Annotated in this window: 49 protein-coding genes and 3 pseudogenes (1 of these 52 only partly in view); 25 read left to right on the top strand and 27 right to left on the bottom strand. The window is 71.2% G+C overall.

Features of this window, described 5'->3' with window-relative positions; all coding sequences use genetic code 11:
• From ACFVWU_RS21750 to ACFVWU_RS21730, 5 genes are all read left to right on the top strand, one after another.
• A protein-coding gene (locus tag ACFVWU_RS21750) for an ABC transporter permease (protein WP_387623375.1) crosses the window boundary here: on the top strand, window positions 1–791 show its 3' portion. The gene continues 40 nt to the left of window position 1, outside the view; 791 of the gene's 831 nt are visible here — the last part of the coding sequence; the start codon falls outside the window, past its left edge; the stop codon is at window positions 789–791.
• An 80-nt stretch (window positions 792–871) separates the two neighbouring features.
• A complete protein-coding gene (gene ddaH / locus ACFVWU_RS21745) occupies window positions 872–1,723 on the top strand; it encodes a dimethylargininase (protein ID WP_387623372.1) in 852 nt (283 codons plus the stop codon).
• 74 nt (window positions 1,724–1,797) lie between these two features.
• Window positions 1,798–2,040: an MbtH family protein gene (locus ACFVWU_RS21740; protein ID WP_387623369.1), complete on the top strand. Its 243-nt coding sequence runs from the start codon at window positions 1,798–1,800 to the stop codon at window positions 2,038–2,040.
• Window positions 2,041–2,346: 306 nt separating this feature from the next.
• Window positions 2,347–3,252: a sterol desaturase family protein gene (locus tag ACFVWU_RS21735; protein ID WP_387623366.1), complete on the top strand. Its 906-nt coding sequence runs from the start codon at window positions 2,347–2,349 to the stop codon at window positions 3,250–3,252.
• A 77-nt stretch (window positions 3,253–3,329) separates the two neighbouring features.
• Window positions 3,330–3,824: a GDSL-type esterase/lipase family protein gene (locus ACFVWU_RS21730; protein WP_387623364.1), complete on the top strand. Its 495-nt coding sequence runs from the start codon at window positions 3,330–3,332 to the stop codon at window positions 3,822–3,824.
• Between the two features lie 51 nt (window positions 3,825–3,875).
• Here ACFVWU_RS21730 and ACFVWU_RS21725 read toward each other — a convergent pair whose 3' ends face one another.
• The 3 genes from ACFVWU_RS21725 to ACFVWU_RS21715 all read right to left on the bottom strand — a co-directional run bounded on the left by ACFVWU_RS21725 (window position 3,876) and on the right by ACFVWU_RS21715 (window position 7,842).
• The gene (locus ACFVWU_RS21725) at window positions 3,876–4,208 is read right to left on the bottom strand and encodes an alpha/beta hydrolase (protein WP_387623361.1); all 333 of its coding nucleotides are present in this window, start codon (window positions 4,206–4,208) and stop codon (window positions 3,876–3,878) included.
• A gap of 229 nt (window positions 4,209–4,437) precedes the next feature.
• Window positions 4,438–6,174 carry an amidase gene (locus ACFVWU_RS21720; RefSeq protein WP_387623359.1) on the bottom strand — a complete coding sequence of 579 codons (1,737 nt, stop codon included), beginning with the start codon at window positions 6,172–6,174 and terminating at the stop codon, window positions 4,438–4,440.
• 171 nt (window positions 6,175–6,345) lie between these two features.
• Entirely contained in the window at window positions 6,346–7,842 is a 1,497-nt protein-coding gene (locus tag ACFVWU_RS21715) for an APC family permease (RefSeq protein ID WP_387623357.1), read from the bottom strand.
• 97 nt (window positions 7,843–7,939) lie between these two features.
• Between ACFVWU_RS21715 and ACFVWU_RS21710 the strand changes: the two genes are divergently transcribed.
• From ACFVWU_RS21710 to ACFVWU_RS21695, 4 genes are all read left to right on the top strand, one after another.
• Window positions 7,940–8,569, top strand: a complete 630-nt coding sequence (locus ACFVWU_RS21710) for a TetR/AcrR family transcriptional regulator (RefSeq protein WP_387623354.1) — start codon at window positions 7,940–7,942, stop codon at window positions 8,567–8,569.
• A gap of 299 nt (window positions 8,570–8,868) precedes the next feature.
• Window positions 8,869–9,687, top strand: coding sequence for a hypothetical protein (locus ACFVWU_RS21705; RefSeq protein ID WP_387623351.1), 819 nt, complete (start codon window positions 8,869–8,871; stop codon window positions 9,685–9,687).
• A 17-nt stretch (window positions 9,688–9,704) separates the two neighbouring features.
• Complete coding sequence (locus ACFVWU_RS21700) at window positions 9,705–11,621, top strand: fumarate reductase/succinate dehydrogenase flavoprotein subunit (protein WP_387623348.1); 1,917 nt, start codon at window positions 9,705–9,707, stop codon at window positions 11,619–11,621.
• The gene (locus ACFVWU_RS21695; RefSeq protein WP_387623345.1) at window positions 11,618–12,379 is read left to right on the top strand and encodes a succinate dehydrogenase/fumarate reductase iron-sulfur subunit; all 762 of its coding nucleotides are present in this window, start codon (window positions 11,618–11,620) and stop codon (window positions 12,377–12,379) included. Before ACFVWU_RS21700 ends, ACFVWU_RS21695 begins: the two co-directional genes overlap by 4 nt.
• 89 nt (window positions 12,380–12,468) lie before the next feature.
• Here the strand turns inward: ACFVWU_RS21695 and ACFVWU_RS21690 are convergent, their stop codons facing one another.
• The 3 genes from ACFVWU_RS21690 to ACFVWU_RS21680 form a co-directional block, all read right to left on the bottom strand.
• Window positions 12,469–13,716 (bottom strand): ATP-grasp domain-containing protein, encoded by a 1,248-nt coding sequence (locus tag ACFVWU_RS21690; protein ID WP_387623343.1) that lies wholly within the window; start codon window positions 13,714–13,716, stop codon window positions 12,469–12,471.
• 11 nt (window positions 13,717–13,727) lie between these two features.
• Entirely contained in the window at window positions 13,728–14,903 is a 1,176-nt protein-coding gene (locus tag ACFVWU_RS21685) for a hypothetical protein (RefSeq protein WP_387623341.1), read from the bottom strand.
• Between the two features lie 110 nt (window positions 14,904–15,013).
• On the bottom strand, window positions 15,014–15,853 hold the full coding sequence (locus tag ACFVWU_RS21680; RefSeq protein WP_387623338.1) for an oxidoreductase: 840 nt from the start codon (window positions 15,851–15,853) through the stop codon (window positions 15,014–15,016).
• 113 nt (window positions 15,854–15,966) lie between these two features.
• On the opposite strand from ACFVWU_RS21680, the gene ACFVWU_RS21675 reads away from it, so the two are divergent.
• The 3 genes from ACFVWU_RS21675 to ACFVWU_RS21665 all read left to right on the top strand — a co-directional run bounded on the left by ACFVWU_RS21675 (window position 15,967) and on the right by ACFVWU_RS21665 (window position 19,831).
• Window positions 15,967–16,476, top strand: a complete 510-nt coding sequence (locus ACFVWU_RS21675; RefSeq protein ID WP_387623336.1) for a hypothetical protein — start codon at window positions 15,967–15,969, stop codon at window positions 16,474–16,476.
• Window positions 16,463–16,933 (top strand): hypothetical protein, encoded by a 471-nt coding sequence (locus ACFVWU_RS21670; protein ID WP_387623333.1) that lies wholly within the window; start codon window positions 16,463–16,465, stop codon window positions 16,931–16,933. Before ACFVWU_RS21675 ends, ACFVWU_RS21670 begins: the two co-directional genes overlap by 14 nt.
• Window positions 16,934–17,110: 177 nt before the next feature.
• Window positions 17,111–19,831, top strand: a complete 2,721-nt coding sequence (locus ACFVWU_RS21665; RefSeq protein ID WP_387623331.1) for an AAA family ATPase — start codon at window positions 17,111–17,113, stop codon at window positions 19,829–19,831.
• Window positions 19,832–20,067: 236 nt separating this feature from the next.
• Here ACFVWU_RS21665 and ACFVWU_RS21660 read toward each other — a convergent pair whose 3' ends face one another.
• Complete coding sequence (locus ACFVWU_RS21660) at window positions 20,068–20,901, bottom strand: alpha/beta fold hydrolase (protein WP_387623328.1); 834 nt, start codon at window positions 20,899–20,901, stop codon at window positions 20,068–20,070.
• A 214-nt stretch (window positions 20,902–21,115) separates the two neighbouring features.
• Here ACFVWU_RS21660 and ACFVWU_RS21655 point away from each other — a divergent pair, with 214 nt between their 5' ends.
• Both ACFVWU_RS21655 and ACFVWU_RS21650 read left to right on the top strand, forming a co-directional pair.
• Window positions 21,116–22,729, top strand: a complete 1,614-nt coding sequence (locus ACFVWU_RS21655; protein WP_387623326.1) for a tannase/feruloyl esterase family alpha/beta hydrolase — start codon at window positions 21,116–21,118, stop codon at window positions 22,727–22,729.
• Between the two features lie 67 nt (window positions 22,730–22,796).
• On the top strand, window positions 22,797–23,381 hold the full coding sequence (locus ACFVWU_RS21650; RefSeq protein WP_387623385.1) for a DUF308 domain-containing protein: 585 nt from the start codon (window positions 22,797–22,799) through the stop codon (window positions 23,379–23,381).
• Window positions 23,382–23,473: 92 nt separating this feature from the next.
• Here ACFVWU_RS21650 and ACFVWU_RS21645 read toward each other — a convergent pair whose 3' ends face one another.
• Window positions 23,474–23,674: a hypothetical protein gene (locus tag ACFVWU_RS21645; RefSeq protein WP_387623323.1), complete on the bottom strand. Its 201-nt coding sequence runs from the start codon at window positions 23,672–23,674 to the stop codon at window positions 23,474–23,476.
• 34 nt (window positions 23,675–23,708) lie between these two features.
• Window positions 23,709–24,776, bottom strand: a complete 1,068-nt coding sequence (locus ACFVWU_RS21640; RefSeq protein WP_387623320.1) for an alpha/beta fold hydrolase — start codon at window positions 24,774–24,776, stop codon at window positions 23,709–23,711.
• Window positions 24,777–25,007: 231 nt separating this feature from the next.
• Between ACFVWU_RS21640 and ACFVWU_RS21635 the strand changes: the two genes are divergently transcribed.
• Entirely contained in the window at window positions 25,008–25,823 is an 816-nt protein-coding gene (locus tag ACFVWU_RS21635; RefSeq protein WP_387623317.1) for an alpha/beta hydrolase, read from the top strand.
• Between the two features lie 9 nt (window positions 25,824–25,832).
• Here ACFVWU_RS21635 and ACFVWU_RS21630 read toward each other — a convergent pair whose 3' ends face one another.
• Together ACFVWU_RS21630 and ACFVWU_RS21625 are read right to left on the bottom strand one after the other, a co-directional pair.
• Window positions 25,833–28,640: an AAA family ATPase gene (locus tag ACFVWU_RS21630; RefSeq protein WP_387623315.1), complete on the bottom strand. Its 2,808-nt coding sequence runs from the start codon at window positions 28,638–28,640 to the stop codon at window positions 25,833–25,835.
• Window positions 28,641–28,687: 47 nt separating this feature from the next.
• Window positions 28,688–29,260 (bottom strand): AAA family ATPase, encoded by a 573-nt coding sequence (locus ACFVWU_RS21625; RefSeq protein WP_387623312.1) that lies wholly within the window; start codon window positions 29,258–29,260, stop codon window positions 28,688–28,690.
• Between the two features lie 618 nt (window positions 29,261–29,878).
• On the opposite strand from ACFVWU_RS21625, the pseudogene ACFVWU_RS21620 reads away from it, so the two are divergent.
• A pseudogene (locus ACFVWU_RS21620) lies at window positions 29,879–30,331 on the top strand (winged helix-turn-helix domain-containing protein); the annotation flags it as partial.
• A gap of 360 nt (window positions 30,332–30,691) precedes the next feature.
• Here ACFVWU_RS21620 and ACFVWU_RS21615 read toward each other — a convergent pair.
• The 7 genes from ACFVWU_RS21615 to ACFVWU_RS21585 form a co-directional block, all read right to left on the bottom strand.
• On the bottom strand, window positions 30,692–31,576 hold the full coding sequence (locus tag ACFVWU_RS21615) for a branched-chain amino acid aminotransferase (RefSeq protein WP_387623310.1): 885 nt from the start codon (window positions 31,574–31,576) through the stop codon (window positions 30,692–30,694).
• Window positions 31,573–32,856 carry an ATP-grasp domain-containing protein gene (locus ACFVWU_RS21610; RefSeq protein ID WP_387623308.1) on the bottom strand — a complete coding sequence of 428 codons (1,284 nt, stop codon included), beginning with the start codon at window positions 32,854–32,856 and terminating at the stop codon, window positions 31,573–31,575. Before ACFVWU_RS21610 ends, ACFVWU_RS21615 begins: the two co-directional genes overlap by 4 nt.
• 17 nt (window positions 32,857–32,873) lie before the next feature.
• Window positions 32,874–33,893, bottom strand: a complete 1,020-nt coding sequence (locus ACFVWU_RS21605; RefSeq protein ID WP_387623306.1) for a DMT family transporter — start codon at window positions 33,891–33,893, stop codon at window positions 32,874–32,876.
• Window positions 33,890–35,182 (bottom strand): DUF6421 family protein, encoded by a 1,293-nt coding sequence (locus ACFVWU_RS21600; protein ID WP_387623303.1) that lies wholly within the window; start codon window positions 35,180–35,182, stop codon window positions 33,890–33,892. Before ACFVWU_RS21600 ends, ACFVWU_RS21605 begins: the two co-directional genes overlap by 4 nt.
• Entirely contained in the window at window positions 35,179–35,757 is a 579-nt protein-coding gene (locus ACFVWU_RS21595) for a bacilysin biosynthesis protein BacA (RefSeq protein WP_387623301.1), read from the bottom strand. The genes ACFVWU_RS21600 and ACFVWU_RS21595 overlap by 4 nt, the downstream gene beginning before the upstream one ends.
• Window positions 35,758–36,208: 451 nt before the next feature.
• Window positions 36,209–36,379, bottom strand: a complete 171-nt coding sequence (locus ACFVWU_RS21590) for a hypothetical protein (RefSeq protein WP_387623298.1) — start codon at window positions 36,377–36,379, stop codon at window positions 36,209–36,211.
• A gap of 21 nt (window positions 36,380–36,400) precedes the next feature.
• The gene (locus ACFVWU_RS21585; protein WP_387623296.1) at window positions 36,401–36,640 is read right to left on the bottom strand and encodes a hypothetical protein; all 240 of its coding nucleotides are present in this window, start codon (window positions 36,638–36,640) and stop codon (window positions 36,401–36,403) included.
• Between ACFVWU_RS21585 and ACFVWU_RS21580 the strand changes: the two genes are divergently transcribed.
• Window positions 36,623–37,813 (top strand): hypothetical protein, encoded by a 1,191-nt coding sequence (locus ACFVWU_RS21580; RefSeq protein WP_387623293.1) that lies wholly within the window; start codon window positions 36,623–36,625, stop codon window positions 37,811–37,813. The genes ACFVWU_RS21585 and ACFVWU_RS21580 overlap by 18 nt on opposite strands.
• A 17-nt stretch (window positions 37,814–37,830) precedes the next feature.
• Window positions 37,831–38,073 carry a response regulator transcription factor gene (locus ACFVWU_RS21575; RefSeq protein WP_387623291.1) on the top strand — a complete coding sequence of 81 codons (243 nt, stop codon included), beginning with the start codon at window positions 37,831–37,833 and terminating at the stop codon, window positions 38,071–38,073.
• Between the two features lie 160 nt (window positions 38,074–38,233).
• Here the strand turns inward: ACFVWU_RS21575 and ACFVWU_RS21570 are convergent, their stop codons facing one another.
• Window positions 38,234–39,214: a hypothetical protein gene (locus ACFVWU_RS21570; RefSeq protein ID WP_387623288.1), complete on the bottom strand. Its 981-nt coding sequence runs from the start codon at window positions 39,212–39,214 to the stop codon at window positions 38,234–38,236.
• 726 nt (window positions 39,215–39,940) lie between these two features.
• On the opposite strand from ACFVWU_RS21570, the gene ACFVWU_RS21565 reads away from it, so the two are divergent.
• Complete coding sequence (locus ACFVWU_RS21565; RefSeq protein WP_387623285.1) at window positions 39,941–40,267, top strand: hypothetical protein; 327 nt, start codon at window positions 39,941–39,943, stop codon at window positions 40,265–40,267.
• Between the two features lie 1,518 nt (window positions 40,268–41,785).
• Here the strand turns inward: ACFVWU_RS21565 and ACFVWU_RS21560 are convergent.
• The 4 genes and pseudogenes from ACFVWU_RS21560 to ACFVWU_RS21545 all read right to left on the bottom strand — a co-directional run.
• Window positions 41,786–41,926, bottom strand: a pseudogene (locus tag ACFVWU_RS21560) (exodeoxyribonuclease III); the annotation flags it as partial.
• A gap of 161 nt (window positions 41,927–42,087) precedes the next feature.
• The gene (locus tag ACFVWU_RS21555; protein WP_387623282.1) at window positions 42,088–43,365 is read right to left on the bottom strand and encodes a M14 family zinc carboxypeptidase; all 1,278 of its coding nucleotides are present in this window, start codon (window positions 43,363–43,365) and stop codon (window positions 42,088–42,090) included.
• Between the two features lie 3 nt (window positions 43,366–43,368).
• Window positions 43,369–43,635, bottom strand: coding sequence for a hypothetical protein (locus tag ACFVWU_RS21550; protein ID WP_387623280.1), 267 nt, complete (start codon window positions 43,633–43,635; stop codon window positions 43,369–43,371).
• Between the two features lie 644 nt (window positions 43,636–44,279).
• A complete protein-coding gene (locus ACFVWU_RS21545; RefSeq protein WP_387623277.1) occupies window positions 44,280–44,426 on the bottom strand; it encodes a hypothetical protein in 147 nt (48 codons plus the stop codon).
• A 3-nt stretch (window positions 44,427–44,429) separates the two neighbouring features.
• Between ACFVWU_RS21545 and ACFVWU_RS21540 the strand changes: the two genes are divergently transcribed.
• The gene (locus ACFVWU_RS21540) at window positions 44,430–44,636 is read left to right on the top strand and encodes a hypothetical protein (protein WP_387623275.1); all 207 of its coding nucleotides are present in this window, start codon (window positions 44,430–44,432) and stop codon (window positions 44,634–44,636) included.
• Window positions 44,637–45,218: 582 nt separating this feature from the next.
• The gene (locus ACFVWU_RS21535; protein WP_387623272.1) at window positions 45,219–45,545 is read left to right on the top strand and encodes a recombinase family protein; all 327 of its coding nucleotides are present in this window, start codon (window positions 45,219–45,221) and stop codon (window positions 45,543–45,545) included.
• Window position 45,546: 1 nt separating this feature from the next.
• On the opposite strand, the pseudogene ACFVWU_RS21530 reads toward ACFVWU_RS21535, so the two are convergent.
• The 4 genes and pseudogenes from ACFVWU_RS21530 to ACFVWU_RS21515 form a co-directional block, all read right to left on the bottom strand.
• Window positions 45,547–45,714 (bottom strand): annotated as a pseudogene (locus ACFVWU_RS21530) (IS256 family transposase); the annotation flags it as partial.
• A gap of 350 nt (window positions 45,715–46,064) precedes the next feature.
• Window positions 46,065–46,589 (bottom strand): flavin reductase family protein, encoded by a 525-nt coding sequence (locus ACFVWU_RS21525; protein ID WP_387623269.1) that lies wholly within the window; start codon window positions 46,587–46,589, stop codon window positions 46,065–46,067.
• 23 nt (window positions 46,590–46,612) lie between these two features.
• Window positions 46,613–48,748, bottom strand: a complete 2,136-nt coding sequence (locus ACFVWU_RS21520; RefSeq protein ID WP_387623267.1) for a tetratricopeptide repeat protein — start codon at window positions 48,746–48,748, stop codon at window positions 46,613–46,615.
• 30 nt (window positions 48,749–48,778) lie between these two features.
• Entirely contained in the window at window positions 48,779–49,924 is a 1,146-nt protein-coding gene (locus tag ACFVWU_RS21515) for a hypothetical protein (RefSeq protein ID WP_387623264.1), read from the bottom strand.
• A 373-nt stretch (window positions 49,925–50,297) separates the two neighbouring features.
• Between ACFVWU_RS21515 and ACFVWU_RS21510 the strand changes: the two genes are divergently transcribed.
• The 4 genes from ACFVWU_RS21510 (at window position 50,298) to ACFVWU_RS21495 (ending at window position 57,005) form a co-directional block, all read left to right on the top strand.
• The gene (locus ACFVWU_RS21510; protein ID WP_387623261.1) at window positions 50,298–50,864 is read left to right on the top strand and encodes a flavoprotein; all 567 of its coding nucleotides are present in this window, start codon (window positions 50,298–50,300) and stop codon (window positions 50,862–50,864) included.
• A 51-nt stretch (window positions 50,865–50,915) separates the two neighbouring features.
• The gene (locus tag ACFVWU_RS21505; protein WP_387623259.1) at window positions 50,916–53,879 is read left to right on the top strand and encodes an ATP-binding protein; all 2,964 of its coding nucleotides are present in this window, start codon (window positions 50,916–50,918) and stop codon (window positions 53,877–53,879) included.
• Between the two features lie 68 nt (window positions 53,880–53,947).
• Window positions 53,948–56,878 carry a type 2 lanthipeptide synthetase LanM family protein gene (locus ACFVWU_RS21500; protein WP_387623256.1) on the top strand — a complete coding sequence of 977 codons (2,931 nt, stop codon included), beginning with the start codon at window positions 53,948–53,950 and terminating at the stop codon, window positions 56,876–56,878.
• On the top strand, window positions 56,805–57,005 hold the full coding sequence (locus ACFVWU_RS21495; RefSeq protein ID WP_387623254.1) for a hypothetical protein: 201 nt from the start codon (window positions 56,805–56,807) through the stop codon (window positions 57,003–57,005). The genes ACFVWU_RS21500 and ACFVWU_RS21495 overlap by 74 nt, the downstream gene beginning before the upstream one ends.
• Window positions 57,006–57,081 lie beyond the last annotated feature (76 nt).

Below are 57,081 nucleotides of genomic sequence, written 5' to 3'. Positions count from 1 at the left end.
CCGGCCTCCCGGCCGCCCCAGGCCGGCCGCCCGCCCTGTGGCCGACCATGCGGGCGGTCTGGCTGCGCGAGCTGCTGCTCTTCCGTCGCTACTGGCCCGCCATCACCTTCGGCTCGCTGATCGAGCCGCTGGTCTACATGACCGGCTTCGGCCTGGGCTTCAGCCGGCTGATCGACTCGGTCCAGGGCCATCCGTACCCGCAGTTCGTCGGCGTCGGCATGGTGGTCACCTCGGTGCTCTTCGCCTCGGCCTTCGCCGGGATGTTCGAGAGCTTCAACCGCCGCAAGTACCAGAAGATCTACGACGCCGTCCTCTGCCAGCCCGTCGACGTCTGGGAGCTGGTCACGGCCGAGGCGTCCTGGATAGCCGTCAAGTCCTCCGTCTACGGCACCGCGCCGCTGCTGGTCACCCTCGCCATCGGCCTCCCACCGGGGCCGGAGCTGCTGCTGGTGCCGCTGGTGGCGCTGGTCTCAGGCTTCGCCTTCGCACTGCTCGGCATGTGGGTGTCCTGCCTGGTGCCGGCGATCGACTGGCTGCGACTCGTGGTCTCCGGCGTGCTGACGCCGCTGGTGATGGCCGCGGGCGTGTTCTTCCCGCTGGACGGGCTGCCCGGCTGGGTCCAGGGCGTCGCCGCCGTCAACCCGATCTACCACTGCACGCAGACGGTCCGTCACGCCGCCTTCGGGACCCTGGGTGCGGCGGACGCGCTGCACGGGGCCGTGCTGGCCGGATTCGCCGTCCTCGCCTGGTACCTGGCCGTCCGCGGGATGCGCCGACGGCTCATCGACTGATCCGGGGGAGCACCGCACCCCCGACCGCCTCGGTCCCGGCCTTCCCCCGGGTACCGCACAGACCAAGGAGAACCACGTCCATGACGGACACCACCCGGCCGGACCCGAGCGACCGGACGCCGGTCCGCACCTCGAGCCCGCGCCGCTTCCTGATGTGCCGGCCCAGCCACTTCGACGTCAGCTACTCCATCAACCCCTGGATGCACCCGGAGAAGCCGGTCGACGGCGAGCGCGCGCTCGCCCAGTGGACCCGGCTGCGCGACCTCTACCGCGAACTCGGCCACACCGTCGAGGAGATCGCCCCGCTGCCCGGCCTGCCGGACATGGTCTTCGCGGCCAACGGGGCCACCGTGATCGACGGGAAGGTCCTGGGAGCGCGCTTCCGCCACGCCGAGCGCACGGCCGAGGGCCCCGCCTACCTCTCCTGGTTCCGCGAGCAGGGCTACTCCGAACTCCTGTGGCCCGAACACATCAACGAGGGTGAGGGCGACTACCTGCTGGTCGGCCGCCGGCTGCTGGCCGGTACCGGTTTCCGCACCGACCCGAGGTCGCACGCCGAGGCCCAGGAGTTCTTCGGGGTTCCGGTGACCAGCCTGACCCTGGTCGACCCGGAGTTCTACCACCTGGACACGGCCCTCGCCGTCCTCTCCGACGACGAGGTCATGTACTACCCGGCGGCCTTCACCCCCGGCAGCCGAGCGGTGCTGCGCGAGCTGTTCCCGGACGCGATCCTGGCAACCGACGAGGACGCCGCCGTCTTCGGCCTCAACGCGCTCTCCGACGGCCACCACGTGCTGCTGCCCGAATCGGCCACCCACCTGATCGGCGAACTGCGCCGACGGGGCTTCGAGCCGATAGGCGTGGACCTCACCGAGCTGCTCAAGGCGGGCGGCAGCGTCAAGTGCTGCACCCTGGAGCTGCGCGGCCGGTGATCGTCCCGGCGCCGGTCCGGCGCAGGCGACACGTCGATGCACGCCACATCATCCATGCGAGAGAGGACGACGTGATGACGAATCCGTTCGACGATCCGGAAGCCGACTACCTGGTCCTGGTCAATGAGGACGGCCAGCACTCGCTGTGGCCGAACTTCGTCACGGTACCCGACGGTTGGGAGACGGTCTTCGGCGAGGCAAGGCGGCAGGACTGCCTCGACTACATCGAGAATGCCTGGACCGACATAAGCCCCAAGAGCCTGGCCGGGGCGACGGCACAGGAGTCTGGCGATCGAACAGAGGCCACGCTCGGGTGACCGGGGCACCGAGGGCACAGGAAGCCGGGCAGGCCCACGGGACGGATCAGGGAACCGCGGAACGCCGCTGACCGAACAGGTCCTTGTGCGGCGCATCGCGTCCGCCGGCCGGCAGACCGTCGAGTGCAGGGCGACGTGGGGGCCGGTTCGGGTGTGGCGGAAAAACATCGAAGACGAGTGAGATATTGCCCGTTCCGGGCAGGAAGGTGTGTCATGGAATTGACGGGGGAAGCAGTGGGGAAAGAGTTCGGAAGAACGCGTAGAAGCTTGCGTTTTGTGATCCGGTATTTCAGCTATCCCATTCTGATGGCGCTGACTCTCGGGGCCTCCATCTCGCTCGTCGACACCTCGTTCCCGCAGTGGGCCATCGTGCCGATGGTCACGGTCTTCGCCTCGGTGTACGTGGCCGTACTGGAGCGGGTCCAACCGTTCTACGAGGGGTGGAACCGCTCGCGCGACGATGTGGTCACGGATGCCACCTCCAGCCTGGTGGCCTTGCTCGTGGTCGCCCGGCTGGTTGAGCCGCTCTTCCTCTCGGTCCTGTTCGCCGGCTCCGTCTTTCTCTCGAAGGAGCTGGACAGCACGCTGTGGCCGACGAGTTGGCCTCCGGTCGCCCAGGCTGCGCTGGCGCTCTTTGTCGGAGAGTTCTTCTACTACTGGATGCACCGCTGGATTCACGGAGCGCGGTTCTTCTGGCGGTTCCATGCGGTGCACCACAGCTCGGAGCGACTCTACTGGCTCAACTCGGCCCGTTTCCACCCGATCGACTTCTTCCTCGACGACGTGGCGATAGTCTTCCCGCTGGCACTCACCGGGTGGACCCTGCACAGCATCTCGGGCCTGATCATTCTGCTGACCTTCTACAACTGCCACGGCGTCACCATGCATTCGAACATGGATGTCCGCCTGGGTCCGCTGAACTATCTGGTGCCCGGGCCGGAGCAGCACCGCTGGCATCATTCCAGGGACATGCGTGAGGCGAACAACAACTTCGGTGGCAAGGTCGTCATCTGGGACTTGTTGTTCGGAACCTTCCTTCTGCCCGGCGACCGCATTCCCCCGGAGGACATCGGCCTGGCCGACAATGTCCGTCTGCCCGACTCCTACGTGGGCTTGCTGCTGGCTCCGTTCCGCTGGTCCAAACTTCCGCTGCGCAATCCCGATCCGGCGCTGGAGCCCAAGCCGGCCAAGTCCGGTGCGGACAGCGTCTGACAACTGCGGATCCGACCGCCGATCGGACGGTCGTACAGGTCCAAGGCCACGGCCGGATCTCGGGCGATGCGGTCGGTGTGCCGCTTCACGAGGTCACCGAGACCTTTGCGATCGAGCACCTGGGAGTGCGACGCAGCCGCTTCCCACACGACGTCCTCGGCCAGCCGGACGTCAAGGACGTCATCGTGCTCGAGAGCATCAACGACATCGGCGACAACATCGGCTCCGACGGCACCGGACCGCTGACGGCGACCGACCTGGAGAACGGCATGCTGAACGTCATCCGCCAGGCGCACGCGGCAGGAGCGAAGATCACCGGTGGAACGATCCTGCCCCACCAGGGCGCCAAGTACTGCACGACCTACGGTGAGCAGATCCGTGAGACCGTGAACCAGTGGATCCTGACGAGCGGCGCGTTCGACGGCGTCATCGACTTCGACAAGGTGATGCAGAACCCCGGCAATCCGCTGGCGCTCGACCCCACGTACGACTCCGGCGACCGCCTGCACCCGAACGACGCCGGGTACCAGGCGATGGCCGACGCGGTCGACCTGAGCACGTTCGTGCCGTAGCCGGGAGTCGGGGCTCCGGATCAGCGATCTCGCCGCAGTCCCCGGCCCTGCTCAGCAGGTGGTGCCCGGTGACACGGGCTTGAGCCCGGTCAGGTAGCCGTCCACCGCGTCGGTGACGCAGGCGTTGCTGCGGCCGTAGGCACCGTGGCCCAGGCCCTTGAAGGTGAGCAGCATCCCGCCGGGCAGCTGGGCGGCCAGGCTCTGGGCGTTCTGGTACGGCGTCGCCGGGTCGCCGGTGGTACCGGCCACGAGGACCGGCGGCAGGCCGGCGGCGGACACCCGGTGCGGCTTGAGCGGGCCGGCGGGCCAGTCGCGGCAGTTGAGTGCGGCGAGTACACCGGAGGTCCCGAAGACGCCCGACTCCCGGTGGGCGCGATCGAGCACGTTCCAGTAGGCCTGCGGGTCCTTGGGGTGCGGGATGTCGAGGCAGTTGACGGCCGTCAGGACGTCGCCGCTGTTGTCGCGCGGCGGGGTGTCCGCGTCGTGCGTGCCGTTCGTGGTGCTCGGCTCCGGGGATGGCCGCCTCCACCTTCTGGTGGAAGCGGCCTCTTCGGTCTGTGAGATCGCGGTCGGGAGGGCGTGAACCCGCGAGCCCTTGGGCCCCGGTGGTCCGTCAGTCGACTGGAAGGCGCGGGGTGCGCGGCGGTTCCGTGCGGCGTCGCCCGGTCGTTTCGAAGGCGGCGGCGAGCCGGAGCAGGGTGGTGTCGTCGTAGGAGCGGCCGGCGAAGGTCAGCCCGACCGGCATGCCGGTGTCGGTCATGGTGCCCATCGGGACGGTCACCGTGGGAATTCCGAGGTGGCGCGGTACGAGGTTGCCGTTCGCGACCCACACGCCGTTGTGCCAGCCGAGGTCGGCGGAGGCCTCGTTCACGTCCATGTCCGCAGGGCCGACGTCGGCGACCGTGGGGAAGAGCACGGCGTCCAGGCCGAGTTCGTCCATCCACGTCTCCAGGTCGATCCTGCGGGTCTCCTCGAGTCCGCGCAGTCCCTGCTCGAGGTGCGGGATCTCGGTGATCGACGCGTACGGACGGTCGCGCACGAGCCGCGGGTAGTCGGCGATCACGTCGTCGAAGCCGGTGTAGCGGTCCGGCAGTTCGCCGGGGTGCTTGGGCCAGATGCGTGCGCCCTCGACGTCGGCGAGGGTCGCCAGTGCGGGGTCCGCGTTGGCGCGCAGGAAGTCGTCCCAGGCCCAGGCCGACAGGTCGAGGATCTCGCGGGTGAGGAACTCGCGGCTGACGAGGCCTCGGGTGAGGAGGGACGGCGCGCCGGGGCGGTCGGACTCGTAGTTGGTCACCACGGGGAAGGCGACCTCGACGACCTCGGCGCCGGCGTCCTCCAGATCGCGGCGGGAGGCCTGCCACAGGGCGATGACCGAGGCGCGCGTGTCGATCCGCTGTCCGGTCCGGCCGCCGATGCCGCCGTCGGGGTTGGTCCCGGCGTCGGGGTCGGCGTTGATGTACATCCCGGGCACGCCGACGCGCTTGCCGGCGAGCGTCGCGCGCGCCGCTGCCGCGTCCGCGGGGGCCAGCGCCGGGTAGGAGGCCGGACGGACCTGGGACGGTGCGGGCAGCTGCACCCAGGGCTGGGACCGCCACAGGTCGCCGCGGGTGTCCGGGTCGTCGGCGACGATGACGTCGAGCAGTTCGAGGAGGTCGGCCATGGTGCGGGTGTGCGGGACCACGACGTCCATGGTCGGTACGAGTGGCCAGTTGCCGCGCACCGAGATCACGCCGCGGCTGGGGGTGTAGGCGCACAGGGCGTTGTTCGAGGCGGGCGCCCGGCCCGAGGACCAGGTCTCCTCGCCGAGGCCGAACGCGCCGAACGAGGCCGCCGTGGCGGTGCCCGAGCCGTTCGAGGAGCCGGAGCCGTAGGCGCTGGTGAGCCAGTCGGCGCTGTAGGGGCTTTCGGCGCGGCCGTAGACGCCGCGCTGCATGCCGCCGTTCGCCATCGGCGGCATGTTGGTCAGGCCGATGAGCACGGCACCGGCGGCGCGCAGCCGCTCGATGGCGAAGGCGTCGCGCTGGGCGACGAGGTGTTCGAAGGCGGGTGAACCGGCGGCGGCGGTCAGGCCCTTGGCGAGGTAGCTGTCCTTGGCGGTGTAGGGGATGCCGTCGAGCGGACCGAGGGTCTCGCCGCGTGCGCGGCGGGCGTCGGAGGCCTCGGCGTCGGCGCGGGCGTCCGGATTCATCACGACGAGCGAGTTGAGCGCTGTGGCGGTGCCGGGTCGGTCATAGGCCTCGATCCGGGCGAGGTAGGCGTCGAGCAGGCCGACCGCGGTGGTCTCGCCCTTCTCCAGCGCCGCGCGCAGGTCGGCGATACCTGTCTCGACGACGTCGAATGCGCGTGTCATGCGGATGTCTCCAGGGTGGTTCGGTCGAACGGTTCGACGGGTGGTGCGCTGGATGTCGCTGCGGGCGGAGAGCGGCACGGAGTCGGCGGTGACCACCGACGTGCCCGCGGCGCCGTACTGAGACCCTCGGTACGGCACCGCGGCACGTGGTGCCGGCCGAGCCGCCGCCGGCTACAGGACGGCGGGGGCGAGTTCGTCGGTGAGCGGGCGGTCCTGGTCGGCGCCGCGCATGCGGCGGTCGGGGCGGCGCACGAGCAGGTAGGCGAGGCCGGCGAGTGTGACCGCGCCGACGCCGAGCGGCGCTGCCCAGATCTGGTACCAGGGTGCACCGGCCGGGGCGAGGATGGCGCGCGGCCAGCAGATGTTGACCAGCTCGAAGCCGGTCCACAGCACCGCGAGGAGGTTGAGCGGGGTGCCGAGGCGTCCGTAGCCGACCGCTCCGGCGGGCTTCCAGGTGCGGCGCAGGCGGGCGATCAGGGCGACGAGGGTGAGCAGGAAGAACGGCACGAAGGTGGCGGCGCTGCCGAAGGTGATCAGGCTGCCGATGGCCGAGGTGCTCAGGCCGAGCGGCAGTGCGGCGCAGCTGATCACCGTGGCGGCGATGAGGCCGCCGATCGGTGCTTTGTGCTTGTTGACCTTGCGGATGTGGCGGGAGAAGGGGAAGACGTCGTCGCGGGCGAGGGAGTAGAGACCGCGGGCGGCGCCGCCCTGGGAGGCCATCAGGCAGGCGGTGAAGCTGATCAGGACGACGAGGACGAAGGGCTTGTCGGCCCAGCCGCCGAAGGCGTGGGTGACGGCGGTGGTGACCGGGTCGAGGTCCTTGCCGGCGACGACGCCGGCGGGGTCGGGGTGGGCGAGCCCGACCGAGACGGCGTTGAGGATGACGACGAGCCCGACGCTGAGCAGCGACCACCACATCGCTCTCGGCACCTGTCTGGCCGCGTCCTTGGTCTCCTCGGCGGTCGACACGCAGGCGTCGAAGCCGATGAAGGCCCAGCCGGCGACGGCCACGGCGGCGAGCAGGGCGCCGGTGTCACTGATGCCGAGGCCGGCGGGCGCGTGCAGGAAGTCGGTGAGCAGCGAGAAGCCGTGTTGCCGGAAGACCAGCAGCAGGGTGAAGCCGACCAGGACGGAGGCAACGGCTTCGGCGGCGATGCCCAGGCTCACGAACCAGCGCAGGAAGTTGATGCCGTAGGCGTTGACCAGGGTGCAGAAGAGCATGAAGCCGACCGAGACGAGGACCTGCTCGGCGGGCGTCGGGACGGCGCCGAAGAGCGCGAAGAGCCAGGGTGAGGCGAGGTAGGCGACGGTGGTGTTGCCGAACATCACGGCGAACTGCCACATCCAGCCGCTCAACCAGGCCGCGGCCGGGCCGACCAACCGCCTGCTCCACTGGTACGCGCCGCCGGCCAGCGGCCACTGCGAGGCGAGCTCGGAGTAGACGGCGACGACCAGGCACTGCCCGAGCAGGCACAGCGGCAGCGCCCAGACCCAGGCCCCGCCCGCGACACTCATGCCGACCTGCACGGCCGCGTACAGCCCCACGACCGGGGAGACGACGGCGAAACCCATGGAGATGTTTCCGAGCACGGTCAGGCTGCGCCGCAGCTCCTGCTGGTAGCCGAGCGCGACCAGCCGGTCGGCATCGGTTGGGGTGTTCTCGGCCACGAGCTGCGCCCTCCAGATAAAACTAACTTTGTTAGCAACTGCTGTTGGTCTGGCACGATAGCTCCCGGACGCGCAGAGCGGAAGAGGGGATTTTTCGGTGGGCCGACCGAACAAGGCAGTGCTGACCCGCGAGCGGATCGCGCTCGCCGCGCTCCAGGTGGTGGACGAGGAAGGCGCCGACGGCCTGACCATGCGAGCACTGGCGGAGCGGCTCGGAGTCAAGGCGGCGTCGCTCTACAACCACATACAGAGCAAGGACGAACTGGTCGACGCGGTCTCCGAGCTGGTCAACGACGAGATCGACCACACACCGCTGGGTGATCCCGACTGGCGGGCCGGCCTCGCGGCGTACGCGCGCGGCTACCGCGCGGTCTTCCTGCGGCACCCGAACACCGTCGCCCTGCTCGCCCGCCGCCGCGTCGAAGCGGACAACGCGCTGCGCGGCTACGACGCGCTGCTCGCCCTCCTCGGGCGGGCCGGCCTGGGCCCCGCGGACGCGGCGGAGGTCGCCGCGGCACTGGACTACCTGGTACTCGGCTCCGCACTGGAGACCTTCACCGCCGGCTTCACCCGCGCACCGGCCGCGTACCGGCCGCAGTACCCGGCGCTCGCGGACGCCTTGGACGGCTCCTCCGCCCGCGGCGGCGGCGCGACGGGCCTCGACGACCGCGGGTTCGAACTGGGGCTCGGCCTGCTGCTCGACGGCGTGGAACGCCGGGCATCGTAGGGCCGAGGCGGGTTGTCGCCCCCGGGAAGGGGCGCGAGGCTCCTGCCCTCGCCCGAGCGGAGGCGGTGACGATCTCGGACCCGGTCCGCCGGGCGAGGACGGGTGCGACCCCGCTCCTGGTCGACGCGTTCCTTCGCGGCGATGCCGGGTGTCGTGCGGGCGATGCGGCCGGTTGGTGGACATCGCCCCGACGCGAGCGTGACGGGCCGGTCCTGGCGCTGGAGCTGCCCGTAGGGTGACCTGCGCCACACTCGTGGCGATCCAGGGCGAGGAGCCCGCCGCGGCGAGGAGGGTCGGATGTGAGGACCGGAACCGATCGGCCCACCGGTACGGGCGTCCACGGGCCGGGCCGGGCCGGCATTCCGCAAGGGCACCTGCGTACCGACCGCTGGTGGCTCCCGCGACTGGCCACGGTCGCCGGCCTGCTCGCCTTCGTGGGCTACGCGACCTGGCGAGCCTTCGACGGGACGCACTACTACGTGGCGCCGTACGTCTCCCCCTTCTACTCGCCCTGCCTGGCCGCGAACTGCGTGAGCGTACGAGGCGGGGCTGACTGGGCGTTGTTCGGGAGCTGGTGGAGGCTGTCGCCCGCGCTGCTGGTGCTGGTCTTCCCCCTGGGCTTCCGGGTCACCTGCTACTACTACCGCAAGGCCTACTACCGTGCATTCTGGTCCTCGCCGCCGGCCTGCGCGGTGGCCGAGCCGCACGCCCGTTACGGCGGCGAGACCCGGATGCCGTTGATCCTGCAGAACGCCCACCGGTACTTCTTCTACCTGGCTCTCCCGTTCGCCGCGATCCTCACCTACGACGTCGCGTTGGGCTTCCGTGACGCTGCCGGCGCGTGGGGACACGCAGGGCTCGGCAGCTTCGTCCTGCTGGTGAACGTCGCCCTGATCTGGGCGTACACGCTGTCCTGCCACTCCTGCCGGCACATCGTCGGCGGACGGCTCAAGCACTTCTCCAGGCATCCGGTGCGCTACCGGATGTGGCTGACCGTCAGTCGTCTGAACGCCCGCCACATGCAGCTCGCGTGGTGCTCGCTGGCCTCCGTCGCATTGGCCGACCTGTACGTGTACCTGGTGGCGTCCGGGGCCTTCGCCGACCCCACCCTCTGGTGAGCTGAGAGGACATGCGCATGGCTGATCTCGAGCGGCACGGCTGCGACGTGGTCGTGGTGGGCGCCGGTGGGGCGGGTCTGCGGGCCGCGATCGCGGTGCGCGAGCAGGGGCTGCGCGTGGTGGTGATCTGCAAGTCGCTGCTCGGCAAGGCGCACACGGTGATGGCCGAGGGTGGGATCGCCGCCGCGATGGGCAACGTCAACAGCAACGACAACTGGCAGGTGCACTTCCGCGACACCATGCGCGGTGGGAAGTTCCTCAACAACTGGCGTATGGCCGAGCTGCACGCCAAGGAGGCGCCGGAGCGGGTCTGGGAGCTGGAGACCTGGGGCGCGCTCTTCGACCGGACCGAGGACGGTCGGATGTCGCAGCGCAACTTCGGCGGCCACGAGTACCCGCGCCTGGCCCATGTCGGCGACCGGACGGGGCTGGAGCTGATCCGCACGCTGCAGCAGAAGGTGGTCTCGCTGCAGCAGGAGGACCACCGGGCGTCCGGCCCCAAGGATCCGACACGGTACGAGTCCGGGCTGAAGGTCCTTCAGGAGTGCACGGTGACCCGGGTCATGAAGGACCGCGACCGAGTCGCGGGCGTCTTCGGCTACGACCGGGAGAGCGGGCGGTTCTTCGTCGTCGAGGCACCGGCGGTGGTGCTGGCGACCGGCGGAATCGGGAAGTCGTTCAAGGTGACCTCCAACTCCTGGGAGTACACCGGTGACGGCCACGCGCTCGCGCTGCTGGCCGGGGCGGGCCTGCTGCACATGGAGTTCGTCCAGTTCCACCCGACCGGCATGGTCTGGCCGCCGTCCGTCAAGGGCATCCTGGTCACCGAGTCGGTGCGTGGAGACGGCGGGGTGCTGCGCAACAACGACGGCCGCCGGTTCATGTTCGACTACGTTCCGGAGGTCTTCAAGGGGCAGTACGCCGAGACCGAGCAGGAGGCGGACCGCTGGTTCGCCGACCCCGACCACAACCGCCGCCCGCCCGATCTCCTCCCGCGCGACGAGGTGTCCCGGGCGATCAATGCCGAGGTCAAGGCAGGCCGCGGCACCCCGCACGGCGGGGTCTACCTGGACGTCTCCACCCGGCTGCCGGCCGAGGAGATCACCCGTAAGCTGCCGTCGATGTACCACCAGTTCAGGGAGCTGGCGGACGTCGACATCACCTGCGAACCGATGGAGGTCGGGCCGACCTGCCACTACGTGATGGGCGGGGTCGAGGTGGACCCGGACACCGCGGCCAGCCCCGCCGTCCCGGGTCTGTACGCGGCGGGCGAGGTGGCCGGCGGAATGCACGGATCCAACCGCCTCGGCGGCAACTCGCTCTCCGACCTGCTGGTCTTCGGCCGCCGGGCCGGGCTGCACGCCGCCGAGTACGCGCGCGGCCTGGTGGACCGTCCGGCGATCGACGAGGCGCAGCTGGAGGAGGCCGTGCGGGAGGCGGTGGCGCCGTTCGACACGACGCGGGGCGCGGGCGGGGGCGCGGAGAACCCGTACGCCCTGCACCAGGAGCTCCAGCAGACCATGAACGATCTGGTCGGCATCATCCGCCGCGAGGGCGAGATGCGACAGGCACTGGAGAAGCTGGCCGAGCTCAGTGAGCGCGCGGCCCGTACGGTGGTCGAGGGTCACCGGCAGTTCAACCCCGGCTGGCACCTGGCCCTGGACCTGCGCAACCTGCTGCTGGTCTCCGAGTGCGTGGCTCGCGCCGCGCTCACGCGCACCGAGAGCCGTGGCGGCCACACCCGCGAGGACCGGCCCGGCATGGACCGGGAGTGGCGGAAGGTCAACCTGGTCTGCCGGTACGGCGGGGACGGGATCGAGGTGGCCCGCGAGCGGAACGGGGTGGCCCGGCCCGATCTGCTGGCGCTGTTCACGCGCGAGGAGCTGGCGAGGTACCTGACGGCCGAGGAGCTGTCCGAAGGAGTGCAGGAATGACGTACCACGCTGAGTTCCGGGTGTGGCGGGGTGACGTGTCCGGCGGCGGCTTCACCTCGTACCGGATCGAGGTCCACGAGGGCGAGGTGGTGCTCGACCTGGTGCTCCGGCTGCAGGCCGACCAGGCGCCGGACCTCGCGGTCCGCTGGAACTGCAAGGCCGGCAAGTGCGGCTCGTGCAGCGCCGAGATCAACGGGCGGCCGCGGCTGCTCTGCATGACCCGGATGTCCGCGCTGCCGCCGGACCAGCCGGTGACCATCACACCGCTGCGGGCCTTCCCGGTGATCCGGGACCTGGTGACGGACGTGTCCTTCAACTACGTCAAGGCGCGCGAGATTCCGAGCTTCGCGCCGCCGCCGGGCCTCGGGCCCGGCGAGTACCGGATGCGGCAGGAGGACGTCGAGCGCTCGCAGGAGTTCCGCAAGTGCATCGAGTGCTACCTGTGCCAGAACACCTGCCACGTGGTGCGTGATCACGAGGAGAACAAGGACGCCTTCGCCGGGCCGCGCTATCTGATGCGGATCGCCGAGCTGGACATGCATCCGCTGGACACGGTGGACCGGCAGACCGATGCGCAGGAGGTGCACGGGCTGGGCTACTGCAACATCACCAAGTGCTGCACCGAGGTCTGCCCCGAGCGCATCAAGATCACGGACAATGCGCTGATCCCGCTCAAGGAACGGGTCGCGGACCGCAAGTACGACCCGCTGGTCTGGCTCGGCAGCAGGATCGGCCGACGCACCAAACCGGCGCGGTGAGCACCGGACGCTCAGGTCCGATCACCCACAGGTCCGCCTCGATTCGTGCGGCGCAGGCCGGAGCGATGGCGATCTGGACGGCGAACCTGTCAGTCGGCCGCCGGGGTGATCTCGTACATCCCGGGGCCGTCCAGGTATCGCACCGTGTTGAGGTCGCGCTGCAGGACGGCATCCACCGGGTGGCTGAGCGTCAGGGTAGCCGGGTATTCGCGATCGTAGGTTGTCGCGGTGATCGCGTCGCCGGGCCTCACCAGCACGGTGAGGGACTGGAAGCTCGCCAGCTGCTTGAGCTGGTCCAGCGCGCGGTAGCCCCGTAGCCGTCCCGAAGCCGGGGCGACCAGCGCCGCCCAGGCGAACGCGTGCCGCCGCTGGTAGGGCCGGCCCGCCCGGGCGCGGAACCGTTCGGGCCGGACGTAGGCGTCGACGGTCCACTCCAGTTGGCCCTCGCCCAGGACCTCGGCCGTGTAGTAGGGCAGCCCCGAAACGCGGGCGCCCACCTCGACCAGCCGTGGGCCGTCCGGGGTCAGCTTGATCTCCAGGTGCGCCGCGCCGTACCGGATGCCGAGGGCGTCCAGCACCCGGCGGCCGTAGTCGAAGAGCTCGCCGACCGGCTGTTCGTCGGAGCGCAGCAGCACCTGCGCGGTCACCAGGTCCCGCACCCCATTGGCCTCGATCCGCTCGGTGCGCCAGGCGTCGGTCAGCTGGTGCACACCCGCGCAACTGACCGTGTTCACGATGTACTCGGCGCCCACCAGGTACTCCTGGGCGACGACCTCGGTGATCGGCTCGCCCAGCACCGTACGGCGGCTGCGCAGCCTGCGCAGCGCGGCGACCGAGTCCTGCGGCAGGTCGCAGAACGACACGCCGTCACCCCAGTAGCCGCGCAGGGGCTTGACGACCACGGTCCCGCCCACCTTCTCGTGCCAGGCCAGCAGTTCGGCTTCGTCACCGGTTCGCAGCTGCCGCATGCCGGGGACGCCCTGAGCCTTGATCGTCTCGATCTGCACGTACTTGTCGCGCCGCGCGCTGCTCAGGGCGGTGCCGTTGGAGGCCAGCCCCAGCCGCTCGGAGAGGGCGTCGGCGAGCTCCACCCCGGTCTCACGACCGGCCAGGACCGCGACCGGCCCCAGCGCGGCGAGCTGTGCGGCCAGGACCTCCAACTCGCCGTCGTGGAGCAGCAGATGACCGAAGGCCCGGTCGTCCACCGGATCGACTCCGACCGGAGGGACGGGCGTGCTCCGGACCTGGATCACCTCGCCGCCCACCGCGCCGAACGCGTCGGTGAACCCGAAGGACGTGCCGAACGCGTCGACGACCGCGACACGGAATGCTGACATCGGTTGCCTGCCTACTGGTTGGCCGGAGCGGAGCCGGGGTGGGCGAGATCGGCGCGAAGCGCGAGGAGCCGGTACACCGCATTGGTGAGCACGTGCCGGACGTTGAACCCCGACGTGCCGGGGTCCCGGCCGTCCAGGATGTCGTGTTCGCCGCCCTGTTCGCGGATGTCGCGACGGGTCAGCCCGGTCCGCTCCCGGAACGCCTCGGGGAGCGCGTGCCGGGTGACGCCCAGATGCGCCATCCGGAAGTCCACGAACTTGTCGATCACCCTGACCAACCGGTCGCGGCCCGCGCGGTCGAGCACCAGCCGTCCGTCCCGCAGCCGCTGGGACACGTTCGCCCCGCGGCTGGAGTCGCCGCGCCACCGCGCGATGACGGGCCGGGACCACGAGGGGAAGTAGGACATCGACTGGTCCAGGAAGATGCCGTACCCCTTCGACGGCGGCAGCAGGGCCAGTTCGAGGAGGTGGACACTGGGCATGAACGCACCGCTCGCGCCGCGCGGGCCGCCGGGATGGCCCATGTGGTAGGGGCGGAACCGGTTGAACGCCTGCTGTGACAGCCTGCGGTACGTGGCCATGTACCGCGTGAATTCCGCGAGGCACTCGACGACGTCGTCCAGGACCGCGGCCGGTCGGGCGGCGGCCGCCGGCAGGACCAGCGAGCGCAGGCCGTAGGCGGCCGACTTCGCCCACGGTTCGGAGAGGTGGTGGCCGAGGTAGAAGTCCCGTTCGAGAGCGGCGTCCCGGCCTGCGGAGAACACCCGGATGTCCCCGCCGCGCCGGTATTCCTCGCAGTTGACGTCGATCAGGAGCTCGTAGCTCAGATGGGGATCCAGGGCGGGGAACCTGCCGCACTGGGCGGATATCAGCTCGGCCAGGGCGCGGGGTGCGGCCTGCGGCCCCGCGGGCGCGTAGCCGCTGAGCAGGAAGAGCAGATCGAGCTGGAGGAGGCGCGCGGTCCGCTCGTCGTCCTCGGAGAGGCACTGCGGAGTGACGTTCCGGAGCATCTGCTCCTGGGAATCGGCGAGTTGTTGATACGTCAGACGCTCTGCCGAGAGGTCGCTGAGGGTGGCGGGAAGGCTGTGCAAGACGTAGTCGCGCAGCGGTGAGCCCGAGCGACCGGGGGCGGGAGAGGTGTGCTGCCGGGGGTGTGCGACACCCTCGAAGAGCTGGCTGCTGTTCACGTCTTCTCCTTGCCGGCCGCCGCGACGGGCCGTGACGGCACTGGGGTTGGTGTTGCTCGGAGGCCCGGCTGCCTGCCGGGGCCCGTACCGGCGGCGCCGAGGCCGGTGGCTCACTGCCCCGTCGGGAAGTCGGCGGCGGCGCTCGCCTCGGCCCACTTCCGCGTCTCGTCCGCCCGTGCCTCACCGGCGGTCAGGGCGGCGGTCACGGCCTGGGCGCCGAGCAGCAGCCGGCGTGGCGGGTCGTCGTGGCCGATGACGTCGATGATCACCCGGGCGGCGCGGGCCGGGTCGCCGGGCTGCGTGCCGTCGTTCTCCTGGCGGTAGCGGTTCATGGCGCCGATGGTCTCCTCGTAGTCGGGTCCCACCGGGTGCAGTTCCATGGATGAGCCTTGCCAGTCCGTCCGGAAGGCGCCGGGCTCGACGATGACCACCTTCACCCCGAACGGGGCGACCTCACTGGCCAGGACTTCGGAGAAGCCCTCGACGGCGAACTTCGCGCTCTGGTAGGCGCCCATGCCCGGGGTGCCTCCGACCCGGCCGCCCAGGGAGGAGAACTGCACGAACACTCCCGACCGCTGCTTGCGCAGCACCGGCAGCGCGGCCCGGGTGACATTGACGACCCCGAAGAAGTTCGCCTCGAACTGCTCGCGGAAGTCCTTCTCCGCCATCTCCTCGATTGGGCCGCTGTTGGCGTATCCGGCGTTGTTCACCACCACGTCCAGCCGCCCGAACGCCGCGACCGCGCTGTCCACCGCGGCACGGGCCGCAGCCGCGTCGGTCACATCCAAGTCCGCGGTACGGACCCGCGCCCCGTAGCGGGAGACCAGGTCCGCCAGCTGCTCCGGCCGCCGAGCCGTCGCCAGGACCTGCTCTCCTCTCTCCAGAACCGCTTCGGTCAGTCGCCGCCCGAAGCCCCGGGACGCGCCGGTGATCAACCACGTGCGAGTCATGTCAAGCTCCTTGTGCTCTGTCGTGAGACCGATCGGTCATCACTGTCACGTGCGGTGCATCCGTCGCACATCAGTCATATGACGCTGAGTCCGCGATGGCGGTCGGGCCGAGGGTGACTGAATCCTGCTGGAACTGCTGGAACTGCTGGACCGCGACTGGCGGCAGTGGACCGCCGCCCTACCCGAACAGCTCGCCGTCCAGGTCACCCCCCGGCGCCCCGCCGATCCGGCGCGGCCGGGAGTTCGCCGCCGTCCTGGCGCGCTCCCTCGCGCGGCACCGGGTACTGTGCGACCTGCTCAGCGCCCAGGCGGGCGTCCTGGAGCACAACGTCTCCGCGGACGTGGCCGCCTGCTACAAACGAGCGGCCCTCGAAAACGTCGCCGCTCTGGCCGCACTCGCCCGCCAGTACCTGCCCGAACTCGGCGGCCACGCCGACCGGTTCTGCGCCCCGGCCGTCATGGTCAGCGGCGCGGTGTGGACCCATGCCCGACCGTCCGCCGCCATGCTCGCCGCCTATGACGCCGATCCCTCGCTCGCCGCCCTGCGCATGGACTTCACCACCACCCTGGAGGACATGCTGACAACCCTCGTCGCCGGCACCCTCGCCAGTGCCCAGGAATGACCAGTACTACGACAAGTTCGCGGAGTGGACGGACTCCGGTGGTGAGCCGGAGAAGGTCCCGACGTACGACGAGATGCTCGACGCGATCTCGCTGTACTGGCTGACCGGCACCGGCGCGTCGTCGTCCCGGCTGTACTGGGAGGGCGCCCACGCCGGCGGCGGACCGTTCAACGCCGTGTCCATTCCGAAGGTGCCGGTCGCGGTGACGGTCCTTCCCGCCGAGATCTACCCCGCGCCGCGCAGCTGGGGCGAGCGGACCTTCGGCAACATCATCCACTGGAACGAGGTCGACAAGGGCGGCCACTTCGCCGCCTGGGAGCCGCCGAAGCTCCTGGCCGAAGAACTCCGCAACGCCTTCAGGACGTTGAGGTGGAACGGCGCGGTGGTGTGGGGCCCGCCGGACCCCGGAGACCCTCTGGCGACCACGGACGTGCGTGACCGCAGGTCAGACGAATGATGCGCCCGAGGCGCCGTGCTGACATCCTCTCGGGTGTTCCCAGTCAAGCCTCCGGCTGCGTCCAGGACAAGGTCGGCTTCGACCGGACCCCGTAGCCGAACCCGTGCGGCTCGGCCGGCCCCGCTCTTCGTAGGATGGGCGTAGCTCCTCCGGGAGGAACTTCTTCCCGGAGGTGCCATGGCGCAGTGCGTGAAACACCAACTGCTCGGGCGCGCCCGGGAGGTGGAGGCGCTGGACCGTCTGCTGCGCGAGGTGCGCGGCGGGCGCAGCCGGGTGTTGGTGCTGCGGGGTGAGGCGGGCGCCGGCAAGTCGGCGCTGCTCGACCATCTGGCCGGGCAGGCGGGGCAGGGGCAGGTCGTACGCGCGGCCGGCGTCGAGGCCGAGGCCGAGTTCGCCTATTCGGCCCTGCAACGGCTGTGCGCCCCGCTGTTGTCGCACCTCGACCGGCTGCCGGAGGTGCAGCAGGACGCGCTGCGGGTCGCGTTCGGCTTGAGCACGGGAAACCCGCCCGAGATGCTGCTGGTCGGGATGGCGGTCCTCGGTCTCTTCGCCGAGGCGGCGGCCCGGTCTGCGCTGGTGTGCCTGGTCGACGACGCGCAGTGGCTGGACCTGATGTCCCAGCGGATCCTGGCGTTCGTCGGGCGTCGACTGGACGCGGAATCGGTGGCGTTGGTGTTCGCCGAGCGGATCACCGATGGCAGGAGGGACGAGGCCTTCTCCGGCCTGCCGGATCTTCCCCTGTGCGGGCTGGCCGATGCCGACGCCCGGGCACTGCTGGACGGCGTGCTGCCGGGGCCGGTCGACGCCCGCGTGCGGGACCGGATCGTGGCCGAGACCGGCGGGAATCCGCTCGCCCTGCTGGAGTTGCCCCGGGGCCTGTCGCCGGCGGAGTTGGCGTTCGGCTTCGGCGGGCCCGGCGCCGGCCCGCTGGCGACCCGGGTCGAGGACGGCTTCCGTCGGCGCGTGGACGCGCTGCCGGGCGACACCTGCGCCCTGCTGCTGGTCGCGGCGGTCGAACCGGTCGGCGACGGGCCGCTGTTGTGGCGTGCTCTGCGCCTGCTGGGAATCGGGCCGGAGGCCGCGGCACCGGCTGAGGCCGCGGACCTGATCACCCTGGGAGCCTCGGTGCGGTTCCGGCACCCGCTGGTGCGTTCGGCGGTATGGCGCGGCGCGGATGCCGCAGCGCTGCGTGCGGCGCACGCCGCCCTGGCCGAGGCCACCGACGCCGAGCGCGACCCCGACCGGCGGGCCTGGCACCGGGCCCACGCCGCGGTCGGGCCGGACGAGCAGGTCGCCGCCGCACTGGAGGGCTCCGCCGACCGGGCCCTGGCGCGCGGTGGTCGGGCGGCCGCCGCTTCCTTCCTGGAACGGGCCGCGGCGCTCACCCCCGACCCGAAGGAGCGGGCGCGGCGCGCACTGGCGGCCGCGGCGGCCAACGTCGCCGCGGGCGTGCCGGCTCGGGTTCCCGACCTGCTCGCCGCCGCGGAGCTGGGGCCGCTGGACCGGTTGCAGCAGGCCCATGCCGGTCGGCTGAGGGCCAAGGCGTCAGCCATGACCGACTCGGGGAGGGGTGCGGTGCAGCCGCTGCTCGACGCGGCGGGCCGGCTCAGGGACCTCGACCCGGCCCTCGCGCGGGAGACCTGCCTCGCGGCGTTCGACGCGGCCATCTGGGCCGGCCGGTACGACGAAGGCGCACTGCGCCGGGTCGCCGAGGCCGCTCGCGACCTGCCGCCCGGCGACGAGCCGGCCGGAGTCTTCCTCCGTGCCCTGGTCGCCCGGAGCGTGGACGGGCCGGCCGCCGCCTTCCCGCAGTTGGCGCGGGCGCTGCGCTCCCTCACCGACGAGGAGGACCCGTCCGTCCTGTGGGCGGCCGCGAACGCCGCCGCGGAGCTGGGCGACCTCCAGGGCTGGCTGGACATCGGCGACCGGGCGGTCCGCTTCGCCCGCCGGACGGGAACCCTGTCGCTCCTCTCGACGGCGCTGCCCTACCGGGCGTCCGCGCTGGGCTTCGCGGGGCGTTTCTCCCAAGCGGGCGACCTGCTGGCCGAGGCCGCGACCCTGGAGAAGGCCACCGGCTCGGTGACGCGCACGGCCACGGCGGCCTTGATCAGCGCGTACCAGGGACGGGAACGACCGGCCCTGGAAGCGATCGAGGCGATGGAACACGAAGGCGAGCAGCGCGGTCTGGGCCGACTCGTCGGCGTAGCCGCGTGCGCGAGGGCCGTGCTCCACAACGGCCTGGGCAACTATCCGCTCGCCATGGAAGCGGCGCTGCGCGGCGGAGAGCACAAGGACCTTGTGGTGCACTTCTGGACGTGCGGCGAGCTGGTCGAGGCGGCAACCCGGGCCGGCGAGCCGGCCGTGGCGGCCCGGGCGCGCGAGCAGCTGGCCGACTGGAGCCGGGCCGGCACACCCTGGGCCCTCGGCGCGCAGGCGGTCGCCGATGCCCTGACCGGGGCACCCGAGCAGGCCGAGGACCGCTACCGCGAGGCCGTGGACCACTTCGGCCAGGGCGGGCTCGGCGTGTTCGAGACCCGGGCCCGGTTGCTGTTCGGGGAGTGGCTGCGCCGCCGGAACCGGCGCGCGCAGGCCCGTTCGGAGCTGCGGGCGGCGCACGAGTCAGCCGTGGACATGGGTATGGAGGCGTTCGCGGAACGGGCCCGGCGGGAGCTGCTCGCCACCGGTGAGACCGCCCGCAAGCGGACCGTCGGCGCGCCGGTCCTGACCCCGCAGGAGGCGCAGATCGCCCGCCTCGCGGCCGCCGGACACCCGAACGCGGAGATCGGCGCGCAGCTGTTCCTCAGCCCTCGTACGGTCGAATGGCACCTGCGCAAGGTGTTCGCCAAGCTGGGGATCTCCTCCCGTCGCGAGATCGACGGCGCCCTGTCCGGGCGGTGACCGCCATGCTGTGACCGCCATGCGGTGATCGCCCATGTCCGGCGGGCCCGTGGGACGGCTACGGCAGCACGGTGCGCAGCTCCCGCCGCGAGCTGACGCCGAGTACGACCGCGCGCCGGGCACCGGGCCAGCTCGGGGAGGAGGGCCGGGAGGGCGGAGGGTGAGGACGGGGGAACCGCCCTCCGCCCTCCCGGCGTTCGGGGGCCGCTCTTCAGTGGCCGGATGGTGAGGGATCGTCAGCGGCTGCCGCGGGCGGCCTGCTCGATGACGCCGGCCACCAGGCCGGGGTGGGACACCGCGACGGAGTGGGACGCGGCCACCTCGGTGGTGTGGGCGTGGGCGCGCTCGGCCATGAACCGCTGCGCGGCGGCCGGGATGTTGAGGTCCTCGGTCGTGACGATGTCCCAGCTGGGTACGGTCTGCCAGGCGGCGACGGTGGCCTTCTCCGTCAGCGCGGCCTGGGCGATCGGCCGCTGCGACGCGGCCGCCAGCGCGGCCCGGTCGGCCGGGACGTCGGCGGCGAACTGGGCCCGGAACGTGTCCTGCTGGATGTACAGGTCGGTGCCGGTGCTGCCGTCGGCGTTGGTGAACGGCACCGGGTCCAGCGTGCCGGGCAGGGTGGAGCCGGGGAACCGGTTGGTCAGCTGCAGCGCGGACTCGCCCGGCGCGGGCAGGAACGCGGCGACGTAGACGAGGGCCTTGACCCGCGGCTCGCCGACGGCGGCCTCGCTGATGACCGAACCGCCGTAGGAGTGGCCGACCAGGACGACGGGGCCCTTGATGTGGTCGACGAGGCTGCGCAGCGCGGTGGCGTCGGTGGCCGGGCCGCGCAGCGGGTTGGCGGCGGCCACCACCGGGTAGCCGTCGCGGCGCAGCTTGGCGATGACGCCGTCCCAGCCGGAGCCGTCGGCGAACGCGCCGTGCTCCAGGACGACGGTCGGCTTCGGGGCCCGGTCGGTGGCCGAGTCCTGGGTCGCGGCGTTCGCGCTGCCGACGACGGCGAACGCGCCGACGACGGCGGCGGCACCGGCGATGAAGCGGCGCAGGCGGCCGTTCTCGATGCTGAACACGGAAACTCTCCAAGGGGATTCGAACGGTGCGGTGGATCCAGCGGTCCTCACTGTCGCCCTCGGCCCGTTCCCGACGCATCGGTCATGTGACTTCACACTTCCGGCCCTTCCAGGCCTCCGATCCGTCTCGCTGACTGAGCGTCAGGTGACTGATGCGCCGTCACCGACGCTGCGGCCACAGTGATGGCGCCATCCCCGATTCCGAGGAGAGACCATGAAACGACGGTTCCTGACCGTCGTCGCGGCGAGTGTTCCCCTGGTCGCCGCCGCGGCCGTGTCCACACCGGTGAGCGCGTCAGCGGACCTCGCCGCCACCGGCCCCTTGTCCTTCACCTGTGCTCCGTTCGGTCTTCCGGCCCCGGCGGGCACCGCGGTGGAGTCCGTGACCGCGGCCGTCGTCCCGGCTGGCACCTTCCACGTGCCCGGGGGCCCGCCGCTCGGCGGCGGCACGGTTCCGGACGTCCCGGCGCACTGCGAGGTGACGGTCACGCTGACCCACCCCGGCGCGAACGACCACGCCAAGGTGAACGTCTGGCTGCCGCAGACGGGTTGGAACGGCCGCTTCCAGGCGGTCGGCGGTCTCGCCTACGCCGCCGGGCTCGCCGCGGCCGTCAAGCAGGGCTACGCCGCCGCCACGACCGACGCCGGCGTCGGCGGAGCCCTGGACACCAGCTGGGCGCTGGACACCTCCGGACACGTCGACACCGCGCTCCTGGGCAACTTCGCCTCGCGCTCCGCGCACGAGATGGCACTGGTCGGCAAGCAGGTCGTGACCGACGTCTACGGCAAGGCGGCGTCCTACTCCTACTGGAACGGCTGCTCCACCGGCGGCCGCCAGGGCTACCTGGAGGCCCAGCGGTACCCGACGGACTTCAACGGCATCAACGCCGCAGCGCCGGGCATCAACTGGAACCAGTTCGAGATCGCCACCCTGTGGCCGCAGGTCGTGATGAACGAGGCGCACACCTACCCGACCGGGTGCGAGTTCGACGCCTTCAACCAGGCCGCCCTCAAGGCCTGCGACAAGCTCGACGGCGTGGTCGACGGCCTGGTCAGCGACCCGCAGCGGTGCGACTTCGACCCACGCCGCCTGGTCGGCACGCGGATCGAGTGCGACGGCAAGCAGGTCACCATCACCGAGGCGGACGCCGAGGTGGTCCACAAGATCTGGGACGGCCCGCGCGACGTGAACGGCAAGCGGCTCTGGTACGGGCTGCCGATCGGCGCCGACTTCCGCTCCCTGGCGGCCAGCAAGACCGACGCGAACGGCGTCACCACGGGCTCGCCGTTCTTCGTCCCGGCCGTGTGGGCCGCCACGTTCGTGGAGAAGCAGCCCTCGGCCGACACCGCGAACCTCACCTACGCGCAGTTCGACGAGATCTTCCGGAAGGCCCGCGCCGAGTACGACCCGGTCATCGGCACCCGCGACGCGGACCTCTCCGCGTTCCGCAACGCCGGTGGCAAGCTGATCACCTGGCACGGCGACGCCGACCAGCTGATCCCCACCGCGGGCACGGTCGACTACCGCAGGCGCGTGGACGAGAACATGGGCGGGACGAAGAAGGTCGACGACTTCTACCGACTGTTCCTGGCACCGGGCGTCTCGCACTGCGGCCTGGACGGCGGCAAGGTCGACGACTTGGCGGCGCTGACCGCCTGGGTCGAGCAGGGCAAGGCGCCGGCGGTGCTGCACGCCACCCTGACCACCGCCACCGGCCGGACCGTCGCCCGCGACGTGTGCCGCTACCCGATGGTCTCCCGCTACACCGGCCACGGCGACCCGAGTGCCGCGAGCAGCTTCCGCTGCGTCCGTGCCTCGCGCGACTGACCCCCCTCAAGGCCGAACACAGACTGCTGAAGAGAACGAGGAGAGAGTCGTGAACACAGTGACGGTGATGTCGAATTCGGCGGCGGTGAACGCGCAGGTCAACGGACGCGCCGCGCTGGTGAGGCTGTACCTCGTGCGCGGAGTCCTGGCGGTGGTGTGGGCCGTGGCCTTCGCCCACGCCCATGACACGCTCGGCGCGGCGGCGATCACGCTGCTCGTCGCCTACCCGCTGCTCGATGCGGTGTCGTCCGCGGTCGACTACCTGTCGGTGTCGGACGGACCGGAGCGGCGCGTCACGGCGTTCAACGGGGCCTTGAGCACACTGGTCGCGGTCGGTCTCGGCGTGGCGGGCTCCACGCGCGAGGTGAGCGCGGTGCTCGGCGTATTCGGCGTCTGGGCCGTCGTCTCGGGCGCGGCTCAGGTGGCGGTCGGCGTCCGGCGTCGCGGGCCCGAGCTGGGCAGGCAGTGGCCGATGCTGGTTGCCGGCGGCCTGTCCTTCGTCGTGGGCGTCTACTACGACATCCAGGCGGCGGGCCACAAGCCCTCGCTGGATGTGCTGTCCGTCTACGCCACCGGCGGCGGTGTCTTCTTCGTCGTCCAGGCCGGCTTGCTGGCCTGGACGGCACGCCGGGGTGCGGCGCAGCCGGCCTGAGGCCGGGGCACAGCGAGTTCGGGTCCGTCCCCTGGTGGGGGCGGACCCGAACGCCTTGTTGCCAGTGCCGGGTCATGCCTGACCTGCTGTGCTCAGAGGCCCAGATCCGCTGCCAGGCAGGAGAACCTGACCGCCAGCGCGTCGGGGTCATAGGCGTCCGCCACCTGATTCGCCGACAGCACCGCCTTCTCCTCGACCATGTCCTCGAAGGGGACACGTTCCGGGAGCGCGCCGAATCGGGCCTTGCGGATGTCCGCCGCCTGTTCGTGCGTGCTGGGGCTGGGATCACTCACGTTCGTACCTCCATGTGGTCGACACGTTTGTGGGTCACAGATGGTCGGCGTCCACCACGGCCTGGGCGAACGCCGTCGGTGCCTCCTGCGGCGCGTTGTGGCCGATGCCGGTGAGCACGCGGTGCTCGTACCGGCCGGTGAAGAACTTCCGGTACCCGGTGCCGTCGGTCGTGGGCAGGAACGGGTCGAGGGCGGGGTCCAGGGCGATGGTCGGCACCGTGACGGGCGGTCGGGCCGCGAGCAGCTGCTCGTAGTGCTCGTAGCGGCGCTCGCCGTCGGCCAGGCCCAGGCGCCAGCGGTAGTTGTGGATCACGATGGCGGCGTAGTCGGGGTTCTCGAACGCCGCGGCCGTGCGCTCGAAGGTGGCGTCGTCGAACTTCCAGGTGGGGGAGGTCTCCTCCCACACCAGCCGGCACAGGTCGTGCCGGTTCTGCCTGGTCTCCATGGCGATGCGGCCGCGATCGGTGGCGAAGTAGTACTGGTACCACCAGGTGTGCTCGGCCTTCGGTGGCAGCGGGTTCTTCTGCGAAGGGATGTTGACGATGAGGTAACCGCTCACTGCCACCAGGGCCTTGACCCGCTCCGGCCACAGCGCCGCGATGGTGCCGGCGGCCCGCGAGCCCCAGTCGAAGCCGGCCAGCACCGCCTCGTGGATCTTCAGGGCGTCCATCAGGGCGATGATGTCGAGGGCGATCGCGGACTGCTGCCCGGTGCGGACGGTCGTCGGGGACAGGAAGGTCGTGGTGCCGTGGCCCCGCAGGTACGGCACGATCACCCGGTAGCCGGCGTCCGCCAGCAGCGGCGCCACGTCGACATAGCTGTGGATGTCGTAGGGCCAGCCGTGCAGGCAGATGACCACGGGTCCGTGCTTGGGTCCGGCCTCGGCGTAGCCGATGTCGAGCACGCCGGCCTGCACCCGCTTCAGGTCGGTGAACGTGGTGTGGGTGCCCGGGGTGATGGTCGGGATGACCGGGGCCGGGCGGCCGGGCCGGTCGGAACCGGCCGCGAAGGCGGCAGGCGCGTTCGATGCCGCGCCGACCGACACGGCCGTGGCGCCCACGCCGAGACCGACCGCTTTGGTGAAGGCACGCCTGTTGATCATGTCTGATCCTTCCTGGAGACCCGATGGTGCCTCCACTGTTCTTCGGCCACCGGCCCGACGCATCGGTCACATGACGTCGAGACGCACGAAGACGCTCGCAGCCCTACCAAGGGTCTGCCGGGCCGCCGGATTCAGTCATTCGACTGTTTCCGCCGTCCTACCGCTCGGTGATCCTCGAAGGAGCGCCGCGATGCCGGCGGATCGTCGTGTGTGCAATCGGAAGGTCTGGCCGTGAAGCAAACCCCCGTCGTCCTCATCCACGGTGCGTGGTTCCACATGTCCTCCTGGGAGGGCTGGGCTGAACGGTTCACCGCGCACGGTTACGCGGTGTGCGTCCCGGGCTGGCCCGGCGAAGCCCCCACCGCCGACCAGGCCCGCCGCGATCCCGGCCCGCTGCGCGACCTCGGGCTCGCCGCGCTCGCGGCCCACTACGAGGAGATCGTGCGTACCTTCGACAACCCGCCGGTCCTCATCGGGCACTCGGCCGGCGGCCTCATCGCCCAGCACCTCCTCGGGGCCGACCTCGGCCGCGCCGCCGTCGCCCTCGCGCCGTTGCCGGCCGGCGGTGTGCCGCTGGACGACGGCCGGCCCCGGCCGTGGTCGCTGATGTCGGCCGGCACGACCCGGCACCCGGGCTTCGAGCTGCTGTCGCGCGCCCGGTTCCGACACGTCGTCGTCAACGCGGTCGGAGAGGAGGAGGCCGAGAAGCTCTTCGACCGGTACGCCGTCCCGGCCCCGCTCCGGCTGCTCGCGGACCTCGGACTCGACCGCACCGCCGCCGGGCCGGCCGACACCGTCGTGGACACGGCCAATTCGGCGCGCGGACCGCTCCTGCTCGTGTCGGGTCAGGAGGACCGGATCGTCCCGGACGCCGTGACCCGCTCGGTCTACAAGCTCTACGGCGACTCCTCCGCCGTGACCGATCTGAAGCAGTTCGCCGACCGAGGGCACTCCCTGGTGTTCGACAGCGGCTGGCGTTCGGTCGCCGACCACGTCCTCGTCTGGCTGGCCGCCAACGGCATCGAGGCCGTGGTCGCACGGGGCTGAGCGCAGGCATCAGACCTGCGCCACGTCGGTCCGGCTCAGCGCGTCGGTCCGGCTCAGCGCGTCGCGCAGCGCCGCCCGGGCCGTGATGCCCAGCTTGGGGAAGATGCGGTACAGGTGCGAGCTGACGGTACGCGGCGACAGGTGCATCCGCTCGCCGATCTCCTTGTTCGTCAGGCCGCCGGCGGCCAGGTCGGCGATGCGGCGTTCCTGCCAGGTCAGCGAGGCCAGGTTCAGCGTCGAGACGCGGGGCGGGGCCCCGGTGGCGCGCAGTTCGGCCCGGGCCCGTTCGGTCCAGCCGGTCGCGCCCAGCCGCTCGAACGCCTCGGCCGCCGGGACCAGGTACTGCCGCGCCGTGGCCGGGCCCTGGACGTGGCGCACCCGGATGCCGTGCGCCAGCCGGATCCGGGCCAGCTCGAACGGGAAGCGGGCGGCGTCCGGGTGGGACTCGGCCCGCGTGAACATCTCGGCGGCCTCCCGCTCGTCCTCGCTGGTCATCGCCAGCGCGCCGTAGGTGATCAGTCCCAGGCGGGGCGACACGTTCGGCAGACCGGCGTCGCGGGCGGCGAGGGCGTGTGCCCGGGCCTGCTCGACGCGTCCGGTGTGCTGGGCGGCCTCGACGAGATCGAGCAGGGTGCGCGAGGCCTGGTACGCATAGGGCCGGAACGTGCCCGGCTGGGTGATGCCGATGGCGTAGAGGTACGCGGTCTCGTAGTCGCCGGAGCTCAGCGCGGCGGTCGCGCCGGCGGCGTCGGCGACCTGGGTCAGGAACCCCAGTCCGCGCGGGCGCGCCCAGGCGTCCACCTCGGCCTGGAGGTCCCGCGCCCGCCCGACCTGTCCGCGCAGCCCCGCCAGCTGGGCCAGGTACGCGCGGCTCTGGGCGGCGAAGAGATGGTGGCCGTGCTCGGTCGCCAGGTCCAGGCCGCGCTGTCCGGTGTCCTCGGCCTGGGCCCATTCGCCGACCGCCAACTGGTCGAGCATGATCTGGTGCAGCATGACCATGCCGGTGGCCACGGCTCCGGTCTCCAGCTCGCGGTCGACGACGCGCTGCAGGTGGGGGCGGTAGTGGCTCAGGATGTCGAGGTGGTACGCGGCCGCGCCGAACCGCGTGACGGCCCAGGGTTCCAGCTCCGACAGGTTCGCGGCGGCCTGTCGCACCGGCTCGGCCCAGCCTGCTCCGTGCCTGGTCACATCGCTCCACGTGTCGCGGTAGAGGCGCGAGTGTTGGGTGACGAGGTCGCCCATGGAGGCGAGGAGTTCGTGGGTGCTCTCCCAGACCGCGCGGTCCCCGCTGAACTGACTGATCGCCAGGAGGAGGATCACCAGCCGGGTGAGGACCTCCTCCGGCTCGGCCGAGCCGGCGGCCGTCCTGGCGTCCCGCAGCTTCTCGATCGCGGCCGAGACCTGGCGGTGCGTGGAGCGTACGTCCCCCTCCTGGTAGAGCGCTCGGTAGGCGGCCGCCAGCACCGAGGCCGGCGACTCCGTCGAGCCGGGCGCGAGGTCTGCTTGGACCAGCCGGTGCGCCTGGCCGAGGCGGGCGGCGTGACCGGCGACGAAGGCCGCGTCGGTCAGCCGCCGGGAGCGGTCGGCGTGGTTCTCGCTGAGCTCGGCGGCCCGGGTCAGCCAGGCCACGGCCGCCAGCGCGCCGCCGCGCCGGGTCGCCGACTCGGCCGCCGTCTCCAGGATGTCGGCGACGTCCTCGTCCGGATCGACCGTTGCCGCTGCCAGGTGCGTCGCCCGGCGTTCGAGGTTCTCCCGATGAACCTGTGCCAGCGCCAGGTGCGCGGCGCGGCGCTGGTTGGGAGTGGCCATCCGCACGACGGCGGACCGCACGAGCGGGTGGCGGAAGACGAAATCGCCGGTGACCACCTCGATGTCCAGCAGCCCGGCGGCCACCGCCGGGTCGGCGTCGCGCATGCCGTAACGGGTGCCGGGGACGGCGTCGGTGCCGCTCGGGGTCCCGGCGCCGTCGAGCGCGCCCATCAGCAGCTCGGTCCGCACCCGCTCGTCGAGGGCGGCGATGCGGGTGCCGAACAGCCGTTGCAGCCGTCGGGGCAACGGCACGCCGTGCTGACCGATCAGGTCTTCGACCGGGAGGTCGCTCGACCGGCCGGCGAAGTGGGCGGGCAGCTCCACCAAGGCCAGCGGGTTGCCCTGGGCCTGCTCCAGGACGATTCGACGGACCCGTCGGCTCAGCTCCGGGTACCGGTGGTCCAGCAGGTGGGCCGCGTCCTCGTCGGTGAGGGCGGTGATCGGCAGTTCGGGCAGTGCGGCGGTGTCGAAGCGGGACGTGAGGTCGGTGCGGACCGTGACCAGCATCTTCGCCGGGCCGCCGGCCAGGCGTCGGCCCACGAAGCCGCAGACGTCGGCGCTGGAGTCGTCCAGCCACTGCCCGTCGTCGAGGACCAGCAGCAGCGGCCGCTGCGCGGCGGAGAGCGACAGCAGGCTGAGCACGGCGATGCCGAGCGTCATGACCGACGGCGGATCGCCCTGCATTCCGCCGAACACGGCATCGAACACCGCCCGGGTCCCGTCGTCCAGCCGCGCGGCATCGGCGAGCAGCGGATGGAGGAACTGGTGCAGCCCGGCGTAGGGCAGCTCGGACTCCGCCTCGACGCCGGCGGCCCGGATGACGGCGTGGCCCTCCTGCTCCGCCAGCGCGGCGGCGTGGCTCAGCAGCGAACTCTTGCCGACCCCCGTCTCCCCCCGCAGGACGAGAGCCTGGCCCGTGGCGGACTTCACGAACGCCACGAGCTCCGCCTGCTCGTCCTCGCGGCCCACCATCGCCGTGGTGACGCCCCATCGCTGCAACCCGGTCATGTCCCCCTACCTCTTCCTGATTTCGCTCTCACCGCGCGGCAGCTCCATCAGCGCCAGCGGGTTGCCGCGTGCTTCGGCGACGATCGCGTCCCGCACGCGGGGATGCACCGGCCCCGGCAGCACCGAGTCGAGCAACGCCCGAACAGGCCCAGCACGGCCAGTCCGGTCAGCAGCCGGCCGGGCGATTCGCCATCGCTCGGTCCGAGCTCCAGCTCCAGCCCCAGCTCCAGCGCCGTCGCCAGAGCGGCTCGTTGCGCTGCCGGCAACCGGTCCAGATGGCTCAGCAGCGGGGCGCACATCTGCTGGAGAGCCGAGTACGCGATCTCGGATTCGGTCTCCACCCCGACCGTGCGGACGACGCGGCCTGCCGGGGCGCGACCCGCCAGATAGGTGAGCAGGGCGGTCTTGCCGACGCCGGACTCCCCGCGCCGGAGCAGTACGCGGCTGTGTCCGCGGCGCAGGTCGAGCAACAGCCGATCGAGTACTTCCTGTTCCCGGGCGCGTCCGCAGAGCGGTGGCGACAACGGATACCCCGTCACGTCCAGCCCGTCCTTGCCAACAGGCTCCACCTTCGTCAGCTCCTTCGCCGCAATGGAAGCCGGTCGGCGTCCACCGATCACGATCCCGGGACTACGGGCCCGTCGAGCCAGTGTCGAACCCTGGCCAGTACCCGGGCCGGGGGCAACCAGTGTCCGGCACGGGCTCGACGGGCCGCCGCTGCCAGGGAGCCCGAGGACAGCCGTTCAGGACACCGACGTAAGGAAGGCCCGCCATGCCTGTCAGCTGCACCGCCACGGTCGAGGTCACCGGCGAGGGCCACAACGGTGGCACCGCCCGCTCCACCGACGGTCCGCTCGAACACCGCCTTCGGAGCCCCCTGTGATCCCGTCGGGTACCTCACCCAAGCCCGACCTGTGAGGTCGGTCAACCGATGGCGCTCGAAGACGACGCGGTCGCCTCCGGCACCAGGGCGCTGGAGTGTTGACAATGCCATCGGAACCCGCGATCGACTCACTTTGTAAAACGCTCCAGCGGGGAAGTCCGCTGGAGCTTGGGGCCGGTTTCGCGTCGGCCTGCAGAAGAGAGGGAATTCTGGCACGGCTGGGTTCCATGAGCCTATGGCTGCCTCTCAGTGCTGCTGAACTATCGCTGGTTGTAAGCCAGTTGCTGAACCTGAAAGCGTGATGTCGGAGCTGTTCGCCTGACAGTTGCTGGGCTGTTCCGCTACCCCTGGGATCGTGAGGTACGCGCAGGGCGGAGGGTTGACCGACGCCGAGAGGGCCGCGCGGGAGCGGATCCGGCTGCAGGCCGTGGAACGCTTCGAGGGCGGGGAGAAGAGCCGGGAGATCGCCGCCGCGCTGCGGGTGAGTGAGCGGTCGGTGGAGCGATGGCGCCGGCAGTGGCGTGAGCGAGGTGAAGCCGGACTCCTGTCGAAGGGATCACCTGGCCGTCCGAGGCTCAGTGAGAGGCAAATCGCCCGTTTGGAGCGCGAGTTGGTGCACGGCCCGTTGGTCCACGGCTGGGAGGACCGGCGCTGGACCCTCGCCAGGGTGAAGACGCTGATCGGCCGCCTGTTCCACGTCAGCTACACGGTCGAGGGGACCTGGGCGCTGCTCAAGCGTCACGGCTGGTCGTGGCAGCAGCCAGCCCGCAGGGCCATCGAACGCAACGACCAGGCAGCCTGGGCCGGCGGCAAGCGAATTCAGAGGTCGCGGGCGGAGCGGACACGGAGCTGCATCAAGGCTGACCTCGGACCGCTCGACCGGTCCGATCCGGATGAAGGTCGGCGAGGCGTGGGTGTCCGTCGACACGACGCTGGTGCAGACGCCCGACGGCGAGGTCGCGCCGAGGGCGCACCCCCGAGGGGGTGTCCTGGCGAGGCGGCGCCGCCCGCTATGACAAGACTCCCGCGCGCCACCTCGCCGGCCTCCACCTTCACGGCGCAATGATCTAGATCAAAGACCTCACCAGGGCCACCACTTGATCACGACCGGATACGTGCCCTGATGCCACGTAGATCTTGCCCGGCCGCGAGTCACCGGGCGCCGCGGCTACCGCGCCATGACGGAACGAGTCAGACCGGTGTACGCCTTGGACAACATCGCGGTGACGCTGCCGAGCTCAAAGGAATGACCGTCTACGGCACGCACCGGCTGCACTTCGTAGGCCGTGCCGGTGAGAAAGACCTCGTCGGCATGTTGCAGTTCCTCGGGCTGGATGTGCCTTTCGTGGACGGAAATCCCCAGCTCCTGGGCGAGGGCCAGGACCGTCTGCCGGGTGATGCCGTTGAGGAAGGTGTCCGCGGTCGGCGTGTGCAGGGCTCCGTCGATCACCAGGAAGAGGTTGGCCCCGGTGGCCTCCGCCAGGTACCCGCGGAAGTCCAGGAGAAGGGCGTCGTCGCAGCCGGCCGCCTCGGCCTCGTCGCGGGCCAGGGTACAGATGTTGTACAGCGACGCCGCTTTCGCCCGTACCGGCGCGGTGTCGGGAGAAGGGCGCCGCCACCGGGACGTGTGCAGCCGGATGCCACGGCTCTGCGCGTCGCCGGAGAACACGTGCGGCCACTCCCACGCGGCGATCGCGACGTGGACGGACGTCCCCGCCCCGGACACGCTGATCTGCTCGCTGCCCCGCCAGGCCACGGGCCTGACGTACCCGTCGACGATCTCCTGGTGCCGGATGGTCTCCCGCATGGCGGCGTCCAGTTCCGCGGGACTGAACGGGATGCGGAAGTTCAGTTCCTCTGCCGAGGTGTGGAGCCGCTCGAAGTGCTCGACGGTCTTGAACGGCCGGCCGTCGTACACGCGGATGCCCTCGAAGATGCCGCCGCCGTAGTGCAGGCCGTGGGAGAGGACGTGCAACTGGGCGTCGCGCCACGGCACGAACGCTCCGTCCAGCCAGATCATGCCGTCACGGTCGTCGAACGGAACGGAGGTCACGCCTGCCCCTTGTGGTCGGTGTCGTCTGAGTAGTCGATGCGGATGGACTGTTCCAGGAACCGGTGGAAGTCCTCGGCCTCGGCGGTGTTCGCGTGCCGGGAGAGCACGAACGCCGGATAGCCGGTGAAGTCCGGATAGGGCCGCACGACGTCTCCGGGGAAGAGCATCTGCACGACGTGATCGACCCTGGGGTCGTCGCGGAGCTCGGCCAGGCCGTGGATCGCGGTGATCCGTCCGGAACCGCCGCAGGGGACGATGTAGTTGGCCGCGGCCGCCACGGGTGTCGGCAACGCGCCGGCGCCCAGGGATTCGGTGGCGGCGCCGGCGGCGATCCGCAGTGCCTGTGCGGCGAAGTCGATACCGGTCACCCCGGAGGCGATGTAGTGGGACACCCCGGAGCCCCCGATCCGGGCCCCCATCTCCAGCAGGTACGGCGTCACGCCACCGCGCAGGCGCAGTTCCGTGTGGGTGGGCCCCTCCGTGATGCCGAGGGCTCGGTGCGCGGCGATGACCTCGCGCCGGATGTCCTCCTGGACGGCCTCGGGCAGAGCGGCCGGTGCGCGGTAGACGCCCTCCTCGAAGTGGGGCCCCTGGGGGTCGCCCTTGTAGCCGATGGCCAGGACCCGGACGTCGCCGCCGTGGGCGAGGGACTCGACGGCGAACTCGGGGCCGTCCAGGTACTCCTCGACCACCAGGCCGTCCGTGCGGCCGAGCTTGTTCGCCGAGGTCTGCCACACCTCGTCCACGACGCTCTTCAGGTCCTGCGGGGACTCCGCCTTGGTGACTCCGAGGCTGGAGAAGCCGTGGGCCGGCTTCACCACGACGGGAAAGGCCAGGCGCGCCGCCTTCTCCCAGTCGGCCGGGTCGTCCAGCCGGACGAACCCCGGCACGTTGAGGCCCGCCTCGGCCAGACGCTCCCTCATGACGCGCTTGTCCTGCGCGCCGAGCGCCACGTCGCGGCCGATACCGGGAAGTCCGAGCAGCTCGGCGACCTCGGCGACGAACGGCACGGCAGGGTCGTAGAGGGTGACGATGCCCTGGAAGGCGTTCTCCTCGTACCGTCGCCGCAGGGCGTCCAGCGCGCCGGCCCGGTCGGCTTCGACGTCCAGCCGCAGGACGTCCACCACGGCGGGCGGCAACCGGTCCTCGGACACCGCTTCGTCGGGCCGGGGCACCAGTACGAGGTCGATCCCGGCCCGTTCGGCACTCTCGAAGACCCAGGGGAGCGAGGTGCGCTGGTAGACCAGGACGAGGGTGGGCTTGGGGCTGTCGGCTGTCATCACGAGGTCCTTTGCCGTCACGATGTTCCTTGCTGGGTGTGAACTTCGGGTCCCTTCCCGGTGTGCCTCTCGTTCGGAGCCGCCTCGACCGCGGCGCGCCCGGCCGGGCGGGCACCGCCGATGGTGAGCCACACACCGACCCCGCACAGCAGGAGCAACAGGAGCACGAGCGGTCGGGGCGCGGCCTCCCGGCCGAGGGCCCACTCTCCCAGTCGCACCAGGAACGGCACCACGAGTGCGAGCGCGGAGGTGAACAACGGCCCCTTGCGCAGGATGAGTTCGTGCGAGATGAGGAAGACCGGGGCGGTGAGGACCGCGCCGAGGATCGCGATGCCGCCCCAGTCGGCCAGGGAGACGCCGCCGAGCGGGACGAACAGCGCGACCGTCAGCCCCAGCATGACCGTGCCCGCCCCGGTGACGGCGGGCAGGGCCGCGACCGGGGTCAGGTCCGCCATGCGTCGCCGGTAGACGTAGCCGTACACCGCGTACGTGAAGGTGCCGCCGAGCGCCAGCAGCCCTCCGCCCACCAGGGCGCCCCCGCCGGCCCTGGAGCCCGCGCCGCCGACCGCTGAACCGTCGGCCAGGGCGTACCCGCAGGCCGCGACCACGGCCAGCACCGTGCCCAGGACCTTGCGGAGCGTGGAGGGCTCACGGAAGGCGGCGACTCCGATCACGAAGGTGATACAGGGCAGCAGGGAGACGATCAGGCCGACCCGGGAGGCTCCGATGAAGCCGGTCCCGAGCAGCGTTCCGGAGTAGTACGCGAAGAAGCCGAGGAAGGCCAGCAGCGCGACACTCCCGCCGCGGGCGGTCGCGGCCCGGACGTCGGACCGCGACCGCGGGTACAGCAGGGCGATGACGGTGATGACCACGAAACTGGCCGCTGTCCGCCCGGCCGCCACCACCAGTGGGGGAACGCCGTCGACCAGACGCCCGGCGAGCAGCCAGCCGGCGGCCAGCAGGGCGATCATCAGTGCCGAGAGGGCGGGCACCACGAGGTGCCCGCCCCGGCGGGGGCGCAGGGGTGCGTCCCTCACCATTCCGCCCGCTCGAACTCCAACGGGGGCATCCGGTCCAGCCCCTGCTTGGCGCGCAGCAGGACCCGCTGGTCCTCGGTGAAGGCGTACCGCTGCCGTGCCGTACCGGCATCGGCGGGCTCGGGAGCCGGCAGGTACCTGCGGACCAGGTCCTTGGCCGCCGAGCGGTATCCGTCGTCGGTCGTGACCTCCGCCTCCAGCTTCTCGACCGTGGCGACGAACTCCCGTAGCGCGTCGAGGGCCTTGGCCCCGTCGAAGCGCAGCAGCCCGCCATCGGCCGGGGAGCCGGCCAGCGCACCGTGCTCGCGCAGCCAGGAGTAGAGGAAGACCCCGGTACCCGAGTCGAAGTTGCGGGTGGCGTCGTCCGCCTGCGGGTAGCGGAAGATCCGCTCCAGCAGGATCATGTCGACCTGTTCCGCCGCGAACGGGACGACACCGCTGTCCGCACAGGCCAGAACGGTCTTGGCGTCGACCTTGATCTCCTCCAGCAGGCCGACGAACCAGTTCATCTTCAGCGAGATGTGCTGGTCGAACGGCCAGAGCCCCTGGTAGTGCATCGAGTCGTGCAGATAGCCCCAGATGGCGCGGGCCTCGAAGCACACGTCGGCGTCCAGGCCCGTGGACGCACGGGGCAGGGACTCCGGAGTCAGGACGGCCGCCGCACCGGGAAGCGCGTAGGTCTCGTGGATCTTCCGCATCTTGTTGTAGAAGAACATGGCGTACGGCTGCTCGGTGACCTTGTCGTGAGCGGCCACGTTCTCAGGGAAGAACACCAGGCAGTTGCCCTGCCTGAACCCTGCGCTGCCGGTGATCAGCACGAGCGACTGGCAGTTGTTCTTGGGATGCGGGTACGACACGGCCAGCTCCGGCAGCGAGGCAGGCTCCTTGCGCAGCGCGAAGAAGCAGTCCAGTCGCTTGCCGACGGGCGGCGCGCTGTTCGTGCTCTGCAGCGGCGCGAGGAAGAAGACGGACGAGCCGTCCTCGGGTACGCACAGGGCGTCTCGCGAGCGTGCGAAGTGCGGCCGTGTGTCGAGGCCGGCCGCGAGCCAGCCGTCGACATCGGCGGCCAGCGCGGCCGCCTGGCCGTCCCGTCCACGCCGCGCGTACCAGGCACACGCCTCGTCGCGGATACGGCCGAGCAGCGCCCGGTCCTCCTCGGTCGCTCCGGGAACGGTGCCGTCGTCTGCCTGACGCTCCCGGAAGCGGTCGACCTTCGGGATGAGAGACCCGGCCAGTTCGTCGGCATCGGAGAGCAGGTCCGCGTGGACCGGAGCGGTCGCGATGGTCACAGGGCCGCTCCCACCGGGAGCAGTTGCTCGTCCTCGGCGCCGACCGCCAGAACCTGATGGACGGTGAACACCATGGGCACGGCGCCGAAGTCCCGTACCACGCGCAGTCCGTGGTTCTCGGCCGCGACGATGGTGGTGATGCAGCCCTCGACGCGACCTTCGGCACACTCGATGGCCGCCCGGGAGTTGCTCAGGACCTCCTGGATCTCCGTGCCGACGGGCACAAGACCCGTGGGCGCCGGGTGCGAGGCGACCGCGGCGGGCACGTCGACCCCATTGGTGGCGAGCACCATGTTGTGCGTCGGCATGATGAAACTGTCGACCATGTGCAGGCGGTGCAGGTTCCCGAACACCAAGGTGTGCAGCTCCGGATAGACCGCGCAGGCGACCAGCGCATGCTGTCCGTCGTCCGGAACGGCGTCGAGCGCGGACTCGATGGAGGAGTGCAGCTCCACCGTTCCCCGGACTCCCCGCCGGCGCAGCCATTCGTGGGACGCGGCTTCCAGATTGGTGCCGCGCGGGCCAAGCGTGTGCAGGTGCCGGACGCCATCCGCCCCGATTTTCGCATGCCTCATCGGCTCTCCCTCCCCCAATGAAAGATCACGGCGACCGTGCCAGGTGGTTCCTGGAGGTCTTGGACAGGAGAACATGCCCGACGGAAGTGATCAAGTGAGTGCAGACGTGATCTCGGATGATGGGCTGTCGGCGCTCGACTCTTTACCGCCACGGACCTGGTGCTATTCCACTTGCCGGTGTGGACCTTCAGGTCGCAGGCAAGGTCCATGGAGCGTGGTGAACCGACCGCTTGGGGTAAACGGACAGCCGCCTGCCGTAGGCCTGGTGACGGTGCCGCAGGTTCTACAAAGCAGGTCGATTCGTCATGGACCCGTTGACCCGTTGACCCGTGGAGCCGATCAGGCGCGAGCGCGGGTCACGTGGGTCGATGCCGAGCGGGCCCTGGGCTGGGGGAGAGCGGCCGGCCCAGGGCCTACTTCTGCGTGTTCGTCAACTGTATGTGCGTTATGGTTAGTTGGTGTCGCAATCGAACTCGGCGGCGACGGGTGCGTGGTCGCTCCACCGCTCCGCGTGGGAGGCCGGACGTTCGACGTAGGCCTTGATGCGGGTGTCCGCAAGGTTCTGACTGGTCGTCAGATAGTCGACCTCCAGCGGATGGACGCCTTTTCGAAAAAGGTCCACCCGTTCGAGGGTGCGGTGTGCTCAGCCGGCCGCGCGGTAGGCCGTGCCCACCCGGTCGGGCGTCGCCCGGTTGTAGAGACCGGTGCCGCCGCGGTCCGCGGAGAGGGTGAACCACGCGTAGCGTTCGAGCGGGCCGAGGAACTCGCCCGGAGCATCCTGCCGGCGACCTCCGACCGCGAACTCGTCGGCCGGGCCCGGTGGCTGCTCACCAGCATCGCCCTGCGGGCCGGCCACTACCAGGACGTGGAGACGAACTGGCACGCGGCCCTCGGCGACCCGCGGCTCGCACCACGCTGGCGCGCAGGGCTGCTGGCCCTGCTCGCACTCGCCCGGGGATTCCAGGGCCGGCTCGGCGAGGGCCGCGCGGCCATGACCGAGGCACTCGCCGAGGGCGTACGGCTCGACAACGCCACCACCGTCGGCTACGCCCTGAACGCGGGCGCCCTGATCCGCAGCCGGGAGGGCGACCAGCCCGGTGCGCTGGTCCTGGCCGACCGGGCGCTCGCGGAGATCGGCGACGACCGCGAACTCGTGGACCTGAGGCTCATGCTGCTGGGCCACCGGGCCGTGGCACTGGACAGCCTCGGCCGCCCCCGGGAAGCGGAGGAGACCCTGGCGCACGCCCGTACCCTCGCCGGGCGGACCGGGGCGACGCTGCTCTCCATGAACCTGGTCAGGATCGCCGAGAGGTACTACGAGCACGGGCGCTGGGACGACGCGCAGGCGGTCCTGGACGAGGTCACCGACCTTCCGCAGGACCGCTGGCAACTCGCCCGCCACGGCCTGCGGGCACTGATCAGCGCCCGACGGGATGGTCGGCAGGAGGCGGCCGGGCATCCGGAGACCCCGGACACCGAGGTGGTGGCGCCGACCTGGCCCGCGGCGGCCTCGTACCGGATCGTGGCCCGCAGCCTCGCCCTCGAACGCGCGGGGCAGCCCCGTGAGGCCCTCCAGGTGCTGGCGGTGCTGCTGGCCCCCGCGTACGAGTACGACATCAGGAGGCATCCGGAGTGGCTGGCCGGCCTGGTCCGCCTGGCGCTCGCGGTGGACGACCGGCGCACGGCGCGGACCGCGGCGCTCGAAAGCCGACGGAACGCCCACATCGAACCGCTGCCCGCCACGCGGGCGGCCGCCCAGTGGTGCCGCGGACTGGTGCACAACGACCCGGCCCGGCTGCTCGCCGTGATCGACCACCACCGCAGCGCCGACCGGCCCCCGGACCTCGGGAACGCCCTGGAGGACCTCGCAGTGCTCCGGGCCGCCTCCGGGGACCGCGACGCGGCCCGCGCCGCGTTCGGCGAGGCCCTCGCGGTCTACGCCGAGCTGGGCGCGGTCTGGGACGCGCGCCGCGCCGCCGCCCGCATGCGCCTCTGGGAGTGCGCGCCGGGATCCGGGGGCCGCGTTCCCGGCCGGCCTCCGGCCGGGGCGCGCTGACGGTGACGGAGCACCGCGTGGCCGAACTGGTCGGGCAGGGGCTGTCCAACCCCGACATCGCCGCGATGTTGCTGGTCTCGCGCCGCACCGTGGAGACCCATGTCTCCCACATCCTCGGCAAGCTCGGGGTCCGCTCGCGCCGGGAGATCGCCGCGGTCACCGCGGCCACCGGGTCGCAGTCTCCGGGCCGCGGTACGGCGGTCACCCGTGCGGCCCGGCCCGGCACCCGGCTGCGCGAGCAGGACAAGACCCCGCACTGACGGCGAGCCGACTGACCACCAGCCCGCCCGCCTGGACGCCCTCCCCACACGCGCCGGGACCGTCACCGGCCGATCCCGCCCGGGACGGCCCGGACGGGTCGCCCTGCCGCGTGCCCGCGGCGGCGGCCCGGCCCGCAGGCTGGCGGCTCGCGGCGGTGGGTCAGCAGGTCTTGTCCGGGTGGTCATGGGTGATGGCGCAGATCATCGCCTTCGCCCGGCCGTTGTTCGGGTACCTGCGCTGGAGCTCGTCCTTGAACTGCTGCCACTGGCGGGCGATGTCCTTGACGGCGAGGTCGTAGGCGCGGTCGAAGTTGTGGCCGACGGCCGAGCGCGGGCTCTCCTTGGTGTCCTTGTTCAGCACCCCGTCGTGGGTGACGCGGTTCGTGCAGTCGGAGACCCTCCCGGTGTGGTCGCGGTCCGGGTAGCAGCCGGTCGCCAGGTCGTGCGGGATGTGGTCGGTGGCGTCCTTGACCCAGTCGGCCCTGCTCATGGAGCTGTAGCGGCTGATGGAGAAGAACGCGGGCAGGTCGGTCCTGCCCAGACCCGGGGGGTTCCTGACGCCGACGGCTCCCGGGCCGGCCTGGTCGGCCCAGTTGCTGTGGGCGTAGAAGTCCTCGATCTGGTGCCAGCCGCGGCCCAGGTCCTCCAGCACCTCGCACTTCGCCCGTCCCGGTTGGTCATTCCACGTGCAGGCCGGTGATATGGAGGTCTGGGCGGCGACGACGTGCCCGTTCGCGTCGACCAGCCGGTCCGCGGCGGCGAGGGCCCGCTTGACGTGGTCGACGGAGCCCTCGACGCAGTCGATGATCTCGGCGTTGGCCTGCTCGCGGGTGCGGGGGTAGCGGCTGTCGTACCGGGGGTCGAGGTAGTCGGCGTTGTCGCAGTGCAGCTTGCCGATGCCGAAGTACTCGCCGTGGTCGTTGGCGACGATCGCGCCCGAGTTCCCGTCTGCCATCGCCGTCAGCGAGTTCGGGTGCCAGCCCCCGGCCCCCAGGGCGGCCCGGGTGATCTTCTCGTGGTTCCCCCCGCTGAAGGCCCGCGCCGGTGTCGCGGCGCCGAGGGCGACGGAACACAACAGCGCGACGCAAGCGGCGCCGGGAACGCGCAGGCGCTGCCGACGGGAAACGGAGCTGGGATTCACGGGGTCTCCAGGTGTGCGATGGACGTCTTCGGCGGGCGTGCGTCCGGGCGCGGCGTCCCGTCCGTACCGCACAGGCCCATGGCGGAATCCTGTGACGAACCGTCACGGACCGTGCAGATCGTACGTACGCTAGCCGTCGCACCCGCCCCGCGAAAGACCGTCGGCCCGCCGCGGACGGTGCCCGTCGCAGGAGCGCTCGGTCACGAAGGAACGCTCGAACGGCGCCTCGCCCTGGCTCGGCGTCGCGCACTGCGACCGGTGCGGGGACCGGTTCTACCGGCAGGTGAACCTCGCCAAGAACGGCAAGGTCTACGAGTACCACCGGTGCGCGAAGACGGCCGGGAAGCCCGCGTGCAAGGGGCAGTCCGTCAAGGGTGAGAAAAGCAGACGGCCTCCGTCCCCGATGCGCCCTTTTTGTCTCGACTTGCAGGAGTACATTGGTAGTTGACCGGGTGCGTGACCTGCATCTGGTGGGTCACGCACGAGACCCAACGTGAACGGGTCGACATGATGACACCCAGAACACGTACAGACACGACGAGCACTCGGAAACGCCGCCGCACGACAAACATGCTGGTGGCAGCCATAGTCACGCTGGGCGTCGGAACGGCGGGCGCCTGGTCCGGACCGGGCGGGCACAATGCTCGGCCTGCAAGCCCCGCAGGACCTTCCGCGGTATCGACCGCACCGGCCTCCACCGGCATGACAAACACGCTTGATCCCGCCGTGACCGTCCATTCCAGCACGCTGGGGCAGGTCCTGGCCGGCGCCGGCGGCAACACGCTCTACCTGTTCGCGCGGGACACGACGAACACGTCGACCTGCTACGGACGCTGCGCCAGCATATGGCCCCCGCTGCTCACCACCGGCGCCACGGCCGGCCCGGGGGTCAACAGCAGCCACCTCGGTACGACGACGCGTGCCGACGGTACCGTGCAGGTCACCTACAACGGATACCCGCTGTACTACTACGTGGGTGACACCAAGCCCGGTGACGTCACCGGTAACGGCATCTTCTCCTGCGGCGCCATGTGGTACGCCATGAGGCCATGAATCGAAAAGGCGGCAGATCACGCACCAGGCTGATCGCGCGAGGCAGGTCGGGGGTGCGCCGGCGGATGGCGCAGCGGTGGCCTTGGCATGGAACGCAGAAAACAAAGCGCCTGCTGCCCGCAGCAGGTTGCAGCTGAGCACCCAGCAGGTCACAACCGCGCGCCGGCACTGTGCGCTTGCCGGGATCCTCATCTGGCCTGGTCAGGCCGTATGTTGGTACTCGTGGAGGCCTGAAGGGTGTCAAAACTCCAATCAGGCCGCTGGACCGGTCGTTTCCCGCAGGGAGCGGGGCGGCCTGGTCGGGGTGGCGTGGTACTCGTTGAGGACGGTGCACAGGTGGCGTTCGCTGGTGATGAGTAGTCGGGCGGAGCACTCGGCGCGTGGTGCGTATACAGCGTTCTGCGAAGGCGTTCGATCGAGAACTCTGCGGCGGAGTACCGGATGACGTCGATGTCGTTGCCGGCGAGGACTGCGTCGAAGGCAGCGGTGAATTTCGAGTCGCGGTCGCGGATGAGAAACCGGAATGACTTGGCTCTGTCTTCAAGGTTCATCAGCAGGTTCCGGGCGAGCTGGGTGACCTGCCCCCAGCCTTCGGCCGGGAGGTGGCCCCACGCCTGTGGGGTGTGAGGTGACGCCGAGGACGTGGACGCGCTTGGTCTTGATCTCCATGACGAAGAAGACGTAGAGGCGCCGGAGGGGAGCAATTGCCAATACCTGTGGATCAGTCACCGTGCGGAGATGATGCCGCGGTTGGCGTTGATCGCAGGACGCTGTATCCGTCGCCCAGCTGTTCCTGAACGCGCTGGATGGTGCGCGGGGCGGGGTCAACCAGGTGCCGGTGTGTAGCGGCCCGGAGCGGCGGCAGGTCGACGGCGCTGTCGGTGTAGGCGTGGGCCGCCGGGAAGGCGATACCCGCCTCGCGCAGGCGCTGGACCTTCTCATCGCCGCGACAACCTTGAGCCGTCTCGTAGGAGTATCGCGCACCCGACGCTGGAGAGCACATGTCCACCCTGCTCAGCTGGGAGTAACCCCCGCGAGCGCGGGGCCGACAGGACCGGCTTCGGACGCTTGCCGAGGCCCGAGGAGCAACCCCCGCGAGCGCGGGGCCGACACTTGCTGACCTGCGGCGATTGGTGTCAGAGGGTGCTGGTTGATTCAGTTCGATCGGATGTCAGCCCGTAGAGGAGCTTGTGTACTGCCGTCATCTCTCCTTGCTCCGACGCGAATTGTCAGTGCCGTGTCCCACGCTCTCGAAACGTACTCGCACGTGGAGGTTGGGCGATGGATGAGGGCCGTCGGCAGTGGGACGGCCCCGCACGCGCGGGGGTGGTGTCACAAGGTCTTCCCGGTGGTATGCGGTCGCGCCGTCCCTGGCAAGGGGTGCCGCAACGAATCGACTTGTCAAACCGGCTGGGCGAGATCGCGGCCTCGTTCGCTGGCGCGAGTGGGTCTGGGCTGGGGACACCGCAGGCCGGGGCCGCCGCTGAGGTCTACAACTCAACTGCAGCTGGGCGTAGGTCAGTTATCGCCGAAGTCGAACACTGCGGTGACGGGCGCGTGGTCGGACCAGCGTTCCGTGTGGGAGGCTGCTCGCTCGACGTGGGCCTCGATGCATTTGCCCGCAATGCCCGGAGTCGTCACGATGAGGTCGATCCTCCAGCGGAACGACACCTTTTCGAAAAAGGTCCACCCGTGCGAGTGCGGCCTGTTCGAGGGTGCCTGCCGGCCTACGCTCAGGTCCTTCGGTCCGTCCTGGAAGTCGGACACCAGATGCGTCGGCGGTCTGCCTGGTGCGAGCTCCGGATCCGGCAACTCGGCGTTCAGGCCGCGAAGTTGCAGAGGGCCGTAAGAGCCGCGTGGACCTCCCGTTCGATCTTGGCGTAATGCCCAGGCGGGCTGCCGTAGTCGGGGTGGAATCCGGACTCCTCCTCGTGCCCGGTCTCGATGGTGAAGGCGAAGACCGGCGCTCTGGTCGGGTCGTCGAACTGCCGGCGGAAGGCGTAGTCGTCGGAGGTACCGGTGACCGGGCCGCCCACTGGGTGGTACAGCGACGCGCTCTGACCGACCGCGTAGGTGGAGTGTGCACGCTGGGGGCTCGCGGTGGTGACGGTCGGGTCCACACCGGCGCTGCGCAGGATGGCGTCACGCATCTCACCGGCGATGGTGCCGAGGGTATTGCGCACGAAGTGCGGCGCGGAGTTGGTGACGAACTCCTGGTAGTCGCGGCGGCCTGGCGGCAGGGCGGGGCTGCCCGGGCGGAGGCCGTCGCGCTTGCCCGTCCAGGCGGGCGAGGAGAAGTTCATGGACGGGTCGCTGCCGTTGTCCTCGATGCCCCAGCAGAGCAGGACCTTGCGGCCGAACTGGTGGACGTCGACGAAGTACGTAGCCCGGGTGTGGTCGATGAGCCACTGCATGTTGGCGGTTTCCGGCTCGGATGCCGCAGACGGTCCCCGGTAGGTTTCCTGCCTGCTGTCCGTGGAGGCCGGGCCGTCCCGGTAGAAGGACAGGTAGACCGCCATGTCGTAGTAGTCCTCGAACTTCCACGCGATGTCGTGGTTGCGGTTGATGTCCACCCCCATCTTGGCCGGGTCGGGATGGGGCCGCCGGTTCTTGCGCCAGCCGGCCTTGACCGGGTCGGTCGGCGGGTTCAGCTGGTCGAACAGCCGGCCGTCGGGGTTGATCAGCGGCGCGACGTAGAGGTCGACCCCGTTCAGGATCCGCTCCACCTGGGTGGCCGGGATGGTGAACGGGGGGTAGTCCACCGCCGGCCCGGCCGGGAGCGGTAGGCAGGACAGCGCGGGGAAGACGATGTCGGCGCCGGTGGTGCGGCTCACCAGGAGGTTCTGCGCGAAGTGGACCAGCGCGTCCGGCGGCGCGTACTCGCGTGCGTGGACACCGCCCGTCAGCACCACGGCCGGACGGCCGTTCTGCGGTGCGTCCGCGATGCGGAGGAAGTGGATCTTCCGGTCCTCGACGCTGAGGTTCGGGAACTCACTGAGCGTGCACAGGGCGGGGAATGTCGCCGCGAGGTCGGCGAGCGCCGCCTCGATCTGGGCCGGGGTCTGCGGCACGGTCGGCGTGGCGTAGGGCGGGGGCATCGCTCACACCTCCCCGCGCTCGGCGTACCCCTGGTCGATCACGGCCGACATCCGGGCGTGGTGCTCGGCGACGCCCTCGGAGGAGAGCAGCACCGTCACCTGGGCACCCTGCGCAACCGCCGCCTCGACAGCCTGGTCGGACGCGTACGCCGCGACCTTGTACTGGTAGTCGGGGCGGGCCTCCAGGCTCGAACGCACCAGGTGGAGCTCCGGTATGCCCTGCACGGCGCGCAGGACCTCCTCGGAGCCTTCGATCTGAACCAGGCTCACGACACTCACCACCTCACCGGCGGCCCCGCTCGACGGCTGCGGTGCGTGAGCGCGGGGCCAGGTCTGCCCGCTGCGTCCGGAGCCATGTCCGGGCCCGGCCGACCTTAGCCCGGACATACAGCATCACCGCTGGTCCGCACCGGTCCGTGTGACAGACGGTGACTAAATCCCGAGCACCAAGCCAGGTCTCCCGCAGTCGGGCGCGGGGAACCCACGCACGCTTTCAGCGTGGCACACCGGGCCCCGGACGTAAACCGCCGCTCGGCAGCCAACGGGGCGCGGTCGGCGTGCAGATCGACGACCCGTCCGACGCGCCTTCGTGTCCCCGGCCCGCGCCCGGGCGGAGGCGGAATGCCGGTGGCCGCGCCGTCGTGTCAGAGCGGCGTACGGTCGGCAGGTGGCGGCCCGGGAGAACCGCGGCGGGGGTGTCGGGAGTGGCGGGAGGATCGACGCGCAGGCCCTGCTGGACGCTACCGTCGGTGCCACCGGGAGCCCGGACTGGTCCGGACTGGTCCGAGCCCACGAGGCGGAGCCACTGCCGGTGCCGGCGCGGTACGGCCTCGCCGACCGCCCTGACGTCCAGGACGCGCTGGCGCGCTGTCGGGTAGCTGGCGGCCGTCTTCCCGCACCATGATCCGGCCGCGTTAGCCGTGCCAGCCAGGAGCCTTGTCGTAACCGGCGAGGAAGAGGCCGACCCCGGCCTCGATGACCCGCGCCGGCTCGGCGTCGTCGACCGGGGTACCCGGGGCGAAGGTGCGCACCAGTTGCGGGATGCCGACGGTTGTGGACACCAGTTGCTGGACGGCGACCTGGTCCAGGCGGAATCCGCGACCCGGCACGCGCTGTCGAAGGAGTGGGAGATCGTCGGGTCGCTCGAGGGCGACGAAGCACTTTCGGCGGCGGTGGAGAAGCTCCTCGGGGATCCTCGCACGGATCCTGGGGTCGACGTCCGCAGCGTCCGGCAGGCGACGCAGGCCGTACGTCTGCTCCCGAATCCCTGACAGCCACGCGCGTTCCGACCTGCTGGGCAACGGACGCCGCAGTGGAAGGCGTTCACCGTCGCCGCCTACCTGCAGGTGCCGTTCCCCACTGGCGTACTCACACCGGTGCGAGTACGCCAGTGGGGAACGCAGGAAGCCCACCTGGCTGATCCTGCGTTGGTGCCACAAGGCCCTACTGCCCGCCAGTCAGCGGTTGCTATGCCCCTGGCGGGAGGTGGTGCGACGAATCGACTTGTCAAAAGCCGACCGGGCGAGAGCGACGGCCGCGTTCGCTGGTGTGAGTAGACCCAGGCGGGGAGTGTCGCATGCCGAGGCCACCTTCAGGTTTTGCTCAACCGTGGCTGCCTGTTGGTCAGTTGTCTCCGAAACCGAACTCGGCGGTGACGGGCGCGTGGTCGGACCAGCGTTCCGCGTGGGAGGCTGCTCGCTCGACGGAGGCCGCAATGCACGTGTCCGCGATGCCCGGAGTCGTCACGATGAGGTCGATCCGCCAGCGGATAGACGCCTTTTCGACAAAGGTCCACCCGTTCGAGCGCAGCCTGTTCGAGGGTGTCCGCTGGCCTGGGCGGTAGGGGGAGGCCCATGGGCATTGTGGCAGCGTTGACGCCGGTTCGGGCGGTGGTCGGTTCGCGTGTCTCGGACACGCACGGGGTCGAGGGCAAGGTCTCGCGCCTGGTGCAGGCGGAGTCCGCGACGCGGCACGCGCTCTCGAAGGACTGGGAGGTCGTCGGGTCCTTCGAGGACCTGGACGTCTCCGCTGAGATCACGCCGTGGAAGCGTCCGGATCTGGGCCCGTGGCTCACCGATCGCCAGAGCGAGTGGGACGCGTTGGTGTGGGCCAGGGTCGACCGGGCGTTTCGCTCGGCCAAGGACGGGTCTGCAGCGACTGGTGTATCTCGTGTTGTGTGAGTTACCGGCGGCCGACGGAGAGTCGGCCGTCGAAGGCGATGTTGAAGGCCTGGAGCGCGGGCTTCCAGCACATGGTCCAGCGTTTGCGGCCGGTGCCGGTGGGGTCCAGGCTCATGACGGGCATGTAGACGCACTTGAGGGCCCCCTCGCCACCAGCCCCGCCGCCCCGGGTGCCGCCGCCGGCCCCCGGCTCAAGTCCCGGAACGCTCCTGTCGTCGACCCGGCGAAGTCCACCCTCCCCGAGGGAGGCACCCGCTGGGAGGACTGCGAAATGCTCAGCCACTGCTGACGGCGCGTCGGTACGAGGGTGCGTGGGGCGCGACGGCCTCGAGACGGCTCCGAGCTCACCCCCCCGGCCCCGGGGGTGAGCTGACAGGAGTTCAGCCCGCTGGCGCCGGCTGCCGGATCTGCCTCACTCCGCCCGCTCGGCGAGCAGCGGCACCGAGGTCGTACCCGCCGGGACGGCGCCGATGATCACCTGTGGTCCCACTGTTCGTCCCCCACGGACGAGCAACCGGATCACGCACGTGCTGATCCTACGGCCAGACACTGGTAGTGGCTTCCGAAGTGCACCAGGGGGTCGGCGGCGCCGTTTTGGTCGCACCAAATGGGCTGCCCCAGCACGAGCAGGTGGTCGGCGGCGGCGACGGTGCGCTCGACCCGGCACACCAGGGCCGCCATCGCCTCGTCGATCACCGGGACGTCCCGGACCAGCCGGTGGCCGATCCCGGCGAACCGCTGTTCGGCCGGTGCGGTGGCGAACCGGTCGGCCAGGTCCTGGTGATGGCGGCCGAGCAGGTTGATGCCGAAGGCACCCCGGCTGGTGATCGCGGCCAGGGTGCGGCTGCTCCGGTACAGCGACACCAGCACGAGCGGCGGGCTGAGCGAGACCGAGGTGAAGGAACTGGCCGTGCAACCGGTCGGCCGGCCCTGGGCCGTGGCGGTGACCAGGGCGACCCCCGTGGCCCAGCGGCGCATGACGCTCCGCAGGGCCGGTCCGGTGATGGCCGGGGTCTCCGGCCGGGGCGTCACCGGACCGGTCACGGTGCCAGGATCCGGCCGGGCCGTCACGACACCCTCACCGAATCCGCGACCGCATTCGGCGAGCTCGCAGCCGACTCGGCCGCCGCCAGGTCGGTCTGATTGGCCGTCAGATCCCCCAGTGCGAGGTGGCATTCGGCACGCTGTCGCAGCAGGTCGGCTCGGTCGGCACCGGGCAGCAGCAGTGCGGCGGTGTAGTCGCGGCGGGCCAATTCCCAGTCACCGGCGCTCTGGTGGACGTAACCACGATTGTAGAGCAGGTCCGGATTGTCGGCCTCGATCGCCAGCGCCCGGGTGAGATCCGCGACTGCGGTGCGATGGTCGCCCGTCTTCAGTACCAGGGCCGCGCGGTTGGCCAGCGCGCTCACCAGGTCCGGCTCGGCGGTTAGCGCCAGGTCGAAGTCGCGTAGCGCCGCCTGGTCGGCGCCTGCGTCCAGCGCCAGCAGCCCCCGGGCGCACAACAGGCGGGCGTTGCCAGGATGGTGGCGCAGCCCCTCCTCGACCTGGGCCAGCGAGCCCGCCGCATCGCCCTGCTCCCGCAGCAGGCTGGCGAGGTTGATCCGGGCGTCCAACTCGTCGGGTTCCAGCTCGAGTACGTACCCCAGGTCCGCGATCGCGCCTGCCAGGTCGCCCAGTTCCAGGCGCACGTCGGCCCGGTTGTAGTGCATCTCCCAGAACGGCGCGGTGAAGGTGATCGACTCACTGTAGTCGGCCAACGCGCCGGGTAGGTCGCCCATCCGGCGCCGCACGTCGGCCCGGTCGAAGTAGTAGTCCGGGTAGTTGGGATCCAGCTCGATGACGGTGCTGATGTCAGCCAGCGCCTCCTCCAGCCGGCCGAGCGCTGTGTACACCCGGCCCCGGTTGTGCACCAGCACGGAGCGGTGCAACCGGTGTTTCTCGGCGGGGAGTTCGCGATCGATATCGGCCAGACCGGTGCTGACCAGGCGCAGCGCCTCGGTCAGGTTGCCGAGGTGGAGCTCCACCAGGGCCAGGCCGTTGCGGTTGAAGACCGACTGGAAGACGCGCTGGTCGTGGTCCGGCAGCAGTGAAGCGAGCGCGAGCACGTTGTTCAGGTGGGCCTTGGCCAGCTGGTGGTCCTTGAGCTCGGGCGGGTAGTAGCGCGTGTAGAGCATGGCGAGGGCGTAGCCGGAGAAGATGTGCAGCATCGGCTGGTGGAACATGGCGCGCAGCTCGATGTAGCGCCGTTCGGCCTCCTCCGGCTGGCCGAGGACCGCCAGTGCGGTGGTGACCTTGGTGCCCAGCACCCAGTACTTCCGGGGCTCCTCGGCTGGGTCCACCAGGGCCGTGCCACGTCCGGCCAGGTCGAGCAGCGAGTGGTAGAAGCCCATCGAGACCAGGTACTCGGCGGCTTCGAGGAACGCGTCGGCGGCCGCTTCCCGGTCGCTGCCGTGCTCCAGGTGATAGGGGATCGCCCCGAGACGCAGGCTCCAGTCTCCGCTGCGGCGCAGCTCGGCCGCCCGCTGGTCGTGCAGTCGGGCCCGCTCGGCGGCGTCGACGCGGCGGTAGGCGGCTTGTTCGGCGGGGTCGTGGGAGGTGCCGTCGGACTCGACGTAGGCCTGGGCAAGCTTATGAGGCTCCGTCAGATTCTCCTGCTCGTAGGGATGTTGGGCAACAGTGTGGGTGGCATGGGCGGCGAGGGCCGTGGTGAGTTCGGGGATGAGGTCGGCGCCGCCGGTGTGCACGGTGACCATCACCAGGTCCGGCAGGGCCCGGCGCAGCAGGATGGCGAGGAACTCCTGGTCGGTGTGATCGGCCTCGTCGACCCGGTCGAAGCGCAGGGCCAGCGCGTGGCCGAGCTCGCGAGCGTGGCCGTGCAGGAACTCGACGATGCCGTGGGCGAGACGGCGGGTGCGCTTCGCCGGGTAGAGGCGGGTGCGCTCGTTGGGCACGGCCAGCGAGGTGAGGGTCTGCGGTCCGGCACCGATCAGGTCCTTGAGTTCCGGAGCAGCGGACAGGATTTCGACGGCGTGGTGCGCCACGAGCCCCGGGCGGGCCCGGTGTGCATCCGGCACCAGTGAGCGCAGCAGTGTGCCCAGACCGGTGTACGGTCCGCGCAGCCGCCTGTGGCAGTCGGCTCGGGCGTCGTACCAGTCGTCGTGCGCGGTGCCTTCGGGCTGGAGGCGCCAGGTGTGGGAGGTCACGGGTTTTCCTTTCGTGAGTGCGCGGGCCGGTCACGGGGCGGCGCGGTGTTGCCTGCGGCCGACCAGCATGGGCAGCACGACGACCTGTACGACGATGACGAGCAGGGCGACGGCGGCATCCCAGAGCCGGCTGTCGCTCAGCGAGCGGTGTGCGATGCCGTCGGCGAGTCGCTGGGCGAACGTCACGGCCGGCAGGACAACGGTGAACACGGCGGCGACCAGCAGGACGGCGGTGCCGATCGCGGTCAGCAGGGCGAACCAGGGGGCCAGCGCCCGTTCCCGCGCCGACCAGCGGTCCTCCGCCCAGCCGCCCCGGCCCAGACGGTGGCGCAGATAGGCCGAACCCACCTCGTGCAGGTTGGCGCAGCCCAGGGCCGTGGCGAGGACGTAGTAGAGGTCGGTGCGCAGGAAGATCAGGAACTGCCAGGCCAGCCGGGGCAGGATCAGGTACGCCACGGCGAGGGCGAACCGCCCGGCCCAGGACGGTCCGGTCGCGAAGTCGGCCGCCGCCGCGAGGGTGAGCGCGCCGAAGAGCACGACCTCGCCGAGCATCCCGGCCAGGAAGGGCAGATAGCGCTGCGCGGGCCGCACACCGAACAGCGCATTGAGCCGGGTCTCGAAGACCACGAAGTAGAGCCGTCGCCCGACGCCCAGGCTGGTGGGCAGGCCGAGCCTGCGGCCGGCCAGGACATGCCAGCCCTCGTGCCAGAGCATGAGTGGCATCTGCAGCACGGCGAGGGTCAACTCCACCGCGACCAGGGACGGGACGAAGAACAGGTTCCGGGTGTGCGGCTGCAGTCGGGGCTCGCAGATCATCGCCGCGATCGCCAGTGCGGTGATCAGCGCGTAACAGCTCCAGCCGAGCGGCGAGAACATGGCACGTCCCCAGGCCTGGAGGCGTACGGGCAAGGGCTCGGCGGCGGCGCCGGACTCGTGGACGAAGCCGAGATCGCGCATGGTCTCGACGAAGTCGGCCAGGTCGACCGGCTCTCCGTAGGCCGCGTCGTACCAGGCGGCGGCCTCGGCGAGCGGCATGCCGTCGGCCAGGCGTCGCAGCAGCGCTGCGCCGTCCTCCGGGAGCAGCACGAAGGACCCGGTGTCGGGCCGGCCCACCAGCGTGCCGTCGCGTTCGGTGACGAAGGTGAGCGGATGGAACGCGAGGTCGGCGGTCGCCATGATCTCTCCCTCGGAGGGGTGCGGGCCTCTCGGACGGGTGCGGCGGGACGAACCCCGGGCCTGCGTGCCGTGGTGCACGCAGGCCCGGGGCATCACCAGGTCAGCAGACCACGAGGATGTAGAACGCCGGCGAGGTGAGCTTGATGGCACCGGTCTTGCGCACAGTGATCTTCTTCATGGTTCGACTCCCTTGATAAAGAGGTGAGTTGGCGCCGCCCCACCCTGGTGGCGGATCGGCGACTCCGACGATGGCATGGCGCCCGGTGGGCGGACATGGGTAGTCGGTCCCCGTCTTCCCGCCGTCGGCCGGGACGGAAAACGGGGGCCCGATCCCCATACCGGGGCCAGGCCGGGTTCGGACACCATCCAAGCCATGCGAAATGACGCCCTCTCCGTGATCGCCTGTGGCTCGATCGCGGCCAAGGACCTGCCGAACTACCTCGTCTTCCTCCGCCAGGAGATCGACCTGCCGTTACGGGTCCTGCTGACCGCGAGCGCCGCGCGCTTCGTCCACCCCCAGGTACTGGCCTGGCACGCGGACGAGGTGTACGTCGCCGACGACCCGACCCTCAACCCCACCGAGTTCGCGCACCGCTCGCTCGGCCTGGTGGTGCTGCCCGCCACCGCCAACACACTGGCTGCGGCGGCACTCGGGCTGGCCGCCACGCCGGCCCAGACGGTACTGCTGGCCCACGAGCGGCCCGCACTGTTCTTCCCGAACATGAACGGCTCGATGTGGCGCAAGCCCGCGACCCGACGTCACGTCAGTACGCTGCGCGCCGACGGCCACACCGTGGTCGAGCCGACCGAGCGCGAGATGTTCCTGCTGTGGCAGAAGGAGAACGGCGTCGGGCCTGCCATGCCGACGCCCGACGAGGCCGCCGAGACGGTCGTGAAGTGGCTGGAGGACGCCCTCAACGGCGACGACGAGTCGGCATAGGGTGCCCCTGCAGGCGGACCAGACCGGATCGGCACATCGGAGGGGATCAGGATGACGGAACCGCGCGTGGACCGATCCGGTGGACTCGTCGGACGCGAGGACGAACTCGCCCTGCTGGACCGCGTCCTGCAGGACGCGCGGCAGTCGCGGGGCGGCACGGTGTGCGTTACCGGAGAGCCGGGGATCGGGAAGACCAGACTGGCCGGCGAGGCGATCACGCTGGCCCGGGAGACCGGGATGACCGTGCTCAAGGGCCGCTGCATCGCCACCGGCCCGGCCGTGCCGTACCGGTCGCTCACCGAGGCACTGCTGTCACTCGCCCGGGCCGGTGGCGCGCCGCCCACCGACGCGCTCGGACCGTACCTGCCCGTGCTGGGCCGTCTGGTACCCGAGTGGGCGATCGGGGACGCCTGCGACCGGTCGCCGATCGTGCTGGCCGAGGCCGTGCTCCGGCTGGCCGCCGCCTGCGGCCGAGAGCGCGGCTGCCTGCTCGTCATCGACGACCTGCACGACGCGGACCCCGAGACGCTGGCGGTCCTGGAGTATCTGGCGGCCAACCTGGCTCTGCTGCCGGTCGCCGTCGTCGCTACCCTGCGGGACACGCCGGGCGCCGCCCACGAGCTCGCGGACACGCTGGCCCAGCGCGGGGAAGCCGGCCTGCTGAGACTCGGTCGGCTCGAGGCCGCGCAGGTGCACGTGCTGACCGCGAACTGTCTCGGCTGCCCGCCGGCCGAACTGCCTGTGGCGGTGTCCGACCGGGTGCTCGCCGACAGCAGCGGAATCCCGTTCACCGCCGCCGAGTTGATCCGCGGCATGCGCGCCGAGGGCCGACTCGTCCGCACCGAGGGCCGCTGGCGGCTGGTCGGCACCAGCCGCGCGGCCATCCCGTTCACCCTGGTCCGGGCGGTCGAGCAGCGGGCGGAGCGGCTCGGACCGCAGACGCTCCCGCTGCTGTCGGCCGCCGCAGTGCTGGGCCGCAGCTTCCCGCTGTCGGTGGCGCGGCGCTGCGCCGTGCCGGACGACCACGAGCCCGCCGGCTCGCTGCGCTCCGCCGTCGTCGACGGCCTGCTGGTGCCGGACGACGAGCGTGGGCCCGACTGGTACGCCTTCGAACATCCGCTGACCCAGGAGGCATTGCTCGACCGGCTCACGCCGGCCGACCGGGCCGAGCTCGCCGACCGGGCCGTGGCGGCCATGAACGAGCTCGACCCGAGCCTGCCCGGCCCATGGTGCCTGCTGGCCGCGCGGATGCACGGGCAGGCGGGGGACCGCCGGACCGCCGCCGTCCGCTACCTGGAGGTGGCCCGCCGCGCCCTGGCCGGCCACGGGCCCGGAACGGCGATCGCGGTGCTGCACGAAGCCCGGTCGGCCTTGGGGCCTGTCGACGGATCGGACATCCACCTGCCTGACGACGCCGTACCGGCCGGCGTGCGACGGGAGTTGCTGGAGACCCTGCTGCTCGCCCTGGCGGACGACGGTCGGCTCGACCGGGCCACCGAGGTGGCGCAGCAACTGCGCCGGGCCGATGTCGAGGCCGATCCGGGACGCCGGGTCGAGCTGCACGTGCGGCTGGCCTGGGCGGCGCAGGTGGCCGGGCAGTGGGACGTGGGACTGGAACAGGTCCGCGCGGCCCGGGAGCTGTTGCCCGAGGGGGCGGGTGCGCGAGACACCGCGGGCATCGACGTGGTCGAGGCCTACCTGATGGTGTCGACAGCGGAGCAGGGGCGGATCGGCCGCAGCGAGCAACTGGCCCGCCGGGCGATCGAGGGCGCGGAACAGCGCGGTGACCACGCACTGGCCTGCCAGGCGTGGTACGCGATGGGTTTCGCGACCCGTGGGCGCTCCCTGGCCGAATCCGACCGGTGCTTCCGCCGCACGCTGCGGATGGCCGCCGAGAGCCGCCAGGTGAGCTGGCACAACCACGGGTTGATCGGCCTGGGCAGCAACGCCTGGCTCGCCGAGGCCGACCTGGACGGGCTGCACCACGCCCACCAGGAGGCCATGCGCACCGGTTGCGTGAGCCTGGCGCACAACGTCGGGGCGACGCTGGCGCTCGACGCGGTACTGCGAGCCGACTACGACCGGGCCACGGCCCTGCTGGACGGTTCCAGGGCCGAGACCGAGCGACTGCAACTGCACTCGGTGACCCGGTACGCCCTGATGGTGGGCGCGGTGGCCGCCGCCCACCGGGCCCGCAGGCCCCAACTACGGGCGGCGCTCGCCCGGTTCCGGACCAGCGGTGGGAACGAGTCGCGGGAGGCACCGCTCGTGCTCGGCCTGGCCGAGCTGTTCTGCGCGCTGCTGGAGGAGGACCACGAGCAGGCGGCGGAGCTGGCCGCGCGGCTGGCCGCCGCCGTCCCGCCGGACGAGGAGAACTACTTCCACCTCGCCGGCAGCCACGGGCTGGTCCTGCTGCTGTCCGTGCTGGCCGGGCGAGCCGACTGGGCCGAGGTCGAACGGATCACCGCGAGTCAGGCGGGCCGGATGCGGTGGAACCGGCAGTTCGTCGGCTTGGCCCGGGCGGTCCTGTACGGTCGGGAAGGTCGCCCGGCCGAGGCGGTGGCGGCGTGCCGCACTGCGCAGGCCGACGCGGCGATCTTCCCGACGGCCCGTCACCTTGGCCTGCGTCTGGTCGCTGACGCCGCAGTCGCCGACGGATGGGGGGAAGTCCGCGACTGGTTGACCGAGGCCGAGACGTACTTCCACCACTCGGGTGCCGGCGCCATCGCCGCCGCGTGCCGCTCCCGGCTGCGTTCACTGGGCGCTTCGGTCGGGCAGCGCCGCACCGGCACGGATCGGATTCCGGCCGAACTCGTCGCGCTCGGCGTCACCCTGCGCGAGTACGACGTCTTCTGCCTGCTGGTCGAACGCGTCGGCAACAAGGCCGTGGCCGCCCGCCTGCAGATCTCTCCCCGGACGGCCGAGAAACACATCGCCAGTCTGATCGGCAAGACCAACTCCGCCACCCGCGCCCAGCTGTGCGATTTCGTGGCGGACTTCCTCGCCGCACGGTAGGCCTGCCGGGAATCTGATGCGCCACCCTGCCAAAGATGGTGGTGGTGTGTCAGAGTAGTGGAGTGACAGTGCAGGCGACTCGGTCGGTTCCGCTGCCCGCGGCATCCGGCGCCTGGTGGCTGCCCGCACTGTCGCCGGCCGAGCGCGATGCCCTGCCGCCCGGACGGGCGCCGCGCTGGGTCGAGTTGGTGGAACAGACGCTGCGCCTCGCCGAGTCGGCGCCCGGCGGGCGGATCCGCTCGCTCCCCGGGACGGGCCCCGAGGGCCGACTGCTGCATCCGCTGTGGCCGTTCCTGCGGACCGCCTCCCACTACTTCGCGGCGGCGAACCCCGCCGCGGCAGAGCGGCGAGTGGTGTGGGCCGGTGCACGGCACCACCTGGCCGGCGGCTTGGTGCGGCTGGCTGGACGCACACTGGTACAGGAGTTGGGACACGCGCGCCGGGCCGGAACCTTGACCGGGCAGGACGGGCGGGAGCGGTTCGACGCGTTCCTGTGCGAGGTCGCCGCCGGACCGGCCCTGGGCGCGGTGCTGCACCGTCATCCCGTGCTGGCCCGGCTGCTGGCCGAACGGTGCATGCGCACCGTGGCCGCAGCCACCGAACTGCTGGAGCGGCTCCACGCGGACCGGGAGCAGCTCACCGCCGCCCTGCTCGACGGCGAGCCCGGTCGGTTGACCCGGGTCCGCTTCGGACTGGGGGACCCGCATGCGGCGGGCCGGTCCGTCGCCGTGCTGGAGTTCGACGGCGGGCAGCGCCTGGTGTACAAGCCGCGCCCGCTCGGTCTGCACGCCCGGTGGAACGAACTGCTCGCCTGGTTTGGCGGACGCCAGCCCCAACTGGCGGCGCGAGCCGTTCGGTTACTGCCGCAGGCGGGGTACGGCTGGGCCGAGTACGTCGCACCACGCCCATGCCGGTCCCAAGCCGAAGTCGGGCGGTTCTACGAGCGGCTCGGCGCCCAGCTCGCGCTGCTGCACGTGGTGAACGCGGTCGACATCCATGCCGAAAACCTCATCGCCGCGCGCGACCAGCCGGTCGTGGTGGACGTGGAGACGCTGTTCCACCCGTGCTGGGTGCCCGTCACCGACGGCGGCGCCGACCCGGCCGCCCGGGCGCTCGCCGCGTCCGTGCAGCGGACCATGGTGCTGCCGAACCCGCGCTTCGGCGACGGCGGTTCACTCGACCTCTCGGCACTCGGTGGCCAGGCGGACCAGTGGACGCCGGACCCGATGCCCGGGTGGGCGGACGCGGGCACCGACCTGATGCGGCTGGTCCGCCGCCCGGCCCGCTGGCCGGGTGCCGACAACCGCCCGATGCTGGCCCGGAGACCCGCCGATCCGGCCGACCAGCTCGACCGGCTGCTGTGCGGATTCCGCGCCGGCTACCGGGCGATTGCGGCACGTTCCCATGAACTGCTCGGTGAGCAGGGGCTGTTGTCTCGCTTTGCGGGTGAGACGATGCGCCTGGTGGTGCGGCCCAGTCAGAGCTATGCGATGCTGCTCGCCGAGGCGACCGAGCCGGAGCTGCTGCGCGACCACTCCGGTCGGGAGCGGGCCTTCGCCGCACTGCATGACGAGACCGGCCACCCGCACCTGCACGTGCTGGCGCCCCACGAACTCACCGACCTGCTCGCCGGCGACGTCCCGTTCTTCACCACGACCCCCGCCGCCCGCACCCCGCGCACCTGGGATGGTCGTGAACTCCCGTTCCTGCTCGACGAATCCGGGCTGACGGCCGCCACCAGGACGATCCGGGGGATGTCGGAGGGCGACCTCGACCGGCAGGCATGGCTGATCCGTGCCTCCTTGGCCGTCGAACGACGGTCTCCGGGCCGCCATGCTCCGGGGCGCCCCGCTGCCGAATCCAAGGACGCCTACGACTGTGACCTCGGTGCCGAGGCGCTGGAGCTCGCACGGGGGATCGGGGAGGACTTGCTCGCCCGGGCTTGTCGGGGCGCGGGTCGGGTGAACTGGCTCGGGCTGCAGGAGGCCGGGCCAGGACAGTGGGCGGTGCTGCCGATGGGCATGGCGCTCGGCGACGGCTACACCGGCCCGGCGCTGTTCCTCGCCGAGCTGGGCCGGCTCACCGGGGCGGTCCGTTATCAGGAGGCCGCCGCCCAGGCCGTCCGCGTCCTCCCACAGCTCCTGAGGCTCTTGGCGGAGCACCCCGAACTCGCGCGTGCCGTGGGGCCGGGCGGCTTCTCCGGGCTCGGCGGCATCAGCTACGCCACCGCCCGGCTCGCCACCCTGCTGGACTCCCCGGAGCTGAGCGCCGCCCTGCCCGCCGGCCTCGCCGCACTTCACACGGCCGCTGTCGACCCGGCAGCCCCCATGGACATCGCCGACGGCCTGGCCGGTGCCCTGCTCGCGGCCGAGGCCGTGCATGCTCAGACGCGGCTGCCGGCAGCTGCCGAACTCGCCCACACTGTCAGGACCTTGGCGGGCCATCGGCCCCGTCCTGAGCGGCCCGGATTCCTCCACGGCCACGAGGGCGTCGGGTGGGCCCTACGGGAGCGAGCGGCGGTGGACCTGGCGGACTCCGACGGCCCCGGCCGGCGCCCGGACTGGGTCGGCCGGGCGCTGCGCGCCCGCAAGGCGGACCAGCACCTCGCCCTGCTCGCCGACCGCGTGCCGATGCCGGGCCACTCGCTCCGCCACGGCGAACTCGGTCTGCTGGAACCACTGGTGGAGCTGATGCCGACCGATGCCGGCCAGCGCCGTACGGCCGCTCGACTGGTGCGGTCCGTCGAACAGCAAGGCGCCCGTTGCGGCACCCCCGGCGAGGTGCCCACACCCGGCCTGCTGACCGGACTGGCCGGCATCGGCTACGGCCTGCTGCGGCTCGGCTTCGGCCCCAGGATCCCCTCGGTGCTGCTGTTGCGACCGGCAGCAGGACCGGGGCCCGTCGAACGAGAGGGAGGGCATCACCATGATGGACGGCGAACTGCTCGACAATGTGGACAACGAGCTGCAGGAGACCGACGAGCGTCGCACGGCGGCTGACCACGCGGCCCGCCAGGCCCGGCTGCGGGTGGCGATCCTCGCCGGCCTGACCGTTGGCGCGGCTGCCGTGGTCGTACTGGGCCAGGGGGATCCAAACACAAGCACCGTCGCGAGCATCATCCTCTGAGGAAGCGTCATTGTCCGAGACAGGTGGTGGGGGGGCCCCCGGGGGGCCCCCCCCACCACTGCTTTCCGGCACTGCT

Origin of the sequence: Kitasatospora sp. NPDC058190 (genome assembly GCF_042883685.1) — a bacterium.
In the GTDB taxonomy this organism is placed as follows: Bacteria; Actinomycetota; Actinomycetes; order Streptomycetales; family Streptomycetaceae; genus Kitasatospora.
The sequence above is the reverse complement of the archived record's forward strand: the minus strand, read 5'-3'. Positions and strand labels throughout refer to the sequence as shown.

Bases quoted from the DNA above. Each gene is read 5' to 3' on its own strand.
- ACFVWU_RS21735 (WP_387623366.1), top strand. From the start codon at position 2,347: ATGGCGCTGACTCTCGGGGCCTCCATCTCGCTCGTCGACACCTCGTTC.
- ACFVWU_RS21700 (WP_387623348.1), top strand. From the start codon at position 9,705: ATGGCTGATCTCGAGCGGCACGGCTGCGACGTGGTCGTGGTGGGCGCC.
- ACFVWU_RS21740 (WP_387623369.1), top strand. From the start codon at position 1,798: ATGACGAATCCGTTCGACGATCCGGAAGCCGACTACCTGGTCCTGGTC.
- ACFVWU_RS21640 (WP_387623320.1), bottom strand. From the start codon at position 24,776: ATGATCAACAGGCGTGCCTTCACCAAAGCGGTCGGTCTCGGCGTGGGC.
- ACFVWU_RS21555 (WP_387623282.1), bottom strand. From the start codon at position 43,365: ATGCCCCCGCCCTACGCCACGCCGACCGTGCCGCAGACCCCGGCCCAG.
- ACFVWU_RS21515 (WP_387623264.1), bottom strand. From the start codon at position 49,924: ATGGCGACCGCCGACCTCGCGTTCCATCCGCTCACCTTCGTCACCGAA.
- ACFVWU_RS21665 (WP_387623331.1), top strand. From the start codon at position 17,111: ATGGCGCAGTGCGTGAAACACCAACTGCTCGGGCGCGCCCGGGAGGTG.
- ACFVWU_RS21595 (WP_387623301.1), bottom strand. From the start codon at position 35,757: ATGAGGCATGCGAAAATCGGGGCGGATGGCGTCCGGCACCTGCACACG.
- ACFVWU_RS21510 (WP_387623261.1), top strand. From the start codon at position 50,298: ATGCGAAATGACGCCCTCTCCGTGATCGCCTGTGGCTCGATCGCGGCC.
- ACFVWU_RS21505 (WP_387623259.1), top strand. From the start codon at position 50,916: ATGACGGAACCGCGCGTGGACCGATCCGGTGGACTCGTCGGACGCGAG.
- ACFVWU_RS21495 (WP_387623254.1), top strand. From the start codon at position 56,805: ATGATGGACGGCGAACTGCTCGACAATGTGGACAACGAGCTGCAGGAG.
- ACFVWU_RS21720 (WP_387623359.1), bottom strand. From the start codon at position 6,174: ATGACACGCGCATTCGACGTCGTCGAGACAGGTATCGCCGACCTGCGC.
- ACFVWU_RS21695 (WP_387623345.1), top strand. From the start codon at position 11,618: ATGACGTACCACGCTGAGTTCCGGGTGTGGCGGGGTGACGTGTCCGGC.
- ddaH (WP_387623372.1), top strand. From the start codon at position 872: ATGACGGACACCACCCGGCCGGACCCGAGCGACCGGACGCCGGTCCGC.
- ACFVWU_RS21630 (WP_387623315.1), bottom strand. From the start codon at position 28,640: ATGACCGGGTTGCAGCGATGGGGCGTCACCACGGCGATGGTGGGCCGC.
- ACFVWU_RS21680 (WP_387623338.1), bottom strand. From the start codon at position 15,853: ATGACTCGCACGTGGTTGATCACCGGCGCGTCCCGGGGCTTCGGGCGG.
- ACFVWU_RS21650 (WP_387623385.1), top strand. From the start codon at position 22,797: ATGTCGAATTCGGCGGCGGTGAACGCGCAGGTCAACGGACGCGCCGCG.
- ACFVWU_RS21690 (WP_387623343.1), bottom strand. From the start codon at position 13,716: ATGTCAGCATTCCGTGTCGCGGTCGTCGACGCGTTCGGCACGTCCTTC.
- ACFVWU_RS21535 (WP_387623272.1), top strand. From the start codon at position 45,219: ATGGGCATTGTGGCAGCGTTGACGCCGGTTCGGGCGGTGGTCGGTTCG.
- ACFVWU_RS21655 (WP_387623326.1), top strand. From the start codon at position 21,116: ATGAAACGACGGTTCCTGACCGTCGTCGCGGCGAGTGTTCCCCTGGTC.
- ACFVWU_RS21610 (WP_387623308.1), bottom strand. From the start codon at position 32,856: ATGACAGCCGACAGCCCCAAGCCCACCCTCGTCCTGGTCTACCAGCGC.